Genomic DNA, 56,307 nt, shown 5'->3' on the forward strand with positions numbered 1-56,307 from the left:
TCGGCGCGGAACCGCCGATCGAGGGCCTGCTTCATCGGTTGTCCGCGGACAACCGATCCTTCGACTAGCCGATGGGGCTGGGCGCGAACTGCGCAACGAGTTCGTGGCGGTCGCCGGGATAGGTGAGCCGCACATGCGTGACCGGCGCCCGTCCGCTCCAGGTCCGCCGCTCGATGACGAGGCAGGCTGTGCCGGTGGCGATACCGAGCGCCTGCGCTGCCGACTTGCTGGCCGCCACGGCACGAATGCGGTGTTCGGCCGTGCTCCACGGTACCTTGCCGAGCAGCCACGAACCGGGCGCCGCGGTCTCGAATGTTTCCTCTTCGGCCTCCGGAACCGCAGAAAGGCTGATCAACCTCTCCTCGAAGCAAAAGGGACGCGAGCCGGCAAAATGCCGGCACGTTACGTCCAGCAGCTTGCCCGAGCTCGGGAGATCCAGGCGTTCACGATCCCGGCTTTCGACCTTGCGCACTTTTCGCTCATCCACGCGGAAGCTGTAATCGAGCCCCAGCGACTGGACTTCGAGTTTAACGTCGTGGATCTCCATGACGGCGGACTGGACCTGCGGAAAGGTAACGTAGCTTCCCGACTTGCGCCGCCGCTCGATCAGCCCGCGCTTGACGAGTTCGGTCAGGGCCTTGTTCACCGTCATGCGCGAGCAGTCATATTGCTCGGTCAGTTCGTGCTCGAACGGGATGCGGTGTCCGGGTGGCCACTCCCCGGAAAGAATGCGCCCTTCGACGTCACCGAGGATGCGCTGGTGCAGCGATAGCACCTGCCCCTGACTGTCGGCCGCATCGCCAGGCGGGTCACTTGAAACGGATCGATCTTGCTTGGTGTCCATGACAGCGAACTTAATCAATTCGCAGCCGCGAAACAGCCCTTCCCTCGCCGATTTGCGCTTTTCCACGGCGGCTGAAACGGCTTTCACGTTGACAGCTGTCAACGCTTGGGCGGCGCAGTTCGGCGCCACGCCTCACTCCTCAGTAAAGGAGGTGCCACGGCGTCAGGAACGCGCGCGCCCATTCCTGATTACGATCGGACTCTTCGCACGTCGCCTTGTCGAGCGTCGTCGAGGCGACATCCACTTCCGCCTGCCGCTTTGTCTTCATCGCCTTCGGCACAGGCGGGGGCGGCTCAAGATAGCCAAGGGTCATTCCACCGAGATAGAACATCAGGAAGCTCCATGCATCCAATCGCCAACTGAACACAATCCTGACACAATCAGATCCGCTGTCAATAGTCTATTAAATCTATGCTCTAATTGGAGATGCGCGAACGTGCCCGAAGGGAAGTTGTCCGCGGACAACTCGGCCGCTTCACAAGCTCGCTTTCCACCGCAAGGGCAGCACCTCCGTCAAAACGCTATGCATTTGTAAAACCGCGCCGAATCGGAGCATAGTGCATCTGCGCATATTGTCCGGATATGACGATTTTTGCGCAGTTTTCGGGGATATCAATGTTGCAGCAAAAAATTCAAAGCCAGGACGCACAGGAGCATCTGCCGACGCTTCTGGCTGCCGATGCTTTGGAGCTTGCCCATCAGCTGCAGCAGCACCAAAAGAAAATCTTCCCCCCGCAAGCGCAAAAGCAGATGCGTCTCTTCAGCCCTGCCGAAGCGGCAGCCTTCATCGGAATCGGCGAAGGCTATCTGAGGCAGGTGGCCTCAGAGGGCCACGGCCCAGCGCCCTTGTCAAACGGTCGGCGCATGTATGCCGTTTCCGACATCGAACGCATTCGCCGCGTTCTCGACGATGGCGGCAAGTCGGGCAAATATGTCCCGCACCGGCGCGGCGATGAAAAGCTGCAGGTCCTGTCTGTGATGAACTTCAAGGGCGGGTCGGCTAAGACGACGACCTCAGCCCACCTCGCCCAATATCTGGCACTTCGCGGCTACCGCACGCTCGCGATCGATCTCGATCCGCAGGCTTCGCTTTCCGCCCTCTTCGGCCATCAACCGGAGTTGGATGTCGGAGAAGGCGAGACGCTTTACGGCGCGATCCGCTATGACGCCCCGCGGTCGATCGCCGATATCGTGCGGTCGACCTACACCGCCAATCTGCATCTCATTCCCGGCAATCTCGAACTCATGGAATTCGAGCACGAAACGCCGAAGGCGATGATGACGGGCGGGGCTGCAGAAACCCTTTTCTTCGCCCGCATCGGCGATGTGCTCGCCGATATCGAGAGCTTCTACGACATCGTCGTCATCGATTGCCCCCCGCAGCTCGGCTTCCTCACCATGTCGGCGCTCTGTGCCGCAACGTCCGTCCTGATCACCGTGCATCCGCAGATGCTCGACGTCATGTCGATGTCGCAGTTCCTGTCGATGACGAGTGAGTTGATGAGCGTCGTCGAAAAAGCCGGTGGCCGCACCAGCTATGACTGGATGCGCTATCTCGGAACACGGTTTGAGCCGAACGACGGCCCTCAAAGCCAGATGACCGGTTTCATGCGCGCCATTTTCGGCAATCGCATGCTGCAGAACGCCATGGTGAAGTCGACAGCTATCTCCGACGCCGGCGTAACGAAGCAAACGCTTTATGAAGTCGAGCGCTCGCAGTTTGTCCGCGGCACCTACGACCGCGCAATGGACTCTCTCAACCTCGTCAATGGCGAGATCGAGGACCTGGTCCGCAAGGTCTGGGGGAGGAAGTAATCCATGGCCCGTAAGAACCTGATCGGGATATCGGAGGAACGCGTCGACGATGCCAACGGCGCACCGGGCAACGACCGCCCGATCGCCGGGCTGATGGCCGGTGCCCGCCCCCCGACTGCTGTCGGTGGCATCACCCGGTCGCTGTCGAACATCACGCAGAAGGTCGAACGCGCCCAGGAGCTCGAGCGGCAACTTGCCGAAGGGCAAGCGGTCGTCGAACTCGATCCGGCGCTCATCGACGCATCCTTCATCGTCGATCGCCTCGGGATTGCGGCCGACGCGCAACTGAGCCTCGCTGAACAGATGCGAGAGCACGGACAACAGGTGCCCATCCTGGTCCGGCCGCATCCAACCATCGAGGGGCGATACCAGGTCGCCTACGGCCATCGCCGCCTGGCTGCTGCCCGCGACATCGGTAGCAGTGTTCGTGCGGTCGTTCGCAATCTCAATGACGAGCAATTGGTCGTCTCGCAGGGACAGGAAAACAACACCCGTTCCGACCTCTCCTTCATCGAGCGCTCGCTCTTTGGCAGCCGCCTTGAGGATCGCGGGTTTTCGCGTGAGATCATCATGTCGGCGCTGGGTGTCGACAAAGCCGCCCTGTCGAAGATGATTTCTGTTGTTCGCCGGCTACCGATTGCGCTGGTCGAGGCCATCGGACCGGCACCATCGATCGGACGGCGCCGTTGGTTTGAACTCGCTGAGCTTCTCGCACAAGATGGCAAGCCGGAGGCCGCAGCCGCCTTCACGCAAAGCCGAGAATTCCAGAAGGCCGGCAGCGATCAGCGTTTCGACGCCTTGTGCACTTTCTTAAGCGCCTCCAGGGCGCGTGCCCGGCCTATCCCATGGCTGGCGCCAGACAACACAACCCCGGTGCGTATCCGTGAAACGGACGTCGAGACGACGCTTGCCTTCAACAGCAAGACGGCACCAGGCTTTGCAGATTTCGTGAGGCAGAGGCTCAAATCTCTGTACCTCGAATATCAAGAGGAAACAGGAGACTAACTGAGCAAAAGAAAAAGGCTTCCGAACGACTAGCGCTGCGGAAACCCTTCTCTCGTGTAGCAACTAGAGAATCCCATTTCCGCGAATCGGTGTCAAGAGTTTTCAACGTCGTTTCGGCGAACGGATTTCTTTTGCCTTGGAAAAGGTGAAGAAGAATGGATCGTGGGATTGTCACGACGCCCTTCGGGCGGCGGTCGATGACGCTTGGGATGTTGGCACACCAACTTTCCAGCGCTCCGGCCGTCGACGACGGGAGCGTCGACAAGTGGAAATTGTTTCGAACGGTGTGTGCCGCCAAGACAAGCCTTGGGGTTTCCGACCGTTCGCTTGCGGTGCTGAACGCACTGCTGTCCTTTTACCCAAAGAGCGAACTCGACCCGGCCGCCGGCCTCGTCGTGTTTCCGTCGAATGCGCAGCTTTCGCTCCGTACGCACGGCATGGCCGAGACGACGCTGAGGCGGCATCTGACGGCGCTTGTCGAGGCTGGGCTCATCCTCAGGCGCGACAGTCCCAATGGCAAGCGTTACGCCCGACGTGACCGCAAGGGCGCGATCGGCCAGGCCTTTGGCTTCGATCTCGCACCGATGCTTGCACGGGCGTCCGAGTTCGCAGCGGAAGCGGCACGGCTGGAAGCGGATCGTCGCTACCTGCAGGTGATGCGCGAACGTCTGAGCCTTTGCCGGCGCGACGTCGTCAAGCTCGTCGAGCTCCTGCGCCAGTCCGATGTCCTCCAAGCGGAAGAAGCGGAAACGCAGTGCCAGGCGGTCTACACGGCACTGTCGCGCAAGCCGCTGATCACCGAAGTGGAGCGCGCCCTCGCCGTTTTGTCGGCACTCCGCGACAATCTGACTAATTACCTGGAAAACTTGCTGAAAACGCAGAATACGGCTGCCAATGAACGCCAGTATGAGCGGCACATACAGAGTTCAGAATCCGATTATCAATCTGAATCTGAAAACGCTTGTGAAAGACCTGAAGCGGCATTTTCGGATCTGGCTGGCACCAAGACGTCATGCACTCCGGATGATGATACCGTTGCAGGCAGTGCAAAGTCGCCCGGCCTTTCTCGCCTTCACGATCATATCGGCGCGCTGCCGGTGGTGCTGAAAGCCTGCCCGCAGATCCGTGACTATGGACCAGCGGGGCGAATTGGTAACTGGCGGGACATGTTCCTAGCCGCAACCGTTGTCAGGACGATGCTCGGCGTCAGCCCGGAGGCCTACGACGAGGCGTGCACGGTGCTTGGTCCCGAAACGACGGCAACGGTACTCGCCTGCCTTCTTGAACGGTCCGAGCACATTCATTCGGCCGGGGGCTATCTGCGGGACCTGACGCGCCGCGCGAGAAACCAGACATTCACCGTGTCGGCGATGCTGTCGGCGCGCTTGCGAGCCCAAGCCGGAGTGGTCGCCGTGAGCGGATGAACAGCGACAGGGGGCATGAGCGTCTCCTCTCGCGGAAACGCTTTGGCTTGTCTGTGACGTTGAAATGCGGGACACTGTAAGTGCAGGGATTCGTTGACATCTCTACGTTATTCTTACGTCTGAGATTGTTTTCAGACCCTCGCCACCCATCAGAAAACATTGCTGTTTCTCCTTCTTTTGGAAAGGAAGGAGCGGTTCAGTTCCGTTGCGCGGACTCAGCGTACAAGACTTCGAATTTCTCGATCTCGAGCCGAATGATTGAGCGTCCTCCCTTGTTAGAGCCCGTTCTAGCGGCAGAATCCGTTCAGGTGGCGAACTCGCGGGCTGTTGCCAGCTGGCAACAGGTTGCTGGTTTAAAGCCGAGCGCCCTCCCCCCAAAAAGCTGGGTCGCGAAAGGGTAAACTAAAGCGACAAAGCACCAAGCATAGTTGGATCTCACTGCCGCGTGATTGCGAACACGGTATGGCTGGGGGAAACAGCGAGTATGGTACTCAACTCACTGACCGGGTTTGGCGTTGATAGACGAGACATCAACACGGTTGACAGCCGTCAACACATTGGCGTGCGCCGAGACACATGCAAGTCCTGTTTGAATAGAAATATTCGCCGTCGTCGTTTGCGAAATCAGGCGGCGCAGCTCGCTGGTCTTCAAGCGGTGGAGAAAGCGTCTCCTGCCTGTGGGGGAAGTGATTCTCATGTTACGTTCCACATCCGCAGGAACCGTTTATTTTCAAAATGCGATACCAGTCTCCCGATCCCTACCATCCAACGCTGATCCCGCTGATGATTTCGGCGGAAGACGCCTTGGCGCGGCTCGATGAGCGCACGAACCGTCATGTCGTCGAAGACGGGTACCGCGAGCGCGGGCATTTCTTCGATGCGACTGCAGCACTTTGGGTGGCCGGCGAACTCGTTCATGTCGAGGATCTCGTGCTGCACGATGCACACATGGACGCGCGAGCGCCGACCCACGAGTTGACCATCGCCCATTCGGTCCTGAAAGTCCGCCGCCGCATCTGGCTCGGCGAGCCTGGTTGGGCCCTTTCTGCCCAGGGGCTTGCAGCACTCAGCGGCGAACAGAGCCCGGTCCCGGAGCTCGATATCCCTTCACTTGCGCCGGCCGAAACACGTCAGGCGGCGGGTGTCGATCGTGAGCCGGAGCGGGGCGAGCCGGAGGACGACGGCGACAGCAATCCGATGGCGGCCGAATTCGCGGCCATCGACGCCGCCATCGCTCGCTCGCAGCGCCTGCTCGATGCGCATGACCAGGACACGCTGGAAGTCGCGGAACGGACGGCGTTAGCGACAGCCCGCGAGCCGCTGGGACAGCTCGGCCTGCTCTTCGACGAAGAGTGGGATGAGGAAGCGCGTCTTGACGAATGGCGCCAGATGGTGGCAGCGGCTGATCAGCTGCCGCCCTGTCTTGGAGCCGCCTTGCTTTTCGATGCCTGGGAGCGGAGGGAGCCTCTGCGCCGTCAGCATTGGCTGGGGTCATTGTTGGTCGGCGCTTACCTGCGCTCCAGAGGCAAGGTCACCTCGCACCTGCTGTCGTTCAACACCGGGCTAAAGACCATCCGCTATGAGCGACGGAGGTCCCGGGACCCACTGACCCGCTGGAGCGCCTTTCTGGAGGCGATGACGGTGACGGCGGATCTCGGTCTCAAGGAACTCGACCGGCTGTTGCTTGCGAAGACCCAGATGGACATGCGCATTCGCGATCGTCGTTCCAACAGCAGTCTGCCGGCCTTGATCGACCTGGTTCTGTCGCGGCCGATCGTATCGGCGGCTTTGGTCGCCAAGCATGTCGGGGTGACGCCGCGCGGCGCGCTGAACCTCGTTCGCGAGCTTGGCATCCGCGAGATGACCGGCCGCGGGCGTTACCGCGGCTGGGGCGTGCTTTGAACCGGCGGCAGCGCGGAAAGCTTGCCGCCGGACCGTATCGGCGTCAGCCCATCGTGATCACGATCAACAGAACGAAGATCACCGGCACCAGCGTCAATGCCGGAATGATGATCGCCGGGTAACCGAAGGCGACGATGGCGAGCAGCCAGAGCAGCGCGCAGTTGATCAGAAACAGCACCTTGGCCGTCTGTGAACCTTGCACGGCCTCCTTGAGCATCCAGCCGAACACCGGCACGTGGTAGACAAGTCTCGCAATCATGGTTTTTCCTTTGCGTGGGTGGCCGCATTGGGGGGACAGGCGGCGCGGGTTTTATTCAAGGGCGTGTCGTCTCGCCGGTCTGTTGTCGGGTGAAGCCTGCGGTCGCTTCGAGGCGTTCGGGATCGAGGACACGCATTGTCTTCGGGTGGCTGAAGTCGATCAGGCCCTCGCGCTTGAAACGGTTGAGACAGCGGCTGACCGTTTCGACGGTAAGGCCAAGCCAATCCGCAAGGTCGGCGCGGGTGAGATGGAGATGAAAGCTCAACCGGGCAGCGCCGTTACGGCCGGTCCGATTGAACAGGCGCGATAGTTCCACCAGCGCACTGGCGACTTTCTCGCTGGCGGTCTTGCGACCAAGCAGCGTGGCATGGATCTGCATGCGGTGAAGCGTCGTCTTCAACTCGCTGGCGACGGCCGGATTGGTGGCGTTGAGATCCGCGTCACCCAGAGGCTCGATGCGCGCGATACTCAGCGTTTCGGCGGTGGCGATGTTGCGGCCGTCGATAGTGAAGCCGAAGAGCCGGCCCGGTCCGAGCACGTCGGTGATCTGGCGGCGACCGTCGTTGAGAAGTTGCGAAAGCACGACGCAGCCGTCAACGACACGGTAGAGCGCGCGGTTGCGTCCGCCCTCATAGAGCAGGGTCAGGTTTTCGCCGACGACACGACTACGCGAGGCCGGGCGAGGCGGCCTTATCGAGGACGCGCGAGGGGGAGCCGCTGGCGCGGCAGTGGTGATCAGGGTTTCTGGCATGAAAAACGTCCGCATGACCGACGCAAGGAGGCGTGATGCCCCGATGCCGACGGGCGTCGAAGGAGGATGTTGACAGCTGTCAACGGAGGTCAAAGCCGGATGACGACCTGTGGCGGGCCTCGCGGACGGGCATTGGGTGCGTGAACTTGTGGCACCGGTCGAACTGCCGCAACCCGGATCGCAGGTGTGCGGTTTGCCTCCAGGCGCTCGCTGAGAGAACCGTCCGGCGGCGTCAGCAGCGCCCAGAAGAACCGACAGGCGCTGCAAACATGTTTATGGCCGGGCTGGTCTTTGCCGTCTTCACCCAAACCGGTCTGGCAAAAATCGGGCAGGGACCCGTCGGGCAGGGCATAGAGCGCCAGTTCGGCCGCCGGCAGGCGAGTGGCCAGGGCAGGGCCGAGATGGGCAAAACCAAGCAGGAACAGCGCCGCGGCGCAAAGCATGCGCACGGCATTGTTCCATCTGATCTTCTCGCGACGTGTCATCGCCCCGGCTCGTTCCTGTTTCGATGGGGCAGAGATTGGCGACCGGCTTGATAAAGCTCAATGTGGCAAACCGCGCAGGGGCAGAATGCCGCAGCCAGAAGAACGCCGCGCCTCCGATTGGGGCGCGGCGATTAACCTATTGAATTATATTGTTATTGTTGCGAAATTGGCGGGCAGGGATCAATCCTCCTCGACAAAAACCTCGTGGCGCTTGGCATTCACACTCGGCAGGAACACGACGACGAGCACCAGGGCTGCGATCAGAAGCAGGATGGCGCTGATCGGTCGAGTGACGAATGTCGTCGGGTCTCCGCGCGACAGGATCATGGCGCGGCGGAGGTTTTCTTCGAGCAGCGGTCCGAGCACGAAGCCGAGCAGCAACGGAGCGGGTTCGCAGCGCAGCTTCAACAGCAGGTAGCCGACGAGGCCGAAGAAGGCGACGGCATAGAGGTCGTAGACATTGGAGTTGACGCTGTAGACCCCGATCGAGCAGAACGCCATGATGATCGGGAAGAGCACGTAATAGGGGATCTTGAGCAGCTTCACCCAGAGCCCGATCAACGGCAGATTCAGGACCACGAGCATCAGATTGCCGATCCACATGGAGGCGATGATGCCCCAGAAGAGGGCGGGCTGTTCGCTTGCGACGTTCGGACCGGGCACGATGCCCTGGATGATCATCGCGCCGATCATCAGCGCCATCACCGGATTGGCGGGAATGCCGAGGGTGAGCAGCGGAATGAACGAGGTCTGCGCGCCCGCATTGTTGGCGCTTTCCGGACCGGCGACGCCGGCAATCGCACCGTGGCCGAACTCTTCGGGGTGGTCCGAGACGCGTTTCTCCACGGTGTAGGAAGCGAAGGCCGCAAGGATTGCGCCGCCACCGGGCAGAATGCCGAGCGCCGAACCGATGATGGTGCCGCGCACGACCGGCGCGAACATGCGCTTGAAGTCGTCCCTGGTCGGCATCAGGTCGGTGACCTTGGCCATCAGCACCTCGCGGGTGCGTTCGTTTTCAAGGTTGCGCAGGATCTCGGCGATGCCGAAGACACCGACGGCGAGCGCTACGAAGTTCAGGCCGTCGGCATATTCCCGGATGCCGAGGGTAAAGCGCGGCGTGCCGGAATAGATATCGGTGCCGACGAGGCCGAGCAGGAGGCCGAGGGCGACCATGGCCAGCGCCTTGACGATCGACCCGTGCGCGAGTGCGATCGAGGAGACGAGGCCGACGATCATCAACGAGAAGTATTCGGCAGCGCCGAACTTCAGGGCGATTTCGGTCAGGGGCGGTGCGAAGACCGCGACGAGGAAGGTCGAGACGGTGCCGGCAAAGAATGAGCCGAGGGCAGCGATCGCCAGGGCGGCGCCGGCCCGACCCTTGCGGGCCATCTGGTAGCCGTCGATCGCGGTGACGGCTGACGACGATTCGCCCGGCATGTTGATCAGGATCGCCGTGGTCGAGCCGCCATACTGCGCGCCGTAATAGATGCCGGCGAGCATGATCAGCGAGGAGACCGGCTCGAGTTGGAAGGTGATCGGCAGCAGCATGGCGATGGTTGCCGTTGCGCCGATGCCCGGAAGGACCCCGATCAGGGTGCCGAGAAGCACGCCGATGAGGCAGAAGAGCAGGTTGGCGGGGGAACCGGCGGTCACAAAGCCGAGCGCGAGATTGTTGAAAAGATCCATTGCGCGTCTCCTAGAATTGGACCCAGGGGCCGAAGCGCTGGAAGGGCAGGCCGAGACCATAGCTGAACACGGCGACGGAGAAGGCCGTCAGCGCTGCGGAGAGCGCCAAAGCCATGAGCGGCGTCATGCGGCCGGAGGCAAAGCAGGCGATGAGTGCCGTGAAGAACAGTGCCGGGACGAAGCCGAGGCCGCGGACCGTGAGGCCGAAGAAAACCGGCGCCGGCAAAATGAAGAGCATGCCACGCAGCGCAATCGCGCCGATCGGCTCCCCCTGGACGCGGGTGGACTGTACGAGGATCACGATGCCGAGGAGCGTCAGGATGATCGCGAGCACGAGGGGGAAATAGCCAGGCCCCATGCGGAAGGCCGTGCCGAGCTCTAGGTTGAAGGCCTGCCAGGCGAAGAACAGGCCGACCGCGGTCAGGATCCCGCCGCAGAGCGCATTGGTGCTATCGAAGGAGAGTGATTTCATCGTGTCCCCATTTGTTTTCGCGGGGTAGCCGGGCCGAGGCGTCGACGGCCTCCCGCATTGGCATTGCCGGCTCGCGCCGGGTTCGCACATTGGGCAACGTCGCGTTGACAGCTGTCAACCGCTGTTGACGGCGCCTGTCCGGACACCGTCGGGAACATGCCCATGTCAGAACCGCCGCGCCCCGAGATGACTCGAGAGCGCGGCGCGATGAGCGGTGGATTAGTCGGCGTACTGGCCGGCCGCTTCGATCACCGGCTTCCAGCGGGCGATCTCGCCTTCGAGCTTGGTCTTCAGCGCGGCCGGGGTGGCGTCGGCGTCCGAAGACGGCTCGGTGCCGAGTTCGCCGAAGCGGGCAACCACGTTCGGATCCTTGAGCGCCACCTGCAGCGACTTCGACAGGCGTTCGGTCACTTCAGCCGGCGTACCCTTCGGCGCGTAGACGCCGTGCCAGATACCAACCTGCAGGTTCGGCAGACCACCTTCGGTGGTCGTCGGCAAGTCCGGGAAGACCTTCAGGCGTTCGGGCGAGGTGACGGCGTAAGCCTTGATCGTGCCGCCCTGAATCTGCTTGGTGGTGTTGGTCGTCTGGTCGCACATGATGTCGACCTGACCGCCGAGGAGATCGGTCATCGCCGGACCGGTGCCCTTGTAGGGAACGGTGGTCAGCGGCGTTTCGATGGCGCTCATGAACATCATGCCGCAGAGGTGCGAGGCGGCGCCGATGCCGGCGTTGGCGACGGTGACCGTGTCCTTGTTCGCCTTCACATATTCGACGAGACCCTTGAGGTCGGTCGGCTCGAGGTCCTTGCGCGCGACGATGGTCATCGGCACTTCGGTGACGAGGCCGACATATTCGAAGGCGTTCAGCGTGTCATAGGCGAGTTTGCGGTAGAGCGTCGCGCTGGTTGCCATGCCGATGTGATGGAGCAGCACGGTGTAGCCGTCCGGATCGGCCTGGGCGACGCGACCGGCGCCAAGCGTGCCGCCGGCGCCGCCGACGTTCTCGACGATGATCTGCTGGCCGAGGTCCTTCGACATGGATTCAGCAACCAGGCGCGCAACCGTATCCGTCGGGCCACCGGCGGAGAAGGGCACGACCATGGTGATCGAACGCTCGGGGTAGGTCTGTGCGTTGGCGGAAACGGCAAAAATGGAAAGGGCGGCAACGGCGCCGAGCAATGCGTTGAGGGTTTTCATCTTCTTCCTCCCGGATGAAATATGGCCAGCCGGCAAGGTTTCCTCCCACGCCGGTGCTGGATGCCCCCATTTGCGGACGCAATCTTAGCACAGACAACGGGCTGTCCGCACGATCCGACGCATTTGTCAGGAGCCTGGATCGGCTTTGGGTGGATTTGGAAACATGGCGGTGCTGGCGTGGGTGGATTTCCACCCATCGCGCGTTTGGCTGCGCGCCGCGGGAAGGGCCTAGAGGCCGGTGCGCCGCTTCAGATCGGCGATTTCGTCGGCGGTGAGGTTACGCGCAGCACCCTTCGGCAAATCACCGAGAGCGATCGTCCCGATCGAAACTCGCAGCAGCCGCAGCACTTCGAAGCCGAGCGCATCGAGCATGCGGCGAATCTGGCGGTTTCGACCCTCTTCGAGTTCCACCTCGATCCACATGTTGCGGCCGCCCACCCTTAGGCGTTCGGCCCTGGCGGCCCGCAACATCTCGCCGCCTTCGTCGATGCCGGCGACCATTTGCGCAAGCTGCGCGTCGTCGATCTGCCCGGTCAGTTGCACGTGATAGACCTTGCCGACATGGGTTTCCGGATCGAGCAGCCGCTGCGCAAGCACCGTGTCGTTGGTGAACAGCAGAAGGCCCTCGCTCGCCTTGTCGAGGCGTCCGACCGGCGACAGATGGGTGGAGTCGATGTTCTTCAGGCAGTCGAAGACCGTCGGCCGGCCCTCCGGGTCATGCCTGGTCGTCACCAGCCCGCGCGGCTTGTTCAGCATCAGGTAGACCTTCTCTTGGGCAAGCACGGCCTTACCGTCGACGGCGAGACGGTCCATGTCGACATCGACCCATGCGGTGAGGTCAGTCGCCTTGCGCCCGTTGATGCTGACGCGGCCTTCAAGCACCAGCTTTTCGGCCTGCGTGCGCGAGCAGTAACCAAGCTTGGAAAGGGCGCGGGCGACCGTCACGCGTTTTCCCGTATCGGCCGCGGGGCGGCGGCCGGTATCTCGGGCGGCTGTCGGTCGCTTCTGTTTCACGTTCTGGTCTTCCGGTTGCTGGTCATCTTGTGCAGCATGGTCCCGCCTGCGAGCATCGCCGGCGGCACAATCTCGACATCAGCCGATCTTGCTATAGTCGATCCGCCGGGCGAGCCAGCAGCCGATCGTCAGCCCCGTCACCTTGCCTTCTGCGTCACGCGAAACGACTACGGTCCAGTCTCCCGGTGCCGGCGCGTCCATCGAGCGTTTGCAGCGCAGCAGCCAGACATCGTCGGCGAGCGGCCGCAGGGCGTGCATGGCGCCTCTGCCAAGCGAACCGTCGAAACCACCATAGAAGACGCCGTTGGTGGAGACGATGTCGAGATGGGCGTCGAGTTCTGCCGCATGGTAGCGGCCGGCGATATCAGGCTTGGCGGCGCCAGAGATGCGCGCGGCGTGAACCGTCAGGTTCTCACGCGGGCGCTCCATGTGCAGCGAGGCGCCTTCCACGCGAAGGGTAACGGCCGCTGACTGCGCGCTGCCATCCGGACCGACCGCAAGCGTTTCGGCACCCGTGGCGAAGTTCAGCGCGACGCGGGATTTGCCGGCGGGCCTGGTAACGAGTGCGAGGCCCGTTTCCGGATCCAGATAGCTGCCGGTGCCGTCGGCATCCCAGGTGCCTGTCGCGGGCTCGGCATCGCTGTGGCCAAGGGCGACCTTCATCAATGCGGTCGCCGCCGCATGGGCGTCGGCTTCATGGTTGAACATCACCACGACCGAAAGGCGCTCAGCGGGCGCGTAGAGCCTGCGGCTGCGGAAGCCGCGCAGCGCGCCGCCATGGCCGGTGATGGCGACGTCGCCGATCTTTTCATGCGCAAGGCCGAACCCATAATGGGCCGGGCGGCCATCGGCATAGGTCTGCGGTACGGACAGGCGGCGATAGAGACTGTTTTCGTCATTCCGCGTCCGGTCGATGAAGCATTCCCAGGCGAGCATATCGTCGAGCGAAGCGGAAACACCGGCATCGCCCGCCCAGTAGATGTTGTTGGCCGCCTCGAAATAGCCAGCCGTCTCATTGCCCTCGTAGCCGACGATACCGTCGGGGGGCAGGCTCGTATCGGCGGTGAGGGCAGCGGTCTGCATGTCGGCCGGGCCGAACACGGAACGCTGATAGAGCTCGGCCATCGAGCGCCCGGTATGCGCTTCGATGAGGTCGGCGAGAATGCGGAAATTGCCGTTCGAATAGGAGTAGCGCGTGCCCGGCTCGAAATGGGTCGACCGCGCGGAGGAGAGCAGGGGCCGTGCGTCCTCGCGGCGGAAGGCGCCGTCGTGCCTGGCGCCTTGCAGCACGGTCAGCGCCCAGTAGTCGCGCAGCCCCGACTGGTTGTGACAGAGATGGGCCACGGTCGGGCGCTTGCCTTCGAGCAGAGGCAGGTAGGCGTCGAGCGCGCGGTCGAGCTTTGCCGGTTCGCCGACGGCGTCCAGAAGCACGGCGCAGGTCATCTGCTTGGTGATCGAGCAGATCGGTACGCGGGTTGTCGCCGTCATCGGCCTGCGGGCGGTCAGGTCGGCGTAGCCCCAGCGGTGGCTGAGGATCACCTGACCATCCCGGACCACACCGGCGACGCCGCCGGGACCGGGATAGTGTTGGGGCAGGGCTTTTAGGGCGCGTTCGAGAGTGGAAAGTTCGGAAGTGGTCATGGCGCTGAAGGATCGGTCCGACGAAGGGCAGGGCGGTGTCTGCCTTCGTTCGTACCGTCCCCTCCCGGCACTTGCAATGCCGCGCCGACAGCTCTCCTCAGCCGGCGCCTGCCTGGGCGTGATAGAGGCGGCTGTAGGCGCCCTTGGCGGCCAGCAGCGTTGCATGCGGTCCCTGCTCGCGAATGCCGCTGCCGTCGACCACGACGATGCGGTCGGCATCGCGGATCGTTGCCAGCCGGTGCGCGATGATCAGCGTCGTGCGCCCCTTGGAAAGCTCGGCGAGCGACTGCTGGATTGCTCTCTCGGTTTCCGTGTCGAGCGCCGAGGTGGCCTCGTCGAGAATGAGGATCGCCGGGTTTTTCAGGAACATGCGGGCGATCGCCAGTCGCTGTTTCTGTCCGCCGGAAAGCTTGACGCCGCGTTCGCCGATCACCGTGTCCATGCCGTCGGGCAGGGCGGCGATCATGCCGTCGAGCCGGGCGCGCCGCGCCGCTTCCAGGATGTCGGCTTCGTTTGCTCCGAGCCGGCCATAGGCGATGTTGTCGCGAATGGTGCCGGCAAAGAGGAAGACATCCTGCTGCACGATACCGATCTGGCCGCGCAGCGACGACAGGGTGATGTCGCGGATATCGGTGCCGTCGACAGTGATTGCGCCTTCCATCACTTCGTAGAAGCGCGGCAGAAGCGAGCAGATCGTCGTCTTGCCGGCGCCCGACGGGCCGACGAAGGCGATCGTCTCGCCGGCGCGGATCGTGAGGTCGATATTCTGGATGATCGGCTTTTCGGCGCTGTAGCCGAAGGAGACGTTGCTGTAGGTGATGTCGCCCTTGAGATCAGCGACGTCGGTCGCACCGGGACGATCCTCGATATCGGGCTCGGTTTCCATCAGTTCGAGGAAGCGCTTGAAGCCGGCGATGCCCTTCGGATAGGTCTCGATCACCGAATTAATCTTCTCGACCGGCCGGAAGAAGACGCCGACCAGAAGCAGGAAGCTGACGAAGCCGCCATTGGTCAGCTCGCCCGTCAACACGAAGTAGCACCCGGTAATCATCACGATCAGCTGCGTCAGCCGCATGCTCATGTAGCTCAGCGACGTGCTGGCCGCCATGATACGGTAGGCCTCAAGCTTGGTGCGGCGATAGTTCTGGTTGTCGGTCTCGAACAGGCTGCGCTCATGGGCCTCGTTGGCGAAGGCCTGGACCACGCGCATGCCACCGACATTCTCCTCGATACGGGCGTTGAAGTCTCCGATCCGGCCGTAGAGATTGCGAAAATTCCGGGTCATGCGCCCGCCGTAGCGGCTGGTCACCCAGGCGGTCAGCGGCACGACGGCGGCGGTAATCAGCGCCAGCTGCCAATGCACCATCAGCATCAGGATCAGCGCACCGATGAAGGTCATGACGGCAATGAACAGATCCTCCGGACCGTGATGCGCGACCTCGCCGATTTCTTCCAGATCCTTGGTGAGGCGGCCGACGAGATGGCCGGTCTTCTGGTTGTCGAAGAACGAGAAAGAGAGCTTCTGCAGATGATCGAAGGCCATGCGCCGCATGTCCGTCTCGATATTGATGCCGAGCATGTGGCCCCAATAGGTGACGGTTGCCATCAGGCCGGTGTTGAGCAGGTAGACGATCAGCAGCCCCACGGAGGACAGCAGGATCAGTGTCCATTCCTGGCTCGGCAAGAGCTGGTCGACGAACAGCTTCACCGCAATCGGGAAGCCGAGTTCGAGCAGGCCTGATAGTACGGCGCAGGAAAAGTCGAGAATGAACAGGCCGCGATAGGGGCGGTAGAACGCGAAGAAACGCTTCAGCATGCACGTGCACTCACTGGGGGCGGGGGCGCCATGGGCGCTGATAGAAAGATGATTTTTAATGTCATGTTTTTGGATCGAAACCAACCCAGAAAAGCGTGAAAGCGTGTCGGCCACGTGACGCGACCGATGTCTCGTGCACCTGCGAGACGCAATCGGTTCACTTCGGCACCGGTGGGAAGGAAACGTTAACCATAGGCTTCGTAGAAATGGAATCAGCAGAGCAAATCGCCTTCTGTTGGGGACACCGGAAGCGGAGCCATTGCTCGATATCACTACGCGTAGGGCGTCTTTGTGCGTTCGCGTCAACGCACGAAGTCCAGGGGGCAAACGAGACGATGGCAAGCAATCAATCAGTGGAAGCCACGGAAACCAACACCATTGTTCCGTTTCCGGTGGTCAGGAGATTGCATGCCATTCGCAGTGCTGCCGCCGAGCTTGAAGATCTGCACGGTGCCGAAGCGCTGCAATTCTGGCGCCGCCGCTGCCGCGCTCTAGCGGATGAGCTCTTTGCCTGCGGATGTTCGGAAGACGAAGTGCGCCATCAGGTTCTGGTTTTTCAGGACGAGGTGCAGATCGAGCTGCAGCATCGCCACCTCTCGCGTCTTTCTGCAGGCGCGATGAGCCAGTAGCCGCTGCGTCTCAGGCCACCGGCAATTCCGGATCCCAGGTAAACAGCTCCTTGGCCCTCGCGATGCCGCGCAGCGCAAAGCGGCCGAGCGAGACTGCGTGGACCCGTTCATCCGGCGGGCAGGCTTCGACGAAATCAGACGACATGATCATGTGCCGCTCGACGGAACGGCACATCGAGGAAATGCGGCTCACCTCATTGACCGCCGGGCCGACCACGGTGAAATCGAGGCGGGTCTGGCTGCCGATATTGCCATAGAAAACTTCGCCAATATGGAGCCCGAGATAGACCTCGGTGGTCGGCTTGCCTTCGGCCTGCCGGCGGGTGTCGAGTTCCGCAAGCATGCGGCGCAGCTGCCGTTCGGCGGCGATTGCGTTGGCGCAGGCGGTCCCCGGATCGTCGGCATTGAAGATCGCCAGAACACCGTCGCCGATCAGCTTCAGCACGCTGCCGCCATGGTCGTGAATGGCGGTGATCACGGTTCCTGAATAATCGTTGAGAAGCGGGATGATCTCGTCGGGTGCTGCGGTGTCGGAGATGCGCGTATAGCCGCGCAGGTCGGAAAACCACATGACCGTTTCGATGCGTTCGGCCGAACCGCGGGCAATGCTGCCTTTGACGACGCGCTGGCCGGCATCGGCGCCGAGATAAACGTCCGCAAGCGTGCTGATGATCCTCACGCATGAGCCTGCCTTCACCGCCAGCGCAAGCGTTGGCAGCAGGATACGGAGTGCTGCGATGTCATCGTCGCTGAAGCCACCGTCGTTCCGCGTCGTCCAATAGGAATAGAAACAGTCCATCTCGCCGACGCGGCCCTGGTCGGTGAAGTGGTGGATCATGCTGACGCAGTCGGTGTGGCCTTCGTCTTTCAGCTTGTCCAATATGTTGTAGGTGGTGCCCTCGTCGGAGGAAAGCCGGATGCGGCGCTCCGCGGTTCGGTCGCAAAGCATGTGGTAGAAGATCGAATTCTGCCAGTTCAGCAGCGCCTCGCCCGTGGTCGTCGAGCCGTATTGGATGACCTCCGGCGTGATCTCGCTTTCGTCGTTCCACTGGAACGCGCGCCCCTCGAATTCGGGATGCAACGTGTCGATCAACCCGAGCGCGCGGGCAAGGTCGAGACCGGCTGCCCGACATTGCTCGCAGAAGCCGGCAAACAGCTCCGGCTCGTCCAGTCCCTTCAGGCCCTGTTCTGAAAGCCAGAGCACGATATCGCGTAGCTGTTGGTCGTTCATGGCGCATCCCGCTCGGCCGAGGTCGACTGCCTGATGATGTGGTGCATCATCCATAGCCGAACCAGGGCTCAGAGCGAAAGATGCAGTTTGCCCGTTTCGCTCTCCGCCGGCACGGCGCAACAGATCAGCGCTTCGCCTTCGCCGACCGGGAAGGAGGGCTGCGAGGGGTAGGTCACCCTGCCCTCCAGCACTGGCGTCCGACAGGTGCCGCAACTGCCGTTGCGGCAGCCGTATTCCGGCTTCAGGCCACGCGCCTCCGCCAGATCAAGCAGCGTGCCTTCGCCCGGTTGCCAGCGCGCCTCCTTGCTCGACTTGGCAAAGACGACGTGAACCGGGGCGTTCGCCGCCGGTACCATCACCGGGCCAGAACCGCCGTCCGGTCGCCGGGTCAGCGACGACAGCCCGAAGGCCTCCGCATGGATGCGGGCATCGGCGATGTTGAGCGCCCGCAAGCCGTCATAGAGCGACTGGGTGAAGGCGGCCGGGCCGCAGAGATAGAAATCGTAGTCGTCGAAGGGCAGGGTGGCCTTGAGATGGGTGAGGTCGATGCGACCGGCAATGTCATAGTCCTGGCTTTCGATGGCCGTTGCCGGCTGGCTCAGCGCCCGCACCAGACGAATATTGCCCTCGCCTTCCGCGACCAGGTCGGCGATCTCCCGATCGAAGGCGCGCTCTTCCGGCGAGCGGGCGGCCTGAAAGATCCAGGTCGGGCGCGTGCGCCGCTTGCGGCGGCTTTCGGCGACAATGTGCTTGAGCATGGCAAGGATCGGCGTGATGCCGACGCCGGCGCCGATCAGCACGGCGGGCCGCCGCTCGGTTCCATCGATCGTGAAGCTGCCGGCAGGCGCCCGCGCCTCGATCCGGTCTCCAGGCTTCAGTCCGTGCAAGTGCCGGGAAGCCACGCCGTCCTTCTTGACGCTGATGCGGTAGAGACCATCCGTCGGTGCCGAGGACAGCGTATAGCTCCTGACGAGCGGTCTTTCGCCGTCTCCGACGTTGATGCGGATCGGCAGGTGCTGGCCGGCCTGATGGGCCATGAGCCCGACGCCATCGTCCGGCGCGAGGTAGAGTGAGCGGATCGTCGTGCTCTCGTCCTCAACGCGGGCAATCCGGAACGGGCGCCACGCATCGGCAAGGGCCGCGGCCTCAAGCCGGACCTTCGCCTGATCCCAGTCGCCGGTGGAATTGAGACTGGGAGACCAGCCGCCCTCCTCGAAGGCCCAGCGAAGCGGCAGGCCGTCCTCGCGATAAATGACCTTCTCCGGCCGGAAGCGCCACAGGCGTTCGGCGCCCTGAAATGCCGCGACCTCCGGAGAAGACAGGATCACCTCGGCGCTGCCGGTCATCTGCAGCATGTCGCCGGTCGCAAAATCGACGAACAGCAGTCCTGCGCGCGGGTTGACCATGAAATTGCCGAGCGTGTTGAAGAACAGGTTTCCGGAGAAGTCCGGAATCGTCAGCACGCCGTCCTCGCCGATCTGTACGAAACCCGCCTTGCCGCCGCGATGCGAGACGTCGACCTGGCGCTCGCCGCTGTCGCGATCGACGTAGGACGCGACGAAGAAGGTGTCGGCCTTGGCGATGATGGCCCGGGCGCGGGCGTCGAGCACGCGACCATGCACCGGGCGCACCGAGGCCGGCTGGTGCGGGTCGCGAACGAAGGCGAACTGGCGAAGCTGGATATATTGCGGGCAGTTGCCGAAGCTCTGCCGGACGCGGAGCGTGAAGCCGTCGTCGGCATCGCGCCGGATCGCGCCGTTCAACCGGTTCCTGCGCCGGGTTTCGAGCTGGATGCCGAGCATGCCGATGGAGTGCGCGTCCTCCATGCCGGCATCGGCCGGATCATCCCTGTCACGCGGCAACCGTATATCGAGATTCCAGGCGTCCGGCGCCTGCATGAAGCCGGGGGCTGCCGCGCGCATCGTCGCCCAGACATCGCCGCTCGCGTCGACGGCTCCGAACATGGCGAAGGGCAGCATCGGGAAGAATTGCTGGTGCTGCTCCGGCATGAAGCTGCGCACGAAATTGCGCCCGGTCGCATCCATGCGCTCGGCGACGCCGAGGCTGCGCTGGATGGCGAGTTCGCCTTCGTGCCACGGCGAATCCGGCTTTTTCTGCTGTGCGTTGTCCGGCATGGTCGGGTGTCCCGGTTGGAAGGGGGCCGGGGCAGCGCTGCCGCCCCGGGGAGCTTGGATCAGGCGGCGAGGCCGACGGCGGTCTTCTCAAAGCCGACGAAGCCGGGCAGGCGCTCGATGCGCGAAAGCCAGGCACGAACATGGGCGTAGTCGGAAAGGTCGACATTGCCTTCCGGTGCTGCCGACACGTAGCTGTAGAGGGCGACGTCGGCGATGGTCGGCCTTGCGCCCACGAGGAAGTCGTGGCCGGCAAGCTCCGCATCGATCTGTGCAAGCACCCGGTGGGCCCTGGAGATAGCCCCTTCTGCATCCAGATTGGCGCCGAAGACCGTGACGAGACGCGCGGCTGCCGGACCAAAGGCGATGTCGCCAGCGGCAACCGAGAGCCATTTCTGCACCTTCGCCGCCGAGGCCGGATCTTCCGGCAGCCAGTCGATGCGGCCGAGCTTCTTGGCGAGGTAGACGAGGATGGCGTTGCTGTCGGCGATGACCGTGCCTTCGTCGTCGAGCACCGGAACCTGACCGAAGGGATTGAGCGCGAGGAATTCCGGCGCCTTGTGTGCCCGCGCCTTGAGGTCGACGTCGATCAGCTCGTGCGGCACGCCGAGCAGCGACAGGAAAAGCTGCGCCCTGTGCGAGTGGCCGGAGAGCGGATGGCGGTAGAGTTTCATGGGAGATGTCCTCGAAGAGCTTGAGAACCGTCACGGCCCTCCGGCGGTTCGGAATGAACCACCTTCGAGATCAATCTATGACTTTCCAATTTTCGGCAGTAGAATGCGATTTCGATAGTCTGATTTCCGAATTATGGAAGGATAAAAGTGGACCGTCTCGACGCCATGGGGGTTCTGATCGCCGTCATCGAAAACGGCAGCCTGTCGGCAGCCTCCCGGCACCTCAAGGTGCCGTTGGCCACGATCAGCCGGAAGGTTTCCGAGCTTGAAACGCATCTGGGCGCGCAACTCATCACCAGGACCAACCGCAGGATCCAGTTGACCGAGGCGGGCCGCGTCTATGTCGAGGCTGCCAAGGAGATCCTTGCCCGCGTCGAAGAGGCGGAACGGGTGGCAGCCGGCGAATACAGCACGATCAAGGGCGATCTGACGGTCTCTGCGCCCATCGTCTTCGGACGCCTGCATGTGCTTCCCGTCGTGGTCGATTTCCTCAAGGCCCATCCCGAGGTCGATATGCGGCTCGCCTTGGGCGACCGGTTCGCCAATCTCGTCGACGATCACATCGACGTGGCGCTGAGGATCGGCAACCTGCCCGACAGCAATCTCGTGGCGACGAAGATCGGCACGGTGCGCCGGGTGGTCTATGCAAGCCCCGATTATGTCGCGCGGCATGGCGTGCTCCGGCACCCGAGCGAACTTGCCGATCACGATTGCATCACCTTCGAAAACGTCACGGCCGCCCATGTCTGGCGTTTCCTCGACGGCGGGCGCGAGCTGGCCGCGCCGATCCGGTCGCGGCTTATCGTCAATACGGCGGAATCCGCCGTCGACGCGGCGATATCCGGTCTTGGATTGACGCGGGTGCTTTCCTATCAGGTGGCGCGCCAAGTGGCGGACGGCCTGCTCGTGCCGCTGCTGGAAGACTTTGAGCACCCGGCGCTGCCGGTCCAGCTCGTCTATCTTCCGCAGGGGCTGGTGCCGATGAAGCTCCGGGCCTTCGTCGACTTCGCCGCCCCGCGGCTGCGCGCGGTCCTGCGATAGTGGGCGGCGGCTAGTCCGGCTGGCTGCGTTCGCCGGTCGTCGGGCGGATGTGTCGGGCGTAGGTTCGGCCGACGCGGATCTCGCTGCCGTCGGAGAGAAGGGCGATGAGCGCGGCGAAGGGGGCCTGCTTCAGCCCCACGATACAGTCCCGGCGCACGATCGAGCTGCGATGCAGCCTGAGGAATTCTGCGGGATCGAGGCGACGCTCGAGCGAGGCGAGGCTTTCGTGGTGCAGATAGGACCGGCCCTCGACGTGAATGCGGACATAGTCGCGTTCCGCCTGAAAGCGCACGACCCGGTCGAGCGCGATCCGCACGAATTCTCCCCGGGCCTTGATCCAAAGGTCGCCGGTCTGGGTTTCGTGCTTGCGCAGCGCCTGGCGCAGCGCCGTCACGGTTTCGTTGAGTTCGAGCACCCGCTCGGCGCTCGTGCGTGCGGCGATTGCGAGGCGGGCTCGCTCGATCGCGGTGCGCAGGCGGCTGGATTCGATCGGCTTGGTGACATAGTCGACCGCGGCGGCTTCGAAGGCGCGCAGCGCATAGTGGTCGAAGGCGGTCACGAAAACGACTGCGGGTGCGTGGTCGCCCAGCCGTTCCAGGACATCGAAGCCGGTGCCGCCCGGCATCTGGATGTCGAGCAGGATCGCGTCCGGCGAAAGCTCGGCAACCATGGAGCAGGCTTGCTGCACGTTGCCGGCCGTTCCCACCACCTCAACGGCGGGCATGGCGCCGAGCAGGCGCAGAAGGCGCCGCCGCGCCAGCGGCTCGTCGTCGATGACGAGGATCGAAAGCGGAACAGTCTGGATTTCATTCATGCAAGCCTCAGCGGCATTGTGATTGCAGCTCTGAAACGACCGGGCGTGACGAGACCCGAAACGCAGGCGCCGACGCCGGGAAAACGAGCCTGGACGCGATCGGCTACATTCTTGAGGCCGATCCCCGTGCCCGGCCTCCGCTCGGTTTCGGGTGCTGCCGCAATGTCGTTTTCGACGGAGATTTCCAGCGCATGGCCCACTTTGGCGGCGCTGATGACGATTTCCACCTGATCCGGCGAGCGGCTGACCCCGTGCTTGACGGCATTTTCGATCAGCGGCTGCAGGATGAGGCTTGGCACCAAGGCCTCCTCGAGACCGGTGTCGATGTCCATTCGGAGCCTCATGCGGTCGCAATAGCGCTCGCCCTCGATATGCAGGTAACGGGCCTGGAGCGCGAGTTCGTCGGCAAGCCGCACGTCGTGCAGCGGGTCAAGCTCCAGCGTCGTGCGCAGAAAGTTGGACAGCGACATCACCATGCGCGTCGCGGCAAGGGACTGCCCCTCCTCGATCAGGCCGGTGATGGAGTTCAGTGTGTTGAACAGGAAATGCGGGTTGACCTGGTAGCGCAGCGCTCGCATCTGTGCGGCGAGTGCCTCCTCGCGCGTGATCGCCAGGCGTCGCTCGCGCTCGCGCAGTTCGAAGCTGTAGAGCAATGCCACGAAGAAGAAGGACCAGCCGACGAAGGTCGCCATGCTGTAGACCAGCGTGTAGCCGATGCTGGTCCAATCGGGCGTGATCGGGTCGGGACGCACGATGAAAAGATAGAGAAGAAAGTCGACGCCGGTATTGGCGATCGCAGCCATCAGAGCGGTCGTAAAGCCGACGACGATCTTCAGCGCGATGTGTTGATGGCGGACGCCGAACATCGCAGCGGCGATGCCATAGGAAAAGACCATGCCGCAGGACATCAACAGGAGCTTGCCTGGCGCGGACATGATCGGGTCGATCCCGAGGATCGCCCAAAGAATGCTGCTGATCAGGAATTCCACGAACCAGTAGAGTAAACCGAGCCAGAGCGTCGCGCGCCGCACGCTGGCGATGTAAGCGCTCTCGTCCACCGATCTTGCGTCGTCCTCAGGTTTCATGGCCATTTTTATCCTTCAACCGGCCGCCGATGTCGATTGCCGTTCGTCGGCCAAATCGAGCGGTTTGCAGAAAGGCCCGGACTTTCGACTACCGGCCGTCGTTGGCCGGAGAGCGGCGATCAGACCAGCCGCAGCGGCATGGTGATCGCTGCCCGAAAACGGTACGGTGCCACGAGGCCGGATATGAAGGCTCCGACCTCGGGGAACCGGGCCTTGATGCGGTCGGCGACATTCCTCAGTCCGGTGCCGGTCCCGGCAGGTTTGTTCGCCGGGCGCGGCGGCTCGTTCGCCATGTCGTTTTCTACGGAAAGCTCCAGCGTCTCGCCTTGCCTTGCCGCCCGGATCACGATCTCGACCACGCCGATCGAACCGCCCACGCCGTGCTTGGCCGCATTTTCGATCAATGGCTGAAGGATGAGGCTCGGGACCAGCGCCTGCTCCAGGCCCGGTGCAATCTCGAGCTTGACCCGCATGCGGTCGGAGAAGCGTTCGCCCTCGATGTTGAGATAGCCGAGCTGCAAGGCCAGCTCGTCGGCAAGGCAAACGTCCTGCATCGGATCCAGCTCGAGTGTCGTGCGCAGGAAGGAGGAGAGCGAGAGCACCATGCGGCGGGCGGTCGTCGATGCGCCCTCTTCGATCAGCCCGGCAATCGAGTTCAAGGTGTTGAACAGGAAGTGCGGATTGACCTGGTAGCGCAGCGCCCGCATCTGCGCCGTCAGCGCTTCCTCCCGTGTCACGGCAAGCCGGCGTTCCCGCTCGCGCAGTTCGGAATTGGCGAGAAGGGCGATGTAGAGAAACGCCCATCCGTGAAACAGCGCCATGCAATAGATGAGGGTGTAGCCGACATTGGTCCAGTTGATTGGGCCCGGATCGCCATGCTCGATCAGGCCGTGACTGAGGAGATCGATGCTGGCATTGATCGCTGCGGCGACGAGCGCCAGGGCGGAGCCGAGCAGAAGCTTGAAGAGGATGGACCTGCCCCGGAAGCGAAAGAGTGCCACTGCCATCGCATAGGACATGAGTGTCCCGTTCAGCATCAGGATCAGGGTGATCGGCGCGATCGCAATCGGGTTATATCCAAGGAAAGCCCAGAGCGTACTGCTGATGACGAACTGCATGAACTGGTAGAGGAGCCCGAGGAAGAGCGTCGCCCGCCGAACGCTTGCGGCATATCCAGCCTCGTCAGGCAAAACCGTCTCATGTCCTCGCGCCATGCGAGGTTTTATCCTTCAAGTCCATATGGTTGTCGACCGCAGTTCGTCGCCGAAAACAAGCCGTTTGCAGAAACCCACAGCCCTTCGACGCCGCAATCTGCCGTTTGCAGAAAGCCGAATTCTCGCTTTTTGCGGGCTTGCTATAGCCGCCCCATGACCCGTGCTTTCCCGGCGAATCCGTTCGCCTGGGATTTGTGCGCCCACGAATGAAAAGGAAAAGGGGCAGACATTGAATACCTGTGCGAAGGCGGACGTTTTGAGGATCAACCTTCTGAGTTCGACGGCGCTCGGTCGCGCCGGACTGCTCTCACTGGCTCTGGCCGCCGTGCCACTCGTGCCGTCGCCGGCAAAGGCGGCCGGATTGCTGGTTCCAAACGACACAACGTGGTCCAGCGACCATACGATCAACGGCAATCTCGTTATCCGCGGCGGGCCGGGCGGCGCGACACTGACGATCAACAATGGTGCCAAGGTTGAGAGTACCGATGGTTACATCGCAGACAGTCGCGGCAGCGTCGGCACGGTCGTCGTCTCCGGGCCGGGCTCGACCTGGGACATCGTCGATGCCAATCCCAACGGCGACCGCATGCTCTTTGTTGGCGGCTTCGAAGGCGGTATCTATGGCGGCAAGGGCACGCTGATCGTCGAGAACGGCGGCAAGGTTTCGGCTAAGGAGACCTATGTCGGCGCCCTGCAGGAGGGCGACGGAACGCTCGTGGTGCGCGGCGCGGGTTCCATGCTAAACACCGAGTTCCTGGGGGTCGCTTACGGTGCACTGACGCTCAACACCGCTACAGTTCGGATCGAGGACGGCGGCCTCGTCAACACCAACAAGACCTACTTCGAAAACGGCACGGTGCTCGTCACCGGCGACAATACGCGCTGGGTCAACACCGGTGAATTCACGATCGGCGACAGCTTTACCGTCGAAAAGGGCGCTGTCGTTTCCACCAACACCGCGATCCTGCGTGAGGACGAGAGCACCGACACCATCCAGGCCGTTATCGACGGCGCCGGCAGCGAACTCAAGGTCGCCGACAGGTTGCTGATCGGCGAGGCTGGTCGGGCGAACCTTTCGATCGCCAACGGCGGCAAGCTCTCGGTTGGCGGTGACATCGTGCTCTCCGCCGTCGGCGGCATCAACAACGAGGGCATGGGCAACCTGACGATTGGCGGCAAGGTCAATCTCAACAACATCGCTGAACCGATCGCCGAACAGGCGCAGGCGGCAGGCACGGTCAATTCCTCGGCGAAAATCGATTTCGGACCGCGCAAGGGCTACGTCAACTTCAACCATACGAACACGGGCTACGAGTTCGCCAACACGATGGTCGGCAAGGGCACGATCACCAACTTCTCCGGCGAGACCATCGTTGGCGGCGACCTGTCGAAGTTCTACGGCAAGGTGAATGTCTCCGGCGGCAAGCTGGTCCTGAAGGGCAATATCGACACGATCGACAACGACCCGGACAACGGTCCCGTGGACTTCAGCGAGACCCGCTTCGAAGTGAGCGGCGGCACCCTGATCGTCGATGGCGAAACGGGACGTGTTGAGGGCGATCGTTTCTATACCAATGAAGTGAATGTGCTCGGCGAGTTGAACCGCATTCGCAATCCGAACTCGACCGCTTTCGGCAGGCTCGGCGGCTCCGGCACGGTCGGCGACACGTTTATCGACAAGAATGCGATCATCTCGCCCGGCAACAATTCGACCGGAACGCTGACGATCATGGGCCGGCTGGATATGGCCTCTGGCTCGATCTATGAGGCCGATATCGCCGGCGACGGCCGCTCCGACCGGATCGTTGTCAAGAGCATAGGCACCAACGACAACACCGGTATCGCCAAGATCGGAACCGGTACCAATGTCCAGGTGACGGCACTCGACGCCAACACCAGCTACAAGACCGGTCAGACCTACACGATCCTGACCGCCGATCGTGCGATCGAAGGCAAGTTCGCCGAGGCGATTTCGAAATCGGCGTTCCTCGAAATCTCGCTCGACCAGAAGGAAAAGCAGGTCGATCTGACGATCAAGGTCAAGAACGGCGGCAAGCCGGGCGGCGAAGAGCCGGGTAAGCCGGGTGAGCCGGGTGGAGAGCCGAAACCGGGCGAGCCGGGCGGAGAGCCCAAGCCTGGTGTCTTCGAAGGCGAGGCTGCCACCGGCAACCAACGGCAGACGGCACTGGCGCTGAACACTCTTGCCCAGAGCGGCCCGTCGGTCGGCCTCTACAATGCATTGACACTGCTCGACGGCGCCGGGGCACGCCGTGCCTTCGATCAGCTCTCCGGCGAAGTCCATGCGTCGGCCCAGACCGCGTTGATCAACGACAGCAGCCTGTTGCGCCACGCGGCGAACGACCGCATCCGCGATGCTTTCGGCGACGTCGGCGCTGCAAACGTCCCGGTTCTGGCCTACGGTCCGGAGGACAAGATCACGACAGGCGCAGTCGCGGCGGTCAACTCTGTCCCGGTGGCGCCGCCGGCCATGGTCGGCTGGGGACAGGTGTTCGGGTCCTGGACCAACACCGACGGCAACGGCAACGCCGGTGCGCTCGATCAGTCGACCGGCGGTTTCGTTACCGGTTTCGATGCGGCTATCTCGGACAATGCGCTCGTCGGTATCATGGCCGGCTACAGCCGGACCAACTTCGACGTCGACAGCCGCTCGGCGAGCGGCAACAGCGACAATTACCACCTTGGTGTCTATAGCGGCAGCCGGTGGGGCGACGTCGCACTGCGCTCGGGCCTTGCCTATACCTGGCATTCGATCAACACGTCGCGCAATGTCGCCTTCCCGGGCTTCAGCGATCAGTTGAAGGCCGATTATGACGCCGGTACCTTCCAGGCCTTCGGTGAAGTCGGCTACCGCATCGACCTGCCGAGTGTCGCGCTCGAGCCGTTCGCCAACCTCGCCTATGTCAGCCTGCACACCGACGGCTTCACCGAGCGCGGTGGTGCGGCGGCCCTTTCGAGCCGGAGCAACACGACGGATACGACCTTCACGACGCTCGGTCTTCGCGCTTCGGCTCCGCTCAGCCTCGGCACGACCGAAGCGAAGCTGCGCGGCATGCTCGGCTGGCAGCATGCCTTCGGCGATACGACCCCGTTCTCGTCGATGGCGTTCGGCACGGGCAGCGCCTTCTCGGTCGCCGGTACGCCGATCGCCGAGGATGCGGCGATCATCGAAGCCGGCATCGACTTCGCGCTGACCGGCAATGCGAGCCTCGGCATCACCTATACCGGCCAGTTCGGCTCCGGCACGACGCAGAACGCGGTCGACGCCAAGCTCGATGTGCGCTTCTGATGCGCAGGTTCGTCTGGCTCTCGACAATGCTGATGGCGACGTTCGTCGCCATCACGCCGCTTCATGGCGAAGACGCCGCCGGCAAACCCGCGGCGCCCTCCCAGCTTTCGGAGACCTACGAGGACTGGAGCGTCGCCTGCGCCGAGATCGAGGGAAAGAAACATTGCCTCCTCTCGCAGCGCCAGTTCCACAAGAGCGGTCAGCATGTCCTGACGATCGAGCTTCGCACGGCGGCCGAAGCCGGGCTTGAGGGGAGCCTCGCGCTCCCCTTCGGTCTTTATCTGGACAAGGGCGTGACGCTTGGCGTCGACGACGCGACCGGCGGCAAGCCGACCCGCTTCCGCACCTGCTTGCCGCTCGGCTGCATCGTGCCTTTGACCTTCACCGAAGCGACGGTTGCGCTGCTTCGTAGCGGCACGGCATTGAAGATCGGCGCGTTCGCCAGCGACAGCCAAAAGGACGTGGCGTTCGCTGTCTCGCTCAAGGGCTTCGCTGCAGCACTCGACCGGGTGATCGCCCTGTCCGGAAAGAGCTGAGGCAACGTCACGGCCTTCGCTTCACCGCCAGGCTTTTGGCCGGTTTTTTTAAGGTGCGTAGCCTCCCGGGGCGGGCCCGGTCGTGCGAAAGAGCGCGGCCGGGTCTTCTCCATGGGGGGAACCGAGTGTCGCCATCCGGACGCGCCACCGTTGGTGGGCGCTTTCGGCCTATCGGGAGGACACGTCGATCGCATCGCCGATGGCGTAGAAATGCCCGCCCGCCACATAGTGCAGGCTGCGCAAGGCCGGATCGGCCGTCTCGAACATCCAATGCCCGTCGCGAAACACGCGATCGTCGGCCCAGGCCGCGAAGACTTCGCCGATGAACAGGTCGTAGCGGCTCTCGATCGACGGCTCGCTGATCAGCCGGCAGGCGAGCCAGGCGGAGCAACCGGTAACAAGCGGAAGATCATAGTCCGGCATGTCGAACAGTTTGACGCCGGCGTTGCGAAGTTTGTCGGGATCGTCGTGAAGGCTCGTGGTGCCCACCGCATGGGTCAGCAGCGCCTGGGCGGCGGTCGGCACCTGGATGACGAACACGCCCGCTTCCTCCGCGAGGCTGCGGGTACGGGTGGCGCTGTCGAGCACGACCGTCAGCTTGGGCGGATCGTAATCGAGCGCGCAGGCCCAGGCTGCCGCCATCACATCCTGAACGCCGCCATGGCGGGCGGAAACCAGGACTGTCGGGCCATGGTTCAGCAGCCGGTATGCCTTTTCGAGAGGAACGGCACGAATATGCGAAACCATCAGACTACCTCACCGCCATTGGCGGACATTGACCGATCATGCCTCTTCTATAGGGGCGCTGCATTTCGCCAACAAGCGCAACCTTTCGCGGTGCCGGAGGGGCGGTACGGCAGCGGCTAAGGCACTTGAAAGGGATGCGGGCCGACGAAACATAAGCATTTGACAAACGCATACCCGTTTGGCTATACGTTATTTCATAGCCAAACGGGTATGAGATATGACTGAGTTACAGGACGCGGTTTTTCGGGCGCTCGCCGATCCCACACGCCGTGGGCTCTTCGAACACCTTTGCCGCCAGGGGGATACCACGGTCGTCGGCTTGTTGGCCGATGCCGGGGTTTCGCAGCCGGTCGTGTCCAAGCATCTCAAGATCCTGAAGGCTGCAGGGCTCGTGCACGACCGGCATGAGGGCCGCTACACCTATTACAGCGCCCGGCGCGAAGCGCTCGCGACGCTGGTTGACTGGACGACGGAGATGGCCGGCTTCTGGCAGGACCGCTTCGACGATCTCGATGATCTCCTGAAGAGAATGGACCAATGATCGAAACAACGGAAACCACCCGCTCTGTCGTCGTCGAACGCGACTTTCCCTATCCGCCGGAGAAGATCTGGCGCGCGCTGACGCAGCCGCATCTGATTGCCGAATGGCTGATGCGCAACGATTTCATTCCCGAAGTCGGCCGTCGCTTTACCCTTTCCGCCGATTGGGGCCAGGTCGATTGCGAGGTTCAGACGATCGAGGCGAACCGCTCGCTCGCCTATCGCTGGGACACCAAGGACTTGACCAGTGTCGTCACCTGGACGCTCGCGCCCGCCAGGGGCGGCACGAGCCTGCGCATGGAACAGCGCGGCTTCAGAGCCGACCAAAAGGCCTATTTCCAGGGCGCGACGGTCGGATGGCCACGCTTCTTCACCCAGCTGGAAGACGTCGTCGCGAAACTCGACTGATCGCAGCCATTGACGACCGTTGCTCAAACCCAAGGTGCCAGAATGACCGCCCTGATCCGGAAAATCCATCGCTGGACGTCGCTGCTCTTCTCCCTGGCCGTTGCCGCGATCTTTGCCGGCATGCCAGTAATGACGCTCCCCGAATGGGTCTACTACCTGCCCCTGCCGCCGTTGGCGGTGCTGCTACCGACCGGCATTTACCTTTTCGTGCTGCCCTATCTGGGCAAGCCCGAGGGCAGGATGCAGGCGGCGGAGTAGGGAATAGCGCCAGCCCGGCTCAATCCGCGGACAGAGCCGGGCTGGCAAAGCGCTTGCGATATTCGGCCGGCGTGACGCCGACATGGCGCATGAAGGCGCGCCGGAGCGTATCGGCATCGGCAAAGCCGCAGCGGGCGGCGACCTGCTTGGGGGCGTCCTGCCCCTGCTCGAGCAGGCGCCTGGCCGCCGCGACACGTGCTTCTACGATCGGCCCAACATCGGGCATAAGCGACCAGCGAAACAGATAGGGCGCAAAATCGCTGCTGATTGTCATACTGCGGATCCGCTGATTGCGCGCGGTGGCACCACGGCCACGGCGCGAACTGACGAGCGCTTCCCTCAGGCCTGCTCCACGAGGCAGTCGATCAATGCTCGGGTCGCAGCCGGTAGGTTTCTGTGCGGCGGATAAATGAGGGAGAAGGGGCGCGACCGGCCACCGAATTCCGGCAGAAGCTCGACCAGGCTGCCGCGCGCCAGGCGGTCGCGCGCGATGAAATCATAGGTTTGGCAGATCCCGAGGCCTGCCTCCGTCAACGAGACGGTGCCGAGCACGTCGTCCTCCACCTGGATCGGGCCATGGGGTATCCAGTCGAGGTCGGCTCCGGCGACGCGCAACAGCCATGGGGCCGGACGCCCGCTGCTCGGCATGATGAAGGGCAGGCAGGTATGTGCTGCGAGCTCGTCGACAGAACGCGGCATGCCACGCCGCGCGACGTAATCGGGCGAGGCGACCAGCCTCAACGGCGCATCTTCGAGCCTTCTGCCGATCATGCCGCTGTCGGGGAGCTGGCCGAGGCGTATGGCAAGGTCGTAGCCCTCGGCGACCAGATCGACATTGCGGTTGGCAATCGACAGCTCGACGGTGACGGATGGATGCCTCGTCGCGAAGCGGGTCAGCTTTTCCGGCAGCTGGAAATGGCCATAGGTCGTGGGCGCACTGAGCCGAACGCGTCCGGCAACAACGCCGTCGCCTTGAATGGCGCGTTCGGCCTGATCGATTGTCTCGAAGGCTGCTCGCACCTGATCGAGGTAGACCCGCCCGGCGTCGGTGAGGCTGATGCGCCGCGTCGTCCGCCGCACCAGCTGCGTGCCGAGTTTCGTCTCGAGCCTGGTGATGGCGCGGCTCAGCACGGAAGGCGTCGTGGCCAGCGCGACGGCTCCTGCGGTCATCGACCCCTTGTCCATGACGGTGATGAAAGCCTCGACATCGGCGAGGTGATCGAAGCGACGCATTTTTGCCTCTGAAGACCAGATCATTTCCTGCGCGGCGCATTTATCGCCGCAGATGGAAGCAATAAATAAGCAGCATCAATTGAGAGCCGCAATGTCAGGCTCGCTTCAACCAGGAGAAAATGATGCCAGAGACGACATCCGTTCCGAAAAAGCCTGTGCTCTTTGTGCTCACCAGCCATGGCACTAAGGGGGAGGGCGGCCAACCCACCGGCTTCTATCTTGGAGAGGTCACCCACCCGCTTGCCGTGCTCGAGGCGGCCGGCATTGCCGTCGAGTTTGCTTCGATCAAGGGCGGCGAGCCGCCGGTCGACGGGCTCGACCTCAATGACGGGACCAATGTCCGCTACTGGAACGACGAAGGGTTCCGTGCCGCAATCCGCACGACGGTTCGGCTCGATGATATCGATCCCGCCCGCTACGCGGCCATTTTCTTCGCCGGCGGTCATGGCGCCATGTGGGACCTGCCACAAAGCCGCGCCGTCGACCGGGTGACGCGTTCGGTGTTCGAGGCCGGCGGTGCTGTCGCGGCGGTCTGCCACGGACCGGCAGCCCTCGTAAACGTCAAGCTTTCCGACGGCCGCTATCTGGTTGCTGGCCGCAACGTCAGCGCCTTCACCGATTCCGAAGAGCGCGCCGTCGGCCTCGACAAGACGGTCCCGTTCCTGCTCGCAAGCACGCTTGTCGAGCGCGGTGCGACGCACCATCCGGCCGCGGACTGGACATCGAAGGTGGTTGTCGATGGCAGGCTGATCACCGGCCAGAACCCGCAGTCGGCGACTGGGGTCGGCGAGGCGCTTCGCGATATCCTGAGTGCCTGATCCCGCGTAGCCGGGCACTTGGAAAGGTTCGGCAAGTCTGTCCCGATCGTGCTGCCGGCGATGCGTCGCCGACAGCGTGAGGCGAACCGGACAGGTGGGGCGCTCGACTGCCATTGCGTTGGCCATGGCGGGAAACCGGAAAAACCGCCATGTTCACCATCCCTGTCGCGTCCGGTTGACACTGCCCGCACACCATTGGGTAAGCCGTCTCGGGCCGGAAAGTTCCGTCGGAGCGGAGGCTTCAGCCGCGCCGCGCCGCCTCGATCGCAGCGACGTCGATCTTGCCCATGGTCATCATCGCTTCGAAGGCGCGCTTTGCTTCGCCGCCGCCGGCCGCCAGGGCATCGGTCAGGACCCTTGGCGTGATCTGCCAGGAAATGCCCCATTTGTCCTTACACCAGCCGCAGGCGCTCTCCTGTCCGCCATTGCCGACAATGGCGTTCCAGTAGCGGTCGGTCTCCTCCTGGTCGTCGGTGGCGACCTGGAACGAAAAGGCCTCGTTGTGCTTGAACATCGGCCCGCCGTTGAGGCCGAGGCAGGGAATTCCGGCGACCGTAAACTCCACCGTCAGCACGTCTCCCGCCTTGCCCGACGGAAAGTCGCCGGGCGCGCGGTGCACGGCACTGACCCGGCTATCGGGAAAGATCTCGGCGTAGAAGCGAGCGGCTGTCTCGGCCTCCTTGTCGTACCAGAGGCAGATCGTATTCTTGGCCATGACGCGTCCTTTCGTTTTGAAGCCGGAGGGGCCGTTTCCTTCGCCACCTGCTCTGCGAGATAGGTCGGTGCCCCCGTTTCTCCACCCTGAAATCTTCCCGCACTTGCCTTTGCCCGACGGAACGCGCGTCGAAGGCATGTGCGCCGGGTCGTCGCATCCGGCGCTTTCCCGTTGGAAATTCAACCGCTGATACCTAATTGTGCAGCCTCGATACGCGCGCGAGGCTTCTCTTCGCGCGCTCCTAGGGGATGCGGATGATACAACTGAATGGAACTGTTGCGGTGGTAACAGGTGCTGGTCGCGGCCTCGGAGCGGCCCTGGCCTATGCATTGGCCGAAGCGGGCTGCGCTCTCGTGTTGTGCGGGCGCAGCCAGAGCGCGCTCACGGACGTGGCCGAACCGATTGTCCGTGCTTTCGGGCGACGGGTACAAACCGTTGCGCTCGATCTTGCGGATGCGAAAAGCGTGGCTGCGGCAGTCGAGGGCATCAAGGCCGAGAACGGACGCATCGATATCCTCGTGAACAACGGCGCCATGTGGCTCGAGGACAGTGACGAGGATCATCCTGATGACGCGGTGCTCGGCGTCGTCAACGCGGCGGTTACCGGGACCTTCCTGTTCACCCAGGGGCTGCTGCCTTTGTTCGCTCACTCGCCCCGGCCGGATATCGTCACGATCGGCTCGATCAGCGGCCTGCCTAATGCCGCACTCCAGACCGTGTCCGTGCCCTTTTATGCTGCCAAGCGGGCGCAGGCCGCCCTGGCCGATGGCCTGCGCCAGAAGCTTGCAGGTACCCCCGTCCGTTCGATCGTCGTCCACCCGCCATACATTGAGGACATCTCGCCGCTTGATGGCGCATGGGAGGCGGCCGGCAGTCGACGGAAGGGCGAGGCGGCGACGAACCGGGACATCGCCGAGGCAGTGCTGTTCGCGCTGACGCGGCCGCGGCATGTAACCTTGTCGATCACCGTCGATGCCGACGAAGGCGGCCTCTATCCGTCTCCGGCTCGCTCCGCCTAGCGGCGGGGGCCTGTCAGAGACCGATCCGATACATTGCCGAACGCCCCAATGGCGTTCGGCGAAAATCAGGCATCGTTCGCCGAGATCCTTCAATCTCGATCGTCCACATATGCAGACGATAAGTCCAATTTAGGCCGACTACAGAGGCGCCGTCCACGTCGATATATCCATGACATCAACAATGGAGAAACGACATCATGCACAGTGTCTCTGAACCGATCTTCACCTCAGGCTTTCCACTCGGAAGTTCCGCCGGCCTGGTCACCGCCTTGGAATGGCTCGGCCAGCCCTATCGCCTCACCCGCGTCGACATGCTCGGGGAAATGCGCACCGACGCCTATGAGCGCTTCAACGGTCGGGTCGAAACGCCCGCTCTCGTGACCGACAAGGGCGACGTGCTGACCGAGACCATGGCGATCGCCTTATGGCTGGAGGGGCGCGATCAGGAGCGTCGCATCAGCTTCGCCCCGGGCACTTTCGAGGCGGACCGCATGCACCAGTTCATCGCCTTCCTCAACACCGGCTTTACCGGCGCGTTCTTCTCGATGTGGGTGGCGCTGGAATCCGAAGGCGCCACGGAGGAATACCGCGAAACCTTGCGCGCCTTCGGCCGCGAATTCGTCGCCAAGCGTCACAAGCAGCTCGAAGCGATGATGGGCGACAGCGATTACCTCATCGGCGACCGGCCGACGCTTGCCGATGCGGTCTTTGCCGGCGTGGCCCGCTGGGTCGATTTCCATGAGGCGATCGATCCGAAGGACTATGCGCGCAACTATCCGCGCATCCATGCGCTGCGCCAGCGCATCGAGGCCGATCCGGCCTTCCGCTTCGCAGTGGCGATCGAGGATGGCGAGCCTGTTACCGGCAGCGGTGCGATGAAGGGCCTCGTCCCGCTCGAGGATGTGTTGCGGATGACGGGCGCACTCCGCGCGTGATTTAAGAAAGTGAGGTGGCGCACCGGCAGGCGGTGCGCCACCTCAAACAGTTGGAGCGGCCAGCCGCCGCCGACATCACACCTCGAATACGTCGACGAACGATTCCGGGAAGCTTTGCCGGGCAACCTTCTCGTTGATGACGAGCAATGCTTCGTAGGACACGGGATCGAAATCCTTGTCGACCGGCAGCACCTCGCGTCCGAACAGGAGGTTCAGCCGGGCGGCATCGAGATTGCCGCGCTCGAATGGTTCCGCGCCGAAATGATGCCAGAGGGCGTGGAGGAAGGCCGCATCGATGCGGTGCGCCCCCGAGCCGGGCCGGGCATGGCGGGGCAACGCCTTGATCGGCGTTGCTCCCTTGGGGTTGGCCCGACGGATGACGAACTGGATGCCCGTGCCCGGCATGGCGTAGGGAAAACCCCGGTGTTTCGTCATATCAGCCAGCTTGGCCATTCTATTCTCCTTAGGCGGTCTGCTTCTCGACGATCTTGTCCTCAGTCTTCGTATCGAAGTCGGAAGCGTCGTGACGCTCATGCAATTGTTCGGACGGGTTGCCGCTCAAGCGGTTGACCATGCGGCCACGCTTGACGGCCGGCCGGGCGGCGATCTCGGCCGTCCAGCGCTGGACGTGCTCGTAGCTCTGAACCTCGAGGAAAGTACCGGCATCGCCATATACCTGCCCGAGCGCCAGATTGCCATACCAGGGCCAGGTGGCCATGTCGGCAATGGTGTATTCCGAGCCGGCGAGGAAGCGGTTCTCCGCGAGATGGCGATCGAGCACGTCGAGCTGGCGCTTCACCTCCATCGCGTAGCGGTCGATGGCGTATTTGATCTTCATCGGCGCATAGGCATAGAAATGGCCGAAGCCGCCGCCGAGGAACGGTGCCGAGCCCATCTGCCAGAACAGCCAGTTCAAGGTCTCTGTGCGGGCGCGAAGCTCGCTCGGCAAGAAGGCGCCGAATTTCTCGGCGAGATAGGTGAGGATCGAGGCCGATTCGAACACGCGCACCGGCGCGCCGCCGCCCTTGGGCGCATGGTCCATCAGCGCCGGGATCTTGGAGTTCGGGTTGACGTCGACGAAGCCAGAACCGAACTGGTCGCCGTCTCCGATCCGGATCGGCCAGGCATCGTATTCGGCGTCCTTATGGCCGGCCGCCAGCAGCTCTTCGAGCATGATCGTGACTTTCACGCCGTTCGGCGTCGCCAGCGAGTAAAGCTGCAACGGATGCTTGCCGACGGGCAGATCCTGATCGCGCGTCGCGCCGGCGGTCGGACGGTTAATGCTGGCAAACGCGCCGCCATTGCCCTTGTCCCAGGTCCAGACCTTGGGAACGTCATAGCCGGCGGGGAAATTGTCAGCGGGGGATTTTTCGGTCATCAAATCTGTCCTTGTCTTGGCGGAAACCTCGAACGTCGTGTTCGCTTATATAGGAAGTTTATCAAGCCACCACATCGACTTGGCTGCGAGGACGACCATGCTCAAAGGCCAGACGCTGGAGAATTTTTTTATCGAAGTTGGATGAGACCGGCATCCGTCGGCACGAAACCGCACCGGTCGACGTAGAATTCGCGCAGATGCGGGTCGAAGTCTACATGCAGCCATTCGCAGCCCGAGGCCTTGGCGTGCGTTACGGCCTCTTCGACGAGCAGCGTGGCGTAACCCTTACGCCTCAACGGTAGCGTCACCATCGTATCGAGCAGGAAAGCATGCACGCCACCGTCCCAGGCGACATTAACGAAGCCTGTCAGTGCGCCCGAGATCCGCATGGTGACCCAGCCGAGGCTGAAGCGGTTGACCTGGCTCCACCAGTCGTCATCGGTCAAGGCGTGCTCGAAGCATTCGGCGTGCAGGGTATTCAGTTCCTTGTTTTCAAATGCGCCGCGCCAGGCGAACGCGGGTACTTCAGTCGGATTCTCTACCGTCACGGTTCAACCTCAGAGTTTGCCGGGATCGATTTTGACCACCAGGGCTCGGCTGCCAGCAAGCGCGGCCGAGTTCTTGAAAAAAATCATGGGCCTCCCTTGATACCGGAAAACCGAGCTCCTATCTGCCGCCTAACCCGCTGGTCCGGGCCCCTCTGGCGAGAGCTTCGGCACTCTTGCGATGTCGGACCTTATTCCGACAACATGTGCCGATTGGGGACCCGTCTGTGGACTTTTCCTTCATGTCTGTAGTGTGGCTGGGAACGCCACTGTGGCTGTGGGCGAGCTTTTTCGCCCTCGTGATCGCTATCCTGTCGTTCGACCTTGGTATTCTCCATAAGGAGAACAAGGAGATCAACGTTGCCGAAAGCGTCAAGCTTTCCGCCTTCTATATCGCCCTCGGCCTGAGCTTCGGCGGCTTCGTCTGGTGGTATCTCGGTGCCGAGTCCGGCCTTGCCTATATGACCGGCTTCGTCGTCGAAAAGACCCTGGCGCTCGACAACGTCTTCGTCATCGCCCTCATCTTCTCCTTCTTCGCCGTCCCGCGCATCTACCAGCACCGCGTGCTCTTCTGGGGTATCCTTGGCGTTATCGTGCTGCGCGCGATCATGATCGGCGTCGGCGCGACGCTCGTCGCCGAATTCTCCTGGGTTCTCTATATTTTCGCTGCGTTCCTGGTCTTTACCGGCATCAAGATGCTGGTGATGAAGGAGGCCGAGCCCAACGTTTCGGACAACGCGCTCGTGCGCTTCATGCGCAGCCGTTTCAACGTCACCGAGGAACATCACGGCGAGCGCTTCTTCGTGAAGCTCGTCAACCCGAAGACCGGCAAGATGACCTGGTTCATCACGCCTCTTTTCATGGCGCTCGTCATGGTCGAGGTGGCCGACGTGATCTTCGCCGTCGACTCGGTTCCCGCGATCTTCGCGATCACCACGGACCCGTTCATCGTCTACACCTCGAACATCTTCGCTATCCTCGGCCTGCGCGCCCTCTACTTCGCGCTCGCTGCCATGATCCATCGCTTCCGCTACCTGAAGCCGGCGCTGGCCGTCGTCCTGATCTTCATCGGTTCGAAGATCTTCGTCGCCGATCTCCTGGGGCTAGAGAAGTTCCCCGCGGCCCTGTCGCTCGGTGTCACCTTCGCGATCATCGCTTCGGGTGTTGTCTGGAGCCTGGTCAAGACCAAGGAAGAGCAACTGCCGGCATAACGCCCGGGCTCATCCGACCGTGACGAGAAACGCGGCGGCCTTCGAAAGGGGGCCGCCGCGATCTTTTTGGCCTTGCCGAGCGTGGGGTTGACCCTCGCCCGGACGACCCGTCGGGTCGAGCCGTCCGGGCGAGGCATCACCCGATGATCGCCTTCGGTTCGAGGAAGGCGTCGAGGCCGAAGGGACCGAATTCGCGGCCGATGCCGGATTGCTTGAACCCGCCGAAGGGCGCTTGAGCGTCGGCCGGGGTTTCGTTGATCACCACGCGCCCCGCCTCCAATTGTCGGGCGATGCTGCGCATACGTTCGGCGTCGGTGCCAAGAACGTAGGACTGCAATCCGTATTCCGTGTCGTTGGCAATCGCGATCGCTTCCGCTTCCGTTTCGTAGGAAAGAACGCTGAGCACGGGGCCGAAGACTTCCTCGCGCGCAATCCGCATGTCGTTGGTCACACCGGAAAAGACGGTCGGGCGGACGAACCATCCCCGTTGCAGCCCTTCCGGCCGGCCTTCGCCGCCGACAAGAAGCGTCGCACCCTCTTCCTGCCCCAGGCGGATATAGGCCTGGACACGCTCCCACTGCCGGGCGCTCACCATCGGGCCGATGTCGGAGGCCGGATCGCTCGAAGGTCCGGGTCGCAGAGCGGAAACGGCGTGCGCAAGGCGCGATATCACCTCCGTATGTCTTCGCTTCGGAACAAGAAGCCGGGTTCCGGCGATGCAGGCCTGCCCGCTGTTGCGGAAGGCCGATGCCAGAACATGCGGGATCGCCCGGTCGAGGTCCGCGTCATCGAGCAGGATCTGCGGCCCTTTTCCGCCCAGTTCGAGCGTCACGCGCTTGAAGCTTTCCGCTGCATTGCGCAGGATCTCCCGACCGGTCGTGGTGGAGCCAGTGAAGGTGATCTTGGCGATGTCGGGATGCCGGCTGAGTTCCGCGCCGACCACGTGGCCGTAGCCGTTGACGACATTGAGGACGCCATCGGGCAGTCGCGCTTCGTGCAAGACTTCGAGCAGCACCTGGGTCTGGATAGCGCTCATCTCCGACGGCTTGATCACGATGGTCGTGCCGGCCGCGATCGCCGTGGCGAGTTTGGTGCAGATGAAGCCGATGTTGCTGTTCCAGGGTGTGATTGCCGCGGCCACGCCCACGGGTTCCATCACCACCTCCGCATTGCCGATACGACGGGTAAAGGCGTAGTCGGCCACGGTCCTTGCCGCGACGTCGAACACGTTCGCGGCGTGCGGCACGGAGAATGCGAGGAACGACTGCGGCGCGCCGTATTCGATGGTCATGGCCGCACGAAGCGCATCGGCGTTGGCGGCGACAGCCTTCGCCAGCGTTTGCAGCATGGCGATGCGTTCGGCCGGTGTCGTTTGCCGCATGGCCGGGAAGGCCCGTTTCGCGGCAGCAATGGCCGCGTGCGCATCCCGATTGTCGCCCAGCCGGACCTCGCCGATCTCTTCCTCCGTGGCGGGATTGAAAAGCGCGAAGCGCTCGTCGCCGTGAGGCGCAACGAAAGCGCCATCGACATATATCTGCTCAATGATCTTCATCGTCCGATTTCCTGTTGCGATGAAAAGGATATGCATCGGAACGATCGTCAGGATAAGATCATCAATCACAGACACTCTGATGAGGAAAATAGCGCAATGAAGGCGAGCCTGTCCGAACTGGAGGCGGTGGCGGCAATCGCGCGGCTCGGCGGCTTTCGGGCCGCTGCCCGGGAACTCGGGGTTTCGTCCTCGTCGTTGAGCCATGCGGTCCTGGCGCTGGAGGCGCGCCTCAATGTGCGCCTGTTCAACCGCACGACGCGATCGGTGGCGCTGACGACGGCAGGCGAGGCTTTCGTTGCCGAGATCCTGCCGGCTCTTGCCGCCATCGACGGCGCCGTCGAGCGGGCGACGGAGTCTCAGGCACGACCGAGCGGCATGCTGCGGCTCAACACCTCCCCGGGAGCGGCGAAGATGGTTTTGCGGCCGCTACTGATCGAGTATCTGAGGCGATATCCAGAGATGGCGCTGGAGGTTGCGACCGACAATGCGCTGGTGGATATCGTAGCGCTCGGTTTCGACGCCGGGTTTCGTCTCGCCGAGGCGGTTCCTCCGGATATGGTCGCCGTTCCGGTCGTGCCTCAGTCGCGCATGATCGTCGTGGGTTCGCCGGACTATTTTCGCGAAAGAGCGGTGCCGCTGCTGCCGGGCGATCTGAGGCAGCACGCCTGCATCCGGGCGCGCATGGCAAGTGGCAGGATCTATCACTGGGAGTTTTCCCGGCGCGGGGAAAGCGTCGAAATCGATGCGCCGGGACCGCTCATCCTCGACGACAGCGAACTCATGCTTCAGGCGGCTCTCGGCGGGGTGGGACTGGCCTATCTCTCCGATCATCACGTCCGCGACGACGTCGAGGCCGGGCGTCTGGTTCCGGTGCTGGAAGAGTGGACGCCGCCCTACGATGGGCTATGTCTCTATTTTCCTGGCCGCCGGCACGTACCGGCGAAATTGCGTGCCCTGATCGATCTGGTCCGGGAACTGCGTTCCGGCGGCCCCCGCGCGCCCGCTCACACCCCGCATTCGCCAGCCTTGAAATTTTAACATGAGTATTACAGACAAGTTTATTTCTGCGTGCTAAGAGACACGGCGCTCGATTGGTCCCTTGGCCATAGATCGCCTCTCGGCAGGGGTGCGCACGCCGCGCCAAATCGAAATTATATGATCGGATCAGACACAGTGGTCGACATCGATACGCGCCATCAGGTCTATTTCGCCAACCGTACTGCCCTGGTCGCCTATGCCACGCGGATCGTCGGATCGCGGGAAACGGCCGAAGATATCGTGCAGGAGGCCTTCATTCGATTTGCGCCGGCAAACACCGGCAATCCGCCTTCTGCCGGACCGTCCGGGCTTTCGCTCGCGTATCTCTACAAGATCGTCCGCAACCTGTCCCTCGACCTCTTGAAGCGCCGCAAGATCGAAGCGCGGGAAGAGCAGAGCGAGCCGCCGTTCTGGTCGATGCCGATCGAGGTGCCGACGCCCGAGGACATCATTCTCGTCAGCGACGAAATCAGACGCATCTCCGGCATTCTCGAAGACCTTCCCGAGGAAGTGCGGGTCGCGCTCGAGATGCACCGTTTCGGCGGCTACACCCTCGAAGAGATCGCCGCCCATCTCGACATCTCCGTCGCGACGGCGCACCGCCACGTGCGCGCCGCCATGATGCGGGTTGCGACAACGCTTGCGGGTGGGGCCTCCTAGAATTTCAGGGGTCCCCGTGTGAAAAAAAATCGGGTGCTGGTCGTCTTTATGACAGAGCGAAAGTACCACGGAAGCGTCCCGCTTCCCGGTGACGCCGCTTGACGGGGTTGGGGGCTACAGAAACAAAGTGCTAGGGCGTCGAACATCCAAGCGGCAGGCAGGGCTTTGACCAAGGACAACCACATATCGGAGGCGCTGCTCGAAGAGGCCATGGATTGGTTCCTCGAGCTGAAGGCGCGCCCGAACTGTCGCGACACGCAAGCCCGGTTCCGCGCCTGGCTGGGCCAGTCGGAATTGCATGGCCAAGCCTGGCAGACGGCGTTGCGGACCTGGCAGCTGCTCGGTGAGGTGCCGCCGGTGCACGAGCATCTATGGCGTGGGGCAAGGCCGTCCGTTTTCGTCGAGCCACCGGTCCGCCAACGTCGCCGGATGGGAACGGGCGGCTTGGTCGCCGGCGTGGCGCTGGCGCTTGCTGCCTGCCTCGTCCTCTTCGTCTCCCTGCCGTCGCTTCTCGTGTGGTGGCAGGCCGATCACGTGACCGAGACGGCGCAAAACAGGACGATTACGCTTGCGGACGGGACGATCATCGAAATGGGCGGCGGCAGCGCCATCGCCACCGACATCAGCGCCGGCACCCGCCATGTCAGGCTGCTGAAGGGCGAAGCCTATTTCAACGTCGCCCGCGATCCCTCGCGTCCCTTTGTCGTTGAGGCGGGTGGCGTCGAGGTGTCCGTGCTGGGGACTGCGTTTGATGTGCAGCTGGCGAGCACGGAGACGACCGTCGAGCTGGCGCACGGCACGGTGGCCGTCTCCTATAGTGCAAACGCGCACAAGCAGAATTTCGAACTGGCCCCGGGAGAAATGGCGACGGTGAGCCATGCGACCGGCGCAGTCTTGCGAAGCGCGATCGCGGCGGATGATATCGGCGCCTGGCGAAGCGGCAGGATGTTCGTCAATGATGTCACGGTCGCCGCTGCCGCCGAGCGGCTGCAGCGCTACCATTCCGCCTGGATTTCCATTCCGCAGCCGGATCTGGCAGGGCGGCGTGTAACCGGCGTCTACGATCTGAAGGATCCGGATCGGGCGCTCCAGGCGCTGGTGCAGCCTTTCGGCGGCAAGGTACGCGAGGTGACCCCCTATGGCCGCATCCTGACGCGGTTTTAATTGGAGTAAAAAAATCAGGAAAAAATCGCGCGCCGGTGAAAAAAAATCCGGGGCCGGTCGTCTTTGGTTGGAAACGCGCGCCCGCAAGGCCGCGTGGAATGCCGAGACGGGGGTAAAATGCGTTCGCCGAAATGCCGCAAGGGACATCTGAAATTCGATACGGGACGTCGCCGTGAAAGACGGCGCCTGCTGACGACGACGGCGATCGCCGCGTTTTCCTCCCTCGCGCTGATGCCCGTTTCCACGGCCTCCGCCCAGCAGACCACGTCGCGCGTCAGCAACGCCCGCAGCTTCGACATCCCGTCGCAGCCGCTTTCCACCGCGCTCAACGCCTTCGGGCGGCAGTCCGGCCTGCAGGTGACCCTGGCGGCTTCCACCTCGCAGGGGCTTCGCTCGGCGACGGTCAGCGGAACGATGACGGCGGACCAGGCGCTTGCCCGGCTTTTGTCGGGCACCGGCATTTCCTACAGGATATCGGGCGGCACCGCGCTGGTCGGCTCGGCCGTGTCGGCGGGTAGCAGCGCTGCTGTCGCTGCGGACGGAGCAACGGTGCTCGATCCGATTTCGGCCTTCGGTGCCGGGCCGCTCGGCGCCGGCGAGATCGTCATCTCGTCGGAAGACCTGAAGCGCAAGAACCCCGCCAACATTGCCGACGTGTTTTCCGGCGAGCCCGGCATTTCGGTCGGCAGCTCGTTGCCGATGTCGCAGAAGGTCTACGTCCACGGCATCGAGGAAACCAGCCTCGCCGTGACGATGGACGGCGGCCGACAGAACAACAAGGTCTTCCACCACAACGGCACCAACCTCATTGACCCCGGCCTGCTGAAGGCCGTCAACGTCGATGCCGGCGTTGCGCCGGCCGATGCCGGTCCCGGGGCGCTTGCCGGCGCGATTGCTTACGAGACGATCGACGCGCGCGATCTGCTCGATGGCGACGGCTTCGGCGGCTTTGTCACGTCGAGCTACAATTTCAACAGCGACACGGTGACGACCGGGATCTCCGCATACGGCATGCGCGACGGGCTCGAGTTTCTCGGCTACTTCAATTTCGGCAACGGCAACGATTTCACCGCCGGCAACGGGCAGGACGTGGAAGGCACCTCGACAGACGTGTTGAGCGGGCTTGGCAAGCTTGCCTACGAGTTCGACAGCGGCGACCGTTTCGAGATCAGCCACGACCGCATTCGCGACGACGCGCCGCGTCCGTTTCGCGCTAATATCGGCTTTATCGACGGACGCCCACCATGGGAGCCGCGCGTGCGCGACTACATGCTCGACCGGCAGAACACGGTGTTTACCTATACCGACAGCACGCCGGAGGGCTGGTGGGATCCAACGCTGATGCTCGCCTACTCCAGGACGGAGGTCGAAATTCCGATCATCCTGCCGCCGCGCCTCAACATTCCGCCCTATCCCGCCACCGGCACCACGAGCAGCTTCAACGGCAAGTTCGAGAACAAGTTCTCGTTCGACATGGGTAGCGTCATTGCCGGCGTTGACTTTTATGACGACAAGGCTGACCTCGACGACATGTTCGATGCCAGCACCGAGAAGGCGCGCAATGTCGGCATCTATGCCCAGGCCCGGCTCGAGCCCTGGGAGAGAACGCGGCTCTCCTTCGGTGCGCGCGGCGACACGCAGCAGTTTACCGGGACGACGGGAGAAGAGTGGAACAATTCGGGCCTCAGCGGCAACGTCTCGGGCGAGTACGACCTCATCGAGGACCTGCTGACCGCCAAGGCGGGCTATTCGCACGTCTGGGCAGGCATTCCGCTCGCCGAAAACTTCATCATGAATCCCAACTGGAACTATGGCAGCGGTCCGAAGCCGGTGACGGCGGACAACTATATCCTGGGCCTGGAGGCGAACTACAACGACTTCACCGTCGAGGGCAGCGTCTTCCAGACCGATATCGATGACGCGCGCACGCCGCGTTATGCGGTCACGCGCGGGATCGAAGCGCATGACGTCCGCTCGCGCGGCTTCGAGATCGGCGCCGGCTACAGCTGGGGCGATGGCTTTTTCAAGGTGAAATACGCCAATATCGACGTCGAGATCGACGGCAAGCCTGCCGATTCTGATCTCGGCACCTATCTGGCCGCGCCGGCCGGCCAGATCATCACGCTGCAAGCGGTCCACACGCTGACGGACTGGGGCGTCACTTTCGGGGCCGACGCGGAAATTGCGCTCGACTACGACGACGTTGCCGACGGCAGCAAGCCCTTCGAGGGCTACCAGGTCTTCAACGCCTTTGTCGAATACGTGCCGCCGGAGCGACCGAACCTGTTGCTGCGCGCCGAACTGAAGAACATTTTCGACGAAACCTATTCGGACCGGGCGACCTACGGTCAGGAGTTCGGAACGGTGACGCCGCTCTACGAGCCGGGCCGTTCCTTCATCCTGACCGCCAAGGCGACTTTCTAGGGCGTCCGCGACCGCAACGGCCGCCGCCTCCAGGTGGCCGTTGCCTCAACAAGCGGAGGCGGCCACCCAAGCGCCGCCCACGCAAGCGAAAGCCGAAACAGGAGTTCCAGATGCAAGAAGCCACCACCCATTTTGCGACGGAAGACGGCCAGAAATACCTGACGCAGCTCTGCAAGCATTTCGCCCACAAGGTCGACGTCGAACAGGAGGGCCCGCGCGCCGAGCTCAGGTTTTCCTGCGGCACCGGCTACCTCCATGCCACATCAGAAGGCTTGAGCATCCGCGCCCGCTCACCCGATGACGCCAACCTTGCGGACACGAAATCGGTGATCGAAAGCCATCTTCTGCGCTTCGCGTTCCGGGAAGAGCCCGATCCGCTTGCCTGGCAGCCCGCCGGCTAAGCGAACCGCTCGCAAGCTAGTTCCGACAAGAAAATTCAATGTGTTGGTCGAAAGCGCCCAACGCAATTGCGCGGCTATGCGTGTCGCGTGCCGAGGATCAGGATGCAATCGTCTAGGCAAATAGCAGAAATCGCCACCTTTCAAAGCTTCGCAAACTGCTACCTGCGCGAAGTCAATCCGGGCATCCGGGCCATGCATCGCGCCGCAGGCGGCGCCGTCGATTGCGTGGAATGGTCTCTTCCCAGGCAGCAGATGATCCTGCGCGCCGAGGTGACGTCGCCGTCGCTCTGCGGCCCACACCATTTCGGCAGGGTCTGGGGCAGGGGCGTGTCCGACGCCACCTGGCGCCAGATTGAACTGATATCGGCCCTCCATATCCTGGTGCACGAATGCTACCGCCAGGTCGACGAGGCCAAGGCCGACGTTTTGCGCGGCTTCGAGCTCGAACTCTTGATGCGCGTGCTCGAAAGCTACCAGCAGACGGCGCTCTACATCGACAGGGCCGCGCCGGAGCCGGCGGACGGCGACCATTTCATCGAAGCGGAGCAGTCACTCGTCTTTGGCCATTGGCAGCACCCGACGCCGAAGAGCCGCCAGGGCATGACCTATTGGCAGCAGGAAAGCTACGCGCCGGAACTGGGCGGCCAGTTCAAACTGAACTACTTCGCGGCAAAACGCGGCGATATCAGGCACGATTGCGCGCGCGCGGTTGCAGCGCCCGAGATCGTGCGGTCCCTCGTCGGGCCGGATGCCAACGGGATCGCGCTCGGCGACGACGATTATCTGTTGCCAATGCATCCGCTTCAGGCTGAAGCCCTGCTGCTTGATCCCGATATCCGCGGCATGCTGGGGGAGGGGCGGCTGCGGCATCTCGGCCCCGCCGGCCCGGCCTTTACCGCGACCTCGTCGGTGCGCACGGTTTACGGCGCCGATGCCGGCTGGATGCTTAAATTTTCCCTGCCCGTGCGCATCACCAACTCCGTGCGTCTCAATCGTCGTCAGGAGCTCGAAGCGGGTGTCGCAATGGCGAAGCTGATTGACCGGATCGGTTTTGCCGAACGCTCGCGAAACTTCCGCATCATTCAAGACCCCGCCTATATCACGCTCGAGCTGCCGGGACGCAGCGAGAGCGGCTTTGAAGTCATCCTGCGGGAGAACCCATTTGCGGACGGCGGCGGGCGGGGCGTCGTCACCGTCGCGGCCCTGACGGCCGATCCGCTACCGGGGCTGGTTTCGCGCCTCGAACGGCTGGTTCGGACGGTCGCCGCCCGCACGGGCGAGAGCCTGCTCGATGCGACGCACCTCTGGTTTCGCCGGTATCTCGATTGCGCCGTCGAGCCGCTGATCCGCCTCTATGACGACTACGGTATAGCGCTCGAAGCCCACCAGCAAAACAGCCTGCTGGACGTCGGCACCGGCTATCCGTCCGTCAGCTACTATCGGGACAATCAGGGCTTCTATCTCTCGGAGCGGTACCGCAGCCTGATTGCCGGCCATGTGCCCGAGACGCAAACGATCGCGTCCCTCTATTTTGCCGAGAGCGAAATTCGGGATCGCTTCGCCTATTACCTGATCGTCAATCAGGTCTTCTCGGTGATCAGCCGCATGGGCCATGACGGGCTCTGCGATGAGAGCCTGCTCCTGCGCGAACTGCGCGCGCATCTCGAGCGCTATGCCACCCGAATGAGTGGCGCCGGGCGTGACTTTGCCCGTCACGTGCTCGACATGCCGACGATCGTCTCCAAGGCCAACCTGACGACGCGTCTCTACGACGTCGACGAACTGCAATCCAGCAACGCGCCGTCCCTTTATCGCCCCGTGCCGAACCCGCTGAGGGCGCCGGCTGTTCTGACTGCGCCGAGGACCGACCATGCCATTGCCTCTTGATCTCAAGGGCCGCCCGGACGAGCGGGTGCTTCGCCAGCTCGTTGCCGCGCTGCTGTTCGAAGGTATCGTTGAGGCCAGCGAGCACACGGATGGGGATGTCACCACCTTCCACTGGTCGATCGGCGGCCGGCAGTTCCGCTGCCACGGCGCCATCGGCCCCTTTGGCCGGCTCCGTCTGGCTGCCGGATCGGTAGAGATGCGCGATGATGCGGACGGCTGGGTCGTGCCGCCGCTGGCGCAGCTGGTATCCGTCCTGCCGGGCAGCGGACCGACGCGCGGAAAGCTGCTCAACGAACTCACGCAGACGATCGCCTTCAGCGCCTGGAACGAGCGTCAGGTACCGGCGCGGCTGCGCCGCGCTTTGTCATTTGCGGAGTTGGAGGGAGCGCTTGAGGAGGGCCATCCCTATCATCCCTGCTACAAGGCGCGTACCGGCTTTTCCGTCGCCGACCATGCAGCCTATGGGCCCGAAATGGGAGGAGCGTTCCAGCTCGTCTGGCTTCTGGTGGCGCGCAAGCATCTTCGCTGCGCGATCCCCGGTGACGAGGATGCTTTCTGGGAAGCGGAACTGGGGGAGGAAACCTGGTCCGAACTCCGGGCGAAGCGGCAGGAGCGCGGTCTTTCGCCTGATGCGTTCGGTCTCGTACCGCTGCATCCCTGGCAATGGCGCGAACTCCGTGAGAGACAGCTTTCTGGCTGGATCGCCGCGGGCGAAGCCCTTTGCCTCGGCCCGGCGGGGGACGGATACACGGCGACGCAGTCGGTCCGATCCCTGTTGAACCGGGACCGACCGTTGGCCGCGAGCGTCAAGCTGCCGCTCAACATCGTCAACACCTCGTCGCGCCGTACCCTTGAGCCGCATTCGGTCTGCACGGCGCCGGTGATCTCGCGCTGGATCGCCGAGATGGTTGCCGGAGATCCGGCCTTTCGCGACCGCTATCCGCTCACCGTCCTGCAGGAATATGCCGGCATCATAGCCGACAGCGACGGCCCTTTGGCCGGACAGGTCGCAGCCATCTGGCGCGAGAACGCGGAAGCGACGCTTGGCTCCGGCGAGGCCGTCATTCCCTTCAACGCGCTGATGATGGTCGAAGCGGACGGGCGTGCCTTCGCCGACGACTGGATCCAGCGCTTCGGCTTGATGCCCTGGATCAACCGCCTGATTGAAGTCGCGGTCCTGCCTGTCTGGCACCTGCTGGTGCACCATGGGCTTGCGGTAGAAGCGCACGGGCAGAACATGCTGCTCGTCCATCGCGATGGCTGGCCGGCCCGGCTGATCCTGCGCGATTTTCACGAGAGCATCGAGTTTTCGCCGGGCTTTCTGCGCGCGCCGGAAAAGGCGCCGGATTTCCTGTCGCTCGAGCCGATCTACCGGGAGGCGGAGCCCGACCAGTTCTATTGGACGGACAACCTGGATTCGCTGCGCGAATTGGTGATGGACACGCTGTTCGTCTACAATTTGAGTGAGATCTCCCACCTTCTCGACCACTGCTACAACCTGCCGGAAACGCTCTTCTGGCAGCGCGTTCAAACCGTGCTTGCCGCCTACGAGGCGGAGCACGGCGCGACGGAGCGGCTGGCGCAGCTCGGCTGCGACCAGCCCCGCATCCTGACCGAATCCCTGATGACGAGGAAGCTGCTCGCGCTCAAGCCGGAATACCACCACGAGGTGGCAAACGCCTTGGCCGCAAGGATGCTTCAACGAAGGAGAAAGCCATGATCCGTATTGACGACAGGCTCTATGACGAGGCCTATTTCAGCGCCAGATCGGCCGAACTCGCAGCCGAGATCGGCCTTGGCGCACAGGACACCGGCCGCTACGCCGTCTGCTTCTCGGAGACGGTCGATTGGCTGGCTCTGTTCTTTGCCATCCGCAAGGCGGGCGCGAGCGTGCTGCCGATCCATCCGGGCACACCCTATCCGGCCGCGCGCAAGCTCGCGATCGGCGCCGGCTGCGACCGGCTGTTCTACAACAGCCTGACGGCCGAAGTTCTCGAACCATCCGACCTGCTTTCGGCTGAGGGCACGCTGTTGCAGATGAGCTCCGGAACGACGGGCGCGCCGAAATGCGTGGCGCGCAACTGGACGGAAATCGATGCCGAGATCGAAAGCTATGTCGCCACCTTCCGCGAACCGGAGGACATGACGCCGGTCGTCGCCTGCCCGACCACCCATTCCTACGGGCTGATCTGCGGCATCCTGGTGGCGCTGAAGCGTGGGCAGACGCCGGTCATCGTCAACACCGCGAACCCGAAATATCTCCTGAAGGTGCTGCGCGAGATCGAACGGCCGCTGCTCTATTCCTCGCCGGCGATCCTGCACACGCTGGCGCGGCTGACGCCCGCGGGCGAACAGATCCACGCAACGATGACGTCGGGCACGCTGCTTCCCGATCCGTGGTTTGCCGACATTCGCGCCAAGAGCCGGTTCATGTTCCAGCAATATGGCTGCTCGGAATCCGGCTGCATCGCCATCAATCCGGATGTGACTTCCGCCGGTGACATGGGCTTCGTCCTGCCGCATCTGATCGCCGCCACCGGCAACACCGCCGAGGACGCGGGTGAGATCGTCGTTAGCAACGGCGACGGCGCGCCGATCCACACGCGTGACCTCGGCTACCGGCGCGCCGACGGCATGCTGGTCTTCGTTTCCCGCCTGGACGACATGATCAACGTCTCCGGCCTCAACGTCTATCCGAAAGACGTGGAGGATGCCGTCATGGCGATGCCGGCGGTCACCGACGCCGTGGCCTTCCGCAAGGCCGATCGTTTTGCCGGCGAGCGCGTGGCGCTGCTCTTTAGCGCCGAGGCGCCGGTGGCGCCGCAGGCCGTGCGCGAATGGTGCAGCCGACACCTCGCATCTCACCAGTTGCCGATGGAAATCCTGCAGATCGATGCAGTTCCGCGCCAGGCGAACGGCAAAATCAGCCGCCGCGATGTCGCGGCCCGTCATCTGGCAGGCGAATTCAACAAACCGATTGCGGGAGCCGCATCATGACCGAAAGCGAAGTTCTGGCGGCGATCGAGGCCGTCCTGACCGACAAAATGGCGCATGGACATATGGACGGCTTCGGCCTCGATGCCCGTCTCAACGAAGATCTCTATCTCGACTCCGTGCTGATCCTCGAAATCTTCCTCAATCTCGAGCTCGAATACGGGTTGTCGGTGCCGGAAGAGGCGATCGCAAAACGGGAGATCGAAACGGTCGCCGATCTCGTCGCGCTCTATGTGCCGAAGCCGACCGCCGCCATCGTGCCCGCCTTTCCGCTCACCGGCGGGACGACCGACGAGGGGGTGCACGGCGAGGCCTATTACGACATCAAGGTCCATTGCTTCGTCAGTTGCGTCTCGGACGGCCTGAAGCGAAACGGGCTCGATCAGCGGCCGTTCTATTTCGGTGTCTGGGACGCGAAGTTCGCGGTCAGCGAGCGTTTCGAGCTTCTCTATCATGCGCCCGATATCACCCAGGAATTCTTCCGTGGCTGGTTCGAGCGGCTTTACGGCGTTTCCGTCGTCGAGTGGTACGATCCGCAGCGCACCAAGCTCGACAACCTCGCAGTGCTGCTCGGGCTGATGAAACAGCGCGGCGAAACCGGCTCGGTCATGGTCATGCTCGACATGTTCCACCTGCCGGAGCGGGAGAACAAGTTCAACCAGAACCCCTTCCCGCACTATCTGATGCTGCAGGAAACGCCCGATCCCGACAAATGGTTCGTGCACGACCCCGACTATCGCTGGGAGGGCGAGATTGCCCGCGAGAAGGTCGTTCACGCCATCATGCAGCCTACTGTCGGCGGCGGTTATGTCTTCGACAATGCCGAGGCGCGCGCGCCGTTTGCCGAAGATCTGAGGGCCTATTTCGAGGCCTGCTTCGTCCGGGACCGCAATCCGCTGGTCGATGCCGTCAGAGCGATAGTCGCCGCGCATCTCGACGGGACGAACGGTGTCGCACTCACTGATCTCGGCGCCGCGGTGCGGGAACTGCCTGTTATCACCGTCCGAAAATACGCCTATGAGCACGGCTTTGCCTTCTACTGGCGGGCGCTGAAGTTGCCGGCCGCCGAGTTCGAGGGCTGGTGCGGGGAGATCGAGGCGCTGGTTCAGTCGCTGAAGACGCTGCACTACGCCTGCATGAAGCTCGCCCAGACAGGCGATCGCTCGCTGTTGGGCGCCGTCATCGAGCGTCTCGACGAAGCCGACCGGCTGGAGACGAAGCTGAAGGTCAAGCTCGCAGAGGTCTTCGATCTCTGGTGCGATCTTGCCATCCCCCAGGAAATCCGTCCCTTGAAGAGAATTGCGCGATGAGAGTTTCGCTCTGCACCATCACTTTCCGCCACCATCTGATCTCGCTCGACGAGATCGCCGCCTGGGCCGAGGCCAACGACTTCCAGGGTATCGAACTCTGGGGCGCGCATGCGCGCAACCTCTCGCCGCGCGCGGATCGCAACGCCGAATGGCTCGACGGCTACGGCCTCTCGGTGCCGATGATCAGCGATTACCTGCCGCTCGACGGTGACGTGGAAGCGCTGCGGCACAAGGCGGTCGAGCTTTGCCGACTGGCGCGCCGGTGGCGCACCCGCAAGATCCGCACCTTCGCGGGAAGCCGTGGCAGCCTTGACGTCAGCGCTGACGAGCGGCGGGAGATTGTCGAGCGCCTGAAGGAGATCTGCACCATTACCGCAAGCTACGGCATCCAGCTGCTTGTCGAAACGCATCCGAAGACGCTCGCCGACACGGCGGCCTCGACGATGCGGCTCATCGAAGAGGTGGACCATCCCTCCTTCGCCATCAATTTCGACACGCTGCATGTTTGGGAAGGCGGCGACGACCCGGTCGCCGTGCACCGTGCGATGAAACCGCACATTCGCCACTACCACCTGAAGAACATCGTCGGCCGGGCAGAACTTTCCGTCTTCGAGCCGGCCAATGTCTATGCCGCCGCCGGCAGCCGGCGCGGGATGACGCGGCTCTTCGAAGGCGCCGTCGACTACGACCGTTTCCTCTCGGAAATTGCAGGTGACCCGCAGGCCGATGCGTCGCTGGAATGGTTCGGCAACGATTGCTTCGAGACCCTGCGTCGCGATCGCAGGCAGGTCCGCGAGGCGGTTGACGGGACCGAGCCGAACCGCCGGGCCGCCGGCCAATAGGCGTTACGCATCATGATGGCCCGGACGTCTGCGCGCCGGCTCGTGTCGGCTCGGGGCCTATTGTGTCTGAAGCCTGTAGATCTCGGTCTCTTCGCTTCGGCCGGCCAGACAATGTTTGCCGAGCTGGGCGAGATCGGAGCGATCGTCATCAGCCACCAGACCGAAGGTTTCGCCGCTCAGGAGGATCATTACCTCTTCACTTGGCGCGATCGATTTGCCGAGCTGCTCCAGCCGGTTGCAGGCGTTCACCGTGTCGCCGACGATCGTATAGGCCGACCGACCGGTCATGCCGATATTGCCGGCAACGACCGACCCGGAATGGATGCCGATGCGCACCCTGAGGGGCGGCAGGCCCTTTAGGCGTCGCTCGGCGTTGTCGCTGGCGATCGATTTGGCGATCGCCCGCGCTGCCCGGATTGCCCGATCTGCATGGTCCATTTGCGCGTCGGGTGCGCCCCAGAAGGCCATGACGCAATCACCGATGAACTTGTCGATGGTGCCGCCTTCGCTTTCGATGCAGTGGCCGAGCAGGTCGAAGTGGCTGTTGAGCAGTGCCGCCACGTCGCCGGCGCTGGTCTTTTCTGCCGTCGCGGTGAAATCGACCACATCGGTGAACATGATGGTGACGGTGCGCTGGGTGGATGCCAGGTCCTCACGACCGATCAAGTGGCGCACGAGCTTCTTCGGCACATAGGTCTCAAGCCAGCGCAGCCCAGTCAGCATCGTGTTGTAGGCCTTAGCCTGCTCGTCGAGTTCGGTGAAGAGGCTGCCGGGAAGCGGCCGCAGAGCGGCAAAATCGAGCATGCCGACGGCACGGACCTCACGCGCCATGCTGGTGACCGGGCGAACGATCAGGCGACCGACAACCCACGCGATGACGATCGCGACGAACAGCACCGCGAGGCCGGCAATGCCGGCCCGCAGCAGGTCCCACACCGGCTTCTCGACCGCTTCGATCGGAACCTCGACACCGATAATGAGCGGAGAGGGAGCGTAGCCGCGGATCTCGCGCGTCAGGACGACCCGTCCGTCGTCCCCGAGCTTGACCGCGCGTATCTCCATGTCCGAATCGTCGAAGGTCTCGGCCGGTTCTTTCCACAGTGCGGCGAGAAAAGGGTCGCCCAGTTCGTCGAGCTTCGGCAACCGATGCTCCGCCGAAAGGAGCGGATGTCCCGCGGCCATCAGCGGATGGGCGAGAACCTGGTCGCGGCCGTAGAGGACGAAGGGCGTCGCCCCCGGGTTCGAGACGGCAATCTGGCGCAGGAAGTCGGACATGGTGTCGACCGTTATCGTGGCACGGAAAACGCCGGCAAATTCACCGTTGTGGTTTGCCGGTTGCTGCAAATTCGTGACTGACGTGCGTATCGCCGGATCGGGTACGAAATAGACGGGCCCCCAGTGAGGCGTGCCGCTGCGCCGCGCTTCCTCGATCTCCGCGCGCTCGTTGTCGCTCGTGACCTGGTCGGTATAGGAAAAGACACCCTTTGGACCCTGCGTAACGCCGATGATATCGCCGTTGGGCTTCACGAAAGAGAGTACTCGAACTTGCGGCGTTGCCGCCAGAGCGCCCGTCATCACGCGTTCGAACTTCGGCGAATCCTTCGGGTCGAGGCGGCCGGCACCGACCTCTCGCGCCAGAAAGGCGAGCTGATCCTCCACAGGCGAGAAGCGGCTGCCGATTTGCGTCTGCACCGCCTCCAGGCCGAGATGCGCCGATTGCACGAGCAGGTCGCGGGTCGTGCCCGCTGACATGAACCAGACGACCGAGAGGATGACGGCTGCGGTCAGGGCGACCAGGGCTGCCATCACGATCGCCAGGGTGCGCGACAGGGAGATGGTTCGGTTGGGTTTTTCGGCGTTAGTCGCCTTGGTCGTCTGCACCAGCATGCCTCATGTTGCAGCAGGTGCTCGCCATTCGCGCGGCCCCGCAAGGAATGCACCCTCTTCTAGCTGTTTTGGGCTTTTTTCCAAGCGTGCGCCGGCCTTTCCCGTTCTGCGTCAATCTGTCCCTTGCAGCCGCCGGCTGATCGGCTCGAACTCCGGGGTCGCCTTGCGCGGCGTCGTGTCGCGCTCGTTGGCCTCCATCTGCTGCCAGTATTTCCAGCCGACCTTTTTCGCGCCGAGCTCGTAGTCCATGCCGTCCCAGGCATCCTCGCGGAAACTGTAGAAGGCCCAGTGCAGATCGTCCCTGTCGAGCGCGGTCAACACGTCCTCGAGATAGGTCTTGCAGCCGGACCAGAGGCGCATGCAGCCGAACTCGCCGGCAACCAGCCGATTGAGCGGCACGCCCTTGTCTTTTGCCCATCGCACCGGCTCTGCAAGATAGGCTTCGACCCGGGCCCTGTCCCACGTCTCCTCGCCGTCGCCGAAGGGCACCTTGCCGGGGTAGGCGTAGGGCTTGTCGCGCTTCATGTTCGGTGCGCTGGTCGCGGCATAGGGCTCATACATGTGGAAGCTGTAGAGCACCTTCTGGTCGGTGAGCGCTGCCGGCCAATAGGAAAAGGCGTCGGCAGCCGCATACCAGCCGGCATCCGCCATGATGGGCGTTGCCGGGTCGACCGCCCGGATGGCGGCGATTACCGTCTTGTAGAAGGCCCTGAGGTCCGAGGCGCTGCCCGCCTGGTCGCCGTACCAGGCTTGCATCGTCTTTCGGTCGGCATGTTCGGCAAGGCCGTTCCTCTTTTCAGGCGCCGGCTCGTTGACGATGTTGTAGGCGGCGACCGCGGGATGATCCTTCAGCGCGCGGGCCAGATCCTGCCAGAAGGCTGCTGCCTGGCCCCACCAGATCTTGTCCTGCCAGAGACGGCCGTCGAACCGGTTGCCGTTGTTCTGCGCCCAGCGCATGCCGGGCAGCGACAGCGGCGCGATGACGACCTTGAGGCCCGCCTTGTCGGCCCGGTCGAGGGTCTCCTTCAGCGTCTTGAGGTCTGCCGCCGGTATGCCTTCGTATTTGTCGGCGTCGCCGATCAGATAGTCGCGCTTGGCCGGCTCCCACTTGTCGTAGGACAGGCGCACCCAGGTGGCGCCGTAGCCGGCCAAGGCCCTGAAATAGGCGTCGTCCGGGGGCAGCCGGTTGAAGCTGTTGCCGCCATGCTGCGGCTTATCCCAGAAGGTGATGAGATCGGCGGCACTGGCGGAGCCCGCAAGGCTGCAAGCGAGGAGGGCGGAGGCAATCAGGCGCATTCGGTCGGTCCTTCTGGAGTTCTTGGCCTTCGCGGCTCTTGGTTTGGCGCGGCCAACCTACCGGCGGATCG

52 protein-coding genes and 1 pseudogene are annotated in these 56,307 nt (G+C 63.2%); 25 read left to right on the top strand and 28 right to left on the bottom strand.

Annotated features, from left to right (window positions below; translation table 11 throughout):
* Nucleotides 1-64: 64 nt before the first annotated feature.
* Entirely contained in the window at nucleotides 65-844 is a 780-nt protein-coding gene (hutC, locus tag FA04_RS19775; protein WP_051659117.1) for a histidine utilization repressor, read from the bottom strand.
* A gap of 139 nt (nucleotides 845-983) precedes the next feature.
* Nucleotides 984-1,175, bottom strand: a complete 192-nt coding sequence (locus FA04_RS19780; RefSeq protein ID WP_034787749.1) for a hypothetical protein — start codon at nucleotides 1,173-1,175, stop codon at nucleotides 984-986.
* Nucleotides 1,176-1,462: 287 nt separating this feature from the next.
* On the opposite strand from FA04_RS19780, the gene repA reads away from it, so the two are divergent.
* The 3 genes from repA (at nucleotide 1,463) to repC (ending at nucleotide 5,088) form a co-directional block, all read left to right on the top strand.
* Entirely contained in the window at nucleotides 1,463-2,659 is a 1,197-nt protein-coding gene (gene repA, locus FA04_RS19785; protein ID WP_034787965.1) for a plasmid partitioning protein RepA, read from the top strand.
* A 3-nt stretch (nucleotides 2,660-2,662) separates the two neighbouring features.
* Nucleotides 2,663-3,664 (top strand): plasmid partitioning protein RepB, encoded by a 1,002-nt coding sequence (gene repB / locus FA04_RS19790; protein ID WP_034787738.1) that lies wholly within the window; start codon nucleotides 2,663-2,665, stop codon nucleotides 3,662-3,664.
* A 155-nt stretch (nucleotides 3,665-3,819) separates the two neighbouring features.
* On the top strand, nucleotides 3,820-5,088 hold the full coding sequence (repC, locus tag FA04_RS19795) for a plasmid replication protein RepC (RefSeq protein WP_034787736.1): 1,269 nt from the start codon (nucleotides 3,820-3,822) through the stop codon (nucleotides 5,086-5,088).
* A 496-nt stretch (nucleotides 5,089-5,584) separates the two neighbouring features.
* Here the strand turns inward: repC and FA04_RS35260 are convergent, their stop codons facing one another.
* Nucleotides 5,585-5,785: a hypothetical protein gene (locus FA04_RS35260; protein ID WP_156553041.1), complete on the bottom strand. Its 201-nt coding sequence runs from the start codon at nucleotides 5,783-5,785 to the stop codon at nucleotides 5,585-5,587.
* 38 nt (nucleotides 5,786-5,823) lie between these two features.
* On the opposite strand from FA04_RS35260, the gene FA04_RS19800 reads away from it, so the two are divergent.
* Complete coding sequence (locus tag FA04_RS19800; protein ID WP_034787733.1) at nucleotides 5,824-6,990, top strand: RHE_PE00001 family protein; 1,167 nt, start codon at nucleotides 5,824-5,826, stop codon at nucleotides 6,988-6,990.
* 43 nt (nucleotides 6,991-7,033) lie between these two features.
* Here FA04_RS19800 and FA04_RS19805 read toward each other — a convergent pair whose 3' ends face one another.
* The 9 genes from FA04_RS19805 to FA04_RS19845 all read right to left on the bottom strand — a co-directional run bounded on the left by FA04_RS19805 (nucleotide 7,034) and on the right by FA04_RS19845 (nucleotide 16,311).
* On the bottom strand, nucleotides 7,034-7,249 hold the full coding sequence (locus tag FA04_RS19805; RefSeq protein WP_034787730.1) for a hypothetical protein: 216 nt from the start codon (nucleotides 7,247-7,249) through the stop codon (nucleotides 7,034-7,036).
* A gap of 55 nt (nucleotides 7,250-7,304) precedes the next feature.
* The gene (locus FA04_RS19810) at nucleotides 7,305-8,000 is read right to left on the bottom strand and encodes a helix-turn-helix domain-containing protein (protein ID WP_051659109.1); all 696 of its coding nucleotides are present in this window, start codon (nucleotides 7,998-8,000) and stop codon (nucleotides 7,305-7,307) included.
* An 89-nt stretch (nucleotides 8,001-8,089) separates the two neighbouring features.
* A complete protein-coding gene (locus FA04_RS19815; protein ID WP_034787727.1) occupies nucleotides 8,090-8,485 on the bottom strand; it encodes a hypothetical protein in 396 nt (131 codons plus the stop codon).
* 180 nt (nucleotides 8,486-8,665) lie between these two features.
* The gene (locus FA04_RS19820) at nucleotides 8,666-10,171 is read right to left on the bottom strand and encodes a tripartite tricarboxylate transporter permease (RefSeq protein WP_034787722.1); all 1,506 of its coding nucleotides are present in this window, start codon (nucleotides 10,169-10,171) and stop codon (nucleotides 8,666-8,668) included.
* 10 nt (nucleotides 10,172-10,181) lie between these two features.
* Complete coding sequence (locus tag FA04_RS19825) at nucleotides 10,182-10,643, bottom strand: tripartite tricarboxylate transporter TctB family protein (RefSeq protein WP_034787711.1); 462 nt, start codon at nucleotides 10,641-10,643, stop codon at nucleotides 10,182-10,184.
* 219 nt (nucleotides 10,644-10,862) lie between these two features.
* Nucleotides 10,863-11,840, bottom strand: a complete 978-nt coding sequence (locus tag FA04_RS19830) for a tripartite tricarboxylate transporter substrate-binding protein (protein WP_034787709.1) — start codon at nucleotides 11,838-11,840, stop codon at nucleotides 10,863-10,865.
* 228 nt (nucleotides 11,841-12,068) lie between these two features.
* The gene (locus FA04_RS19835; RefSeq protein ID WP_034787707.1) at nucleotides 12,069-12,854 is read right to left on the bottom strand and encodes a pseudouridine synthase; all 786 of its coding nucleotides are present in this window, start codon (nucleotides 12,852-12,854) and stop codon (nucleotides 12,069-12,071) included.
* Nucleotides 12,855-12,932: 78 nt separating this feature from the next.
* On the bottom strand, nucleotides 12,933-14,495 hold the full coding sequence (locus tag FA04_RS19840; RefSeq protein ID WP_034787706.1) for a D-aminopeptidase: 1,563 nt from the start codon (nucleotides 14,493-14,495) through the stop codon (nucleotides 12,933-12,935).
* Between the two features lie 97 nt (nucleotides 14,496-14,592).
* Nucleotides 14,593-16,311, bottom strand: a complete 1,719-nt coding sequence (locus tag FA04_RS19845; RefSeq protein WP_034787702.1) for an ABC transporter ATP-binding protein — start codon at nucleotides 16,309-16,311, stop codon at nucleotides 14,593-14,595.
* 335 nt (nucleotides 16,312-16,646) lie between these two features.
* Here FA04_RS19845 and FA04_RS19850 point away from each other — a divergent pair, with 335 nt between their 5' ends.
* A complete protein-coding gene (locus FA04_RS19850) occupies nucleotides 16,647-16,940 on the top strand; it encodes a DUF6074 family protein (RefSeq protein WP_034787698.1) in 294 nt (97 codons plus the stop codon).
* 10 nt (nucleotides 16,941-16,950) lie between these two features.
* Here FA04_RS19850 and FA04_RS19855 read toward each other — a convergent pair whose 3' ends face one another.
* The 3 genes from FA04_RS19855 to FA04_RS19865 form a co-directional block, all read right to left on the bottom strand.
* Complete coding sequence (locus tag FA04_RS19855; RefSeq protein WP_034787961.1) at nucleotides 16,951-18,171, bottom strand: adenylate/guanylate cyclase domain-containing protein; 1,221 nt, start codon at nucleotides 18,169-18,171, stop codon at nucleotides 16,951-16,953.
* 68 nt (nucleotides 18,172-18,239) lie between these two features.
* Entirely contained in the window at nucleotides 18,240-20,306 is a 2,067-nt protein-coding gene (locus FA04_RS19860) for a 2Fe-2S iron-sulfur cluster-binding protein (RefSeq protein ID WP_034787694.1), read from the bottom strand.
* Nucleotides 20,307-20,365: 59 nt separating this feature from the next.
* A complete protein-coding gene (locus FA04_RS19865; RefSeq protein WP_034787691.1) occupies nucleotides 20,366-20,977 on the bottom strand; it encodes a glutathione S-transferase family protein in 612 nt (203 codons plus the stop codon).
* A gap of 147 nt (nucleotides 20,978-21,124) precedes the next feature.
* Here FA04_RS19865 and FA04_RS19870 point away from each other — a divergent pair, with 147 nt between their 5' ends.
* Nucleotides 21,125-22,018: a LysR family transcriptional regulator gene (locus FA04_RS19870; RefSeq protein ID WP_034787688.1), complete on the top strand. Its 894-nt coding sequence runs from the start codon at nucleotides 21,125-21,127 to the stop codon at nucleotides 22,016-22,018.
* Nucleotides 22,019-22,028: 10 nt separating this feature from the next.
* Here the strand turns inward: FA04_RS19870 and FA04_RS19875 are convergent, their stop codons facing one another.
* The 3 genes from FA04_RS19875 to FA04_RS19885 all read right to left on the bottom strand — a co-directional run bounded on the left by FA04_RS19875 (nucleotide 22,029) and on the right by FA04_RS19885 (nucleotide 25,131).
* The gene (locus FA04_RS19875; protein WP_034787682.1) at nucleotides 22,029-22,832 is read right to left on the bottom strand and encodes a LytR/AlgR family response regulator transcription factor; all 804 of its coding nucleotides are present in this window, start codon (nucleotides 22,830-22,832) and stop codon (nucleotides 22,029-22,031) included.
* Complete coding sequence (locus FA04_RS19880) at nucleotides 22,829-23,923, bottom strand: sensor histidine kinase (protein ID WP_082936531.1); 1,095 nt, start codon at nucleotides 23,921-23,923, stop codon at nucleotides 22,829-22,831. The genes FA04_RS19875 and FA04_RS19880 overlap by 4 nt, the downstream gene beginning before the upstream one ends.
* Before the next feature lie 113 nt (nucleotides 23,924-24,036).
* Nucleotides 24,037-25,131, bottom strand: a complete 1,095-nt coding sequence (locus FA04_RS19885) for a sensor histidine kinase (protein WP_051659108.1) — start codon at nucleotides 25,129-25,131, stop codon at nucleotides 24,037-24,039.
* 256 nt (nucleotides 25,132-25,387) lie between these two features.
* On the opposite strand from FA04_RS19885, the gene FA04_RS19890 reads away from it, so the two are divergent.
* Nucleotides 25,388-28,438, top strand: coding sequence for an autotransporter family protein (locus FA04_RS19890; protein WP_167550708.1), 3,051 nt, complete (start codon nucleotides 25,388-25,390; stop codon nucleotides 28,436-28,438).
* The gene (locus tag FA04_RS19895) at nucleotides 28,438-28,974 is read left to right on the top strand and encodes an invasion associated locus B family protein (RefSeq protein ID WP_034787678.1); all 537 of its coding nucleotides are present in this window, start codon (nucleotides 28,438-28,440) and stop codon (nucleotides 28,972-28,974) included. Before FA04_RS19890 ends, FA04_RS19895 begins: the two co-directional genes overlap by 1 nt.
* Before the next feature lie 168 nt (nucleotides 28,975-29,142).
* On the opposite strand, the gene FA04_RS19900 is transcribed toward FA04_RS19895, so the two are convergent.
* Complete coding sequence (locus FA04_RS19900; RefSeq protein ID WP_034787676.1) at nucleotides 29,143-29,721, bottom strand: flavin reductase family protein; 579 nt, start codon at nucleotides 29,719-29,721, stop codon at nucleotides 29,143-29,145.
* 217 nt (nucleotides 29,722-29,938) lie between these two features.
* Here FA04_RS19900 and FA04_RS19905 point away from each other — a divergent pair, with 217 nt between their 5' ends.
* From FA04_RS19905 to FA04_RS19915, 3 genes are read left to right on the top strand one after another with little or no spacing between them, the layout of a single operon-like run.
* A complete protein-coding gene (locus tag FA04_RS19905; protein ID WP_034787670.1) occupies nucleotides 29,939-30,262 on the top strand; it encodes an ArsR/SmtB family transcription factor in 324 nt (107 codons plus the stop codon).
* Nucleotides 30,259-30,669, top strand: a complete 411-nt coding sequence (locus FA04_RS19910; RefSeq protein ID WP_034787666.1) for an SRPBCC family protein — start codon at nucleotides 30,259-30,261, stop codon at nucleotides 30,667-30,669. The genes FA04_RS19905 and FA04_RS19910 overlap by 4 nt, the downstream gene beginning before the upstream one ends.
* A gap of 42 nt (nucleotides 30,670-30,711) precedes the next feature.
* A complete protein-coding gene (locus FA04_RS19915) occupies nucleotides 30,712-30,927 on the top strand; it encodes a hypothetical protein (RefSeq protein ID WP_034787664.1) in 216 nt (71 codons plus the stop codon).
* A gap of 19 nt (nucleotides 30,928-30,946) precedes the next feature.
* Here the strand turns inward: FA04_RS19915 and FA04_RS19920 are convergent.
* Nucleotides 30,947-31,135, bottom strand: a pseudogene (locus tag FA04_RS19920) (helix-turn-helix domain-containing protein); the annotation flags it as partial.
* Nucleotides 31,136-31,266: 131 nt separating this feature from the next.
* The gene (locus tag FA04_RS19925) at nucleotides 31,267-32,160 is read right to left on the bottom strand and encodes a LysR family transcriptional regulator (protein WP_034787658.1); all 894 of its coding nucleotides are present in this window, start codon (nucleotides 32,158-32,160) and stop codon (nucleotides 31,267-31,269) included.
* Nucleotides 32,161-32,282: 122 nt separating this feature from the next.
* Here FA04_RS19925 and FA04_RS19930 point away from each other — a divergent pair, with 122 nt between their 5' ends.
* Nucleotides 32,283-32,978 (top strand): type 1 glutamine amidotransferase domain-containing protein, encoded by a 696-nt coding sequence (locus FA04_RS19930; protein WP_034787656.1) that lies wholly within the window; start codon nucleotides 32,283-32,285, stop codon nucleotides 32,976-32,978.
* A 241-nt stretch (nucleotides 32,979-33,219) separates the two neighbouring features.
* Here FA04_RS19930 and FA04_RS19935 read toward each other — a convergent pair whose 3' ends face one another.
* Entirely contained in the window at nucleotides 33,220-33,693 is a 474-nt protein-coding gene (locus tag FA04_RS19935) for a VOC family protein (protein ID WP_034787653.1), read from the bottom strand.
* Between the two features lie 254 nt (nucleotides 33,694-33,947).
* On the opposite strand from FA04_RS19935, the gene FA04_RS19940 reads away from it, so the two are divergent.
* Entirely contained in the window at nucleotides 33,948-34,712 is a 765-nt protein-coding gene (locus FA04_RS19940; protein ID WP_034787952.1) for an SDR family oxidoreductase, read from the top strand.
* A gap of 197 nt (nucleotides 34,713-34,909) precedes the next feature.
* A complete protein-coding gene (locus FA04_RS19945) occupies nucleotides 34,910-35,647 on the top strand; it encodes a glutathione S-transferase family protein (RefSeq protein WP_034787650.1) in 738 nt (245 codons plus the stop codon).
* A 75-nt stretch (nucleotides 35,648-35,722) separates the two neighbouring features.
* Here the strand turns inward: FA04_RS19945 and FA04_RS19950 are convergent, their stop codons facing one another.
* The 3 genes from FA04_RS19950 to FA04_RS19960 form a co-directional block, all read right to left on the bottom strand.
* A complete protein-coding gene (locus FA04_RS19950) occupies nucleotides 35,723-36,100 on the bottom strand; it encodes a hypothetical protein (protein WP_034787648.1) in 378 nt (125 codons plus the stop codon).
* Between the two features lie 10 nt (nucleotides 36,101-36,110).
* On the bottom strand, nucleotides 36,111-37,025 hold the full coding sequence (gene yghU, locus FA04_RS19955) for a glutathione-dependent disulfide-bond oxidoreductase (RefSeq protein ID WP_034787644.1): 915 nt from the start codon (nucleotides 37,023-37,025) through the stop codon (nucleotides 36,111-36,113).
* Between the two features lie 128 nt (nucleotides 37,026-37,153).
* Complete coding sequence (locus tag FA04_RS19960; RefSeq protein WP_034787642.1) at nucleotides 37,154-37,573, bottom strand: GNAT family N-acetyltransferase; 420 nt, start codon at nucleotides 37,571-37,573, stop codon at nucleotides 37,154-37,156.
* 239 nt (nucleotides 37,574-37,812) lie between these two features.
* On the opposite strand from FA04_RS19960, the gene FA04_RS19965 reads away from it, so the two are divergent.
* Nucleotides 37,813-38,781 carry a TerC family protein gene (locus FA04_RS19965; RefSeq protein WP_210333184.1) on the top strand — a complete coding sequence of 323 codons (969 nt, stop codon included), beginning with the start codon at nucleotides 37,813-37,815 and terminating at the stop codon, nucleotides 38,779-38,781.
* A 136-nt stretch (nucleotides 38,782-38,917) separates the two neighbouring features.
* Here FA04_RS19965 and FA04_RS19970 read toward each other — a convergent pair whose 3' ends face one another.
* Nucleotides 38,918-40,333, bottom strand: a complete 1,416-nt coding sequence (locus FA04_RS19970; protein ID WP_034787950.1) for an aldehyde dehydrogenase family protein — start codon at nucleotides 40,331-40,333, stop codon at nucleotides 38,918-38,920.
* A 96-nt stretch (nucleotides 40,334-40,429) separates the two neighbouring features.
* On the opposite strand from FA04_RS19970, the gene FA04_RS19975 reads away from it, so the two are divergent.
* The 10 genes from FA04_RS19975 to FA04_RS20020 all read left to right on the top strand — a co-directional run bounded on the left by FA04_RS19975 (nucleotide 40,430) and on the right by FA04_RS20020 (nucleotide 53,053).
* On the top strand, nucleotides 40,430-41,371 hold the full coding sequence (locus FA04_RS19975) for a LysR family transcriptional regulator (protein WP_051659106.1): 942 nt from the start codon (nucleotides 40,430-40,432) through the stop codon (nucleotides 41,369-41,371).
* Nucleotides 41,372-41,488: 117 nt separating this feature from the next.
* On the top strand, nucleotides 41,489-42,031 hold the full coding sequence (locus tag FA04_RS19980) for an RNA polymerase sigma factor (protein ID WP_034787638.1): 543 nt from the start codon (nucleotides 41,489-41,491) through the stop codon (nucleotides 42,029-42,031).
* A gap of 165 nt (nucleotides 42,032-42,196) precedes the next feature.
* Complete coding sequence (locus tag FA04_RS19985) at nucleotides 42,197-43,195, top strand: FecR family protein (RefSeq protein ID WP_051659105.1); 999 nt, start codon at nucleotides 42,197-42,199, stop codon at nucleotides 43,193-43,195.
* A 117-nt stretch (nucleotides 43,196-43,312) separates the two neighbouring features.
* Nucleotides 43,313-45,619, top strand: a complete 2,307-nt coding sequence (locus FA04_RS19990) for a TonB-dependent receptor (protein ID WP_082936533.1) — start codon at nucleotides 43,313-43,315, stop codon at nucleotides 45,617-45,619.
* Between the two features lie 110 nt (nucleotides 45,620-45,729).
* A complete protein-coding gene (locus FA04_RS19995) occupies nucleotides 45,730-46,020 on the top strand; it encodes a DUF2218 domain-containing protein (protein WP_034787636.1) in 291 nt (96 codons plus the stop codon).
* A gap of 102 nt (nucleotides 46,021-46,122) precedes the next feature.
* Nucleotides 46,123-47,907, top strand: a complete 1,785-nt coding sequence (locus FA04_RS20000) for an IucA/IucC family protein (RefSeq protein ID WP_034787633.1) — start codon at nucleotides 46,123-46,125, stop codon at nucleotides 47,905-47,907.
* The gene (locus tag FA04_RS20005; RefSeq protein ID WP_034787623.1) at nucleotides 47,891-49,627 is read left to right on the top strand and encodes an IucA/IucC family protein; all 1,737 of its coding nucleotides are present in this window, start codon (nucleotides 47,891-47,893) and stop codon (nucleotides 49,625-49,627) included. Before FA04_RS20000 ends, FA04_RS20005 begins: the two co-directional genes overlap by 17 nt.
* Nucleotides 49,624-50,904, top strand: a complete 1,281-nt coding sequence (locus FA04_RS20010) for an AMP-binding protein (protein ID WP_034787620.1) — start codon at nucleotides 49,624-49,626, stop codon at nucleotides 50,902-50,904. Before FA04_RS20005 ends, FA04_RS20010 begins: the two co-directional genes overlap by 4 nt.
* A complete protein-coding gene (locus FA04_RS20015; protein WP_034787617.1) occupies nucleotides 50,901-52,211 on the top strand; it encodes a DUF6005 family protein in 1,311 nt (436 codons plus the stop codon). Before FA04_RS20010 ends, FA04_RS20015 begins: the two co-directional genes overlap by 4 nt.
* On the top strand, nucleotides 52,208-53,053 hold the full coding sequence (locus FA04_RS20020; RefSeq protein ID WP_034787613.1) for a sugar phosphate isomerase/epimerase family protein: 846 nt from the start codon (nucleotides 52,208-52,210) through the stop codon (nucleotides 53,051-53,053). The genes FA04_RS20015 and FA04_RS20020 overlap by 4 nt, the downstream gene beginning before the upstream one ends.
* 57 nt (nucleotides 53,054-53,110) lie before the next feature.
* On the opposite strand, the gene FA04_RS20025 is transcribed toward FA04_RS20020, so the two are convergent.
* Nucleotides 53,111-54,934 carry an adenylate/guanylate cyclase domain-containing protein gene (locus FA04_RS20025; RefSeq protein WP_167550709.1) on the bottom strand — a complete coding sequence of 608 codons (1,824 nt, stop codon included), beginning with the start codon at nucleotides 54,932-54,934 and terminating at the stop codon, nucleotides 53,111-53,113.
* A gap of 117 nt (nucleotides 54,935-55,051) precedes the next feature.
* Complete coding sequence (locus FA04_RS20030) at nucleotides 55,052-56,236, bottom strand: glycoside hydrolase family 5 protein (RefSeq protein ID WP_034787610.1); 1,185 nt, start codon at nucleotides 56,234-56,236, stop codon at nucleotides 55,052-55,054.
* Nucleotides 56,237-56,307: the final 71 nt, after the last annotated feature.

The sequence above is a fragment of the Ensifer adhaerens genome (assembly GCF_000697965.2).
In the GTDB taxonomy this organism is placed as follows: domain Bacteria; phylum Pseudomonadota; class Alphaproteobacteria; order Rhizobiales; family Rhizobiaceae; genus Ensifer; species Ensifer adhaerens.

What these genes read in the sequence shown, in the direction of transcription:
- repC (WP_034787736.1), top strand. Translation starts at nt 3,820, where the DNA reads ATGGATCGTGGGATTGTCACGACGCCCTTCGGGCGGCGGTCGATGACG.
- FA04_RS19965 (WP_210333184.1), top strand. Translation starts at nt 37,813, where the DNA reads ATGTCTGTAGTGTGGCTGGGAACGCCACTGTGGCTGTGGGCGAGCTTT.
- FA04_RS19910 (WP_034787666.1), top strand. Translation starts at nt 30,259, where the DNA reads ATGATCGAAACAACGGAAACCACCCGCTCTGTCGTCGTCGAACGCGAC.
- FA04_RS19800 (WP_034787733.1), top strand. Translation starts at nt 5,824, where the DNA reads ATGCGATACCAGTCTCCCGATCCCTACCATCCAACGCTGATCCCGCTG.
- FA04_RS19930 (WP_034787656.1), top strand. Translation starts at nt 32,283, where the DNA reads ATGCCAGAGACGACATCCGTTCCGAAAAAGCCTGTGCTCTTTGTGCTC.
- FA04_RS20030 (WP_034787610.1), bottom strand. Translation starts at nt 56,236, where the DNA reads ATGCGCCTGATTGCCTCCGCCCTCCTCGCTTGCAGCCTTGCGGGCTCC.
- FA04_RS19925 (WP_034787658.1), bottom strand. Translation starts at nt 32,160, where the DNA reads ATGCGTCGCTTCGATCACCTCGCCGATGTCGAGGCTTTCATCACCGTC.
- FA04_RS19990 (WP_082936533.1), top strand. Translation starts at nt 43,313, where the DNA reads ATGCGTTCGCCGAAATGCCGCAAGGGACATCTGAAATTCGATACGGGA.
- FA04_RS19780 (WP_034787749.1), bottom strand. Translation starts at nt 1,175, where the DNA reads ATGTTCTATCTCGGTGGAATGACCCTTGGCTATCTTGAGCCGCCCCCG.
- FA04_RS19880 (WP_082936531.1), bottom strand. Translation starts at nt 23,923, where the DNA reads ATGGCCATGAAACCTGAGGACGACGCAAGATCGGTGGACGAGAGCGCT.
- FA04_RS19845 (WP_034787702.1), bottom strand. Translation starts at nt 16,311, where the DNA reads ATGCTGAAGCGTTTCTTCGCGTTCTACCGCCCCTATCGCGGCCTGTTC.
- FA04_RS19815 (WP_034787727.1), bottom strand. Translation starts at nt 8,485, where the DNA reads ATGACACGTCGCGAGAAGATCAGATGGAACAATGCCGTGCGCATGCTT.
- FA04_RS19945 (WP_034787650.1), top strand. Translation starts at nt 34,910, where the DNA reads ATGCACAGTGTCTCTGAACCGATCTTCACCTCAGGCTTTCCACTCGGA.
- FA04_RS19825 (WP_034787711.1), bottom strand. Translation starts at nt 10,643, where the DNA reads ATGAAATCACTCTCCTTCGATAGCACCAATGCGCTCTGCGGCGGGATC.
- FA04_RS19850 (WP_034787698.1), top strand. Translation starts at nt 16,647, where the DNA reads ATGGCAAGCAATCAATCAGTGGAAGCCACGGAAACCAACACCATTGTT.
- FA04_RS19840 (WP_034787706.1), bottom strand. Translation starts at nt 14,495, where the DNA reads ATGACCACTTCCGAACTTTCCACTCTCGAACGCGCCCTAAAAGCCCTG.
- FA04_RS19950 (WP_034787648.1), bottom strand. Translation starts at nt 36,100, where the DNA reads ATGGCCAAGCTGGCTGATATGACGAAACACCGGGGTTTTCCCTACGCC.
- FA04_RS19915 (WP_034787664.1), top strand. Translation starts at nt 30,712, where the DNA reads ATGACCGCCCTGATCCGGAAAATCCATCGCTGGACGTCGCTGCTCTTC.
- FA04_RS20020 (WP_034787613.1), top strand. Translation starts at nt 52,208, where the DNA reads ATGAGAGTTTCGCTCTGCACCATCACTTTCCGCCACCATCTGATCTCG.
- FA04_RS19885 (WP_051659108.1), bottom strand. Translation starts at nt 25,131, where the DNA reads ATGGCGCGAGGACATGAGACGGTTTTGCCTGACGAGGCTGGATATGCC.
- FA04_RS19975 (WP_051659106.1), top strand. Translation starts at nt 40,430, where the DNA reads ATGAAGGCGAGCCTGTCCGAACTGGAGGCGGTGGCGGCAATCGCGCGG.
- FA04_RS19820 (WP_034787722.1), bottom strand. Translation starts at nt 10,171, where the DNA reads ATGGATCTTTTCAACAATCTCGCGCTCGGCTTTGTGACCGCCGGTTCC.
- FA04_RS19980 (WP_034787638.1), top strand. Translation starts at nt 41,489, where the DNA reads ATGATCGGATCAGACACAGTGGTCGACATCGATACGCGCCATCAGGTC.
- FA04_RS19830 (WP_034787709.1), bottom strand. Translation starts at nt 11,840, where the DNA reads ATGAAAACCCTCAACGCATTGCTCGGCGCCGTTGCCGCCCTTTCCATT.
- FA04_RS19895 (WP_034787678.1), top strand. Translation starts at nt 28,438, where the DNA reads ATGCGCAGGTTCGTCTGGCTCTCGACAATGCTGATGGCGACGTTCGTC.
- FA04_RS20005 (WP_034787623.1), top strand. Translation starts at nt 47,891, where the DNA reads ATGCCATTGCCTCTTGATCTCAAGGGCCGCCCGGACGAGCGGGTGCTT.
- hutC (WP_051659117.1), bottom strand. Translation starts at nt 844, where the DNA reads ATGGACACCAAGCAAGATCGATCCGTTTCAAGTGACCCGCCTGGCGAT.
- FA04_RS19940 (WP_034787952.1), top strand. Translation starts at nt 33,948, where the DNA reads ATGATACAACTGAATGGAACTGTTGCGGTGGTAACAGGTGCTGGTCGC.
- FA04_RS19935 (WP_034787653.1), bottom strand. Translation starts at nt 33,693, where the DNA reads ATGGCCAAGAATACGATCTGCCTCTGGTACGACAAGGAGGCCGAGACA.
- FA04_RS19900 (WP_034787676.1), bottom strand. Translation starts at nt 29,721, where the DNA reads ATGGTTTCGCATATTCGTGCCGTTCCTCTCGAAAAGGCATACCGGCTG.
- FA04_RS20010 (WP_034787620.1), top strand. Translation starts at nt 49,624, where the DNA reads ATGATCCGTATTGACGACAGGCTCTATGACGAGGCCTATTTCAGCGCC.
- FA04_RS19905 (WP_034787670.1), top strand. Translation starts at nt 29,939, where the DNA reads ATGACTGAGTTACAGGACGCGGTTTTTCGGGCGCTCGCCGATCCCACA.
- repB (WP_034787738.1), top strand. Translation starts at nt 2,663, where the DNA reads ATGGCCCGTAAGAACCTGATCGGGATATCGGAGGAACGCGTCGACGAT.
- FA04_RS19865 (WP_034787691.1), bottom strand. Translation starts at nt 20,977, where the DNA reads ATGAAACTCTACCGCCATCCGCTCTCCGGCCACTCGCACAGGGCGCAG.
- FA04_RS19995 (WP_034787636.1), top strand. Translation starts at nt 45,730, where the DNA reads ATGCAAGAAGCCACCACCCATTTTGCGACGGAAGACGGCCAGAAATAC.
- FA04_RS35260 (WP_156553041.1), bottom strand. Translation starts at nt 5,785, where the DNA reads ATGAGAATCACTTCCCCCACAGGCAGGAGACGCTTTCTCCACCGCTTG.
- FA04_RS19810 (WP_051659109.1), bottom strand. Translation starts at nt 8,000, where the DNA reads ATGCCAGAAACCCTGATCACCACTGCCGCGCCAGCGGCTCCCCCTCGC.
- FA04_RS19860 (WP_034787694.1), bottom strand. Translation starts at nt 20,306, where the DNA reads ATGCCGGACAACGCACAGCAGAAAAAGCCGGATTCGCCGTGGCACGAA.
- FA04_RS19875 (WP_034787682.1), bottom strand. Translation starts at nt 22,832, where the DNA reads ATGAATGAAATCCAGACTGTTCCGCTTTCGATCCTCGTCATCGACGAC.
- yghU (WP_034787644.1), bottom strand. Translation starts at nt 37,025, where the DNA reads ATGACCGAAAAATCCCCCGCTGACAATTTCCCCGCCGGCTATGACGTT.
- FA04_RS19970 (WP_034787950.1), bottom strand. Translation starts at nt 40,333, where the DNA reads ATGAAGATCATTGAGCAGATATATGTCGATGGCGCTTTCGTTGCGCCT.
- FA04_RS20000 (WP_034787633.1), top strand. Translation starts at nt 46,123, where the DNA reads ATGCAATCGTCTAGGCAAATAGCAGAAATCGCCACCTTTCAAAGCTTC.
- FA04_RS19855 (WP_034787961.1), bottom strand. Translation starts at nt 18,171, where the DNA reads ATGAACGACCAACAGCTACGCGATATCGTGCTCTGGCTTTCAGAACAG.
- FA04_RS19805 (WP_034787730.1), bottom strand. Translation starts at nt 7,249, where the DNA reads ATGATTGCGAGACTTGTCTACCACGTGCCGGTGTTCGGCTGGATGCTC.
- FA04_RS20015 (WP_034787617.1), top strand. Translation starts at nt 50,901, where the DNA reads ATGACCGAAAGCGAAGTTCTGGCGGCGATCGAGGCCGTCCTGACCGAC.